This is a genomic window from Kribbella sp. NPDC104740 (assembly GCF_055583505.1).
In genome coordinates, this window is the sequence record NZ_JBVJNV010000007.1 from 278,852 (window position 1) to 335,130 (window position 56,279).

51 protein-coding genes (2 of these 51 running past the window's edge) are annotated in these 56,279 nt (G+C 70.1%); 29 read left to right on the forward strand and 22 right to left on the reverse strand.

The window, feature by feature from the left end; all coding sequences use genetic code 11:
* On the forward strand, positions 1-1,486 hold the 3' portion of the coding sequence (gene sppA, locus ACZ6Z4_RS31825; protein ID WP_465572776.1) for a signal peptide peptidase SppA. The gene continues 173 nt to the left of window position 1, outside the view; 1,486 of the gene's 1,659 nt are visible here — the last part of the coding sequence; its start codon lies off the left edge, out of view; it ends in the stop codon at positions 1,484-1,486.
* Here sppA and ACZ6Z4_RS31830 read toward each other — a convergent pair.
* From ACZ6Z4_RS31830 to ACZ6Z4_RS31840, 3 genes are read right to left on the reverse strand one after another with little or no spacing between them, the layout of a single operon-like run.
* A complete protein-coding gene (locus ACZ6Z4_RS31830; RefSeq protein ID WP_465572780.1) occupies positions 1,455-2,318 on the reverse strand; it encodes an aldo/keto reductase in 864 nt (287 codons plus the stop codon). The genes sppA and ACZ6Z4_RS31830 overlap by 32 nt on opposite strands.
* Positions 2,315-3,250, reverse strand: coding sequence for an amidohydrolase family protein (locus ACZ6Z4_RS31835; RefSeq protein ID WP_465572783.1), 936 nt, complete (start codon positions 3,248-3,250; stop codon positions 2,315-2,317). Before ACZ6Z4_RS31835 ends, ACZ6Z4_RS31830 begins: the two co-directional genes overlap by 4 nt.
* On the reverse strand, positions 3,243-4,382 hold the full coding sequence (locus ACZ6Z4_RS31840; RefSeq protein WP_465572786.1) for an FCD domain-containing protein: 1,140 nt from the start codon (positions 4,380-4,382) through the stop codon (positions 3,243-3,245). Before ACZ6Z4_RS31840 ends, ACZ6Z4_RS31835 begins: the two co-directional genes overlap by 8 nt.
* A gap of 174 nt (positions 4,383-4,556) precedes the next feature.
* Here ACZ6Z4_RS31840 and ACZ6Z4_RS31845 point away from each other — a divergent pair, with 174 nt between their 5' ends.
* Genes ACZ6Z4_RS31845 through ACZ6Z4_RS31895 form a run of 11 tightly spaced genes read left to right on the forward strand, consistent with a single transcriptional unit; the run spans position 4,557 to position 17,008 of the window.
* Positions 4,557-5,825, forward strand: a complete 1,269-nt coding sequence (locus ACZ6Z4_RS31845; RefSeq protein WP_465572789.1) for an ABC transporter substrate-binding protein — start codon at positions 4,557-4,559, stop codon at positions 5,823-5,825.
* Positions 5,822-6,718 carry a carbohydrate ABC transporter permease gene (locus tag ACZ6Z4_RS31850; RefSeq protein ID WP_465572792.1) on the forward strand — a complete coding sequence of 299 codons (897 nt, stop codon included), beginning with the start codon at positions 5,822-5,824 and terminating at the stop codon, positions 6,716-6,718. Before ACZ6Z4_RS31845 ends, ACZ6Z4_RS31850 begins: the two co-directional genes overlap by 4 nt.
* Positions 6,715-7,599, forward strand: coding sequence for a carbohydrate ABC transporter permease (locus tag ACZ6Z4_RS31855; protein WP_465572797.1), 885 nt, complete (start codon positions 6,715-6,717; stop codon positions 7,597-7,599). The genes ACZ6Z4_RS31850 and ACZ6Z4_RS31855 overlap by 4 nt, the downstream gene beginning before the upstream one ends.
* Positions 7,596-9,521 (forward strand): DUF8034 domain-containing protein, encoded by a 1,926-nt coding sequence (locus ACZ6Z4_RS31860; RefSeq protein ID WP_465572804.1) that lies wholly within the window; start codon positions 7,596-7,598, stop codon positions 9,519-9,521. The genes ACZ6Z4_RS31855 and ACZ6Z4_RS31860 overlap by 4 nt, the downstream gene beginning before the upstream one ends.
* 31 nt (positions 9,522-9,552) lie before the next feature.
* A complete protein-coding gene (locus ACZ6Z4_RS31865) occupies positions 9,553-10,356 on the forward strand; it encodes an RraA family protein (protein ID WP_465572807.1) in 804 nt (267 codons plus the stop codon).
* A gap of 22 nt (positions 10,357-10,378) precedes the next feature.
* Positions 10,379-12,235: a right-handed parallel beta-helix repeat-containing protein gene (locus ACZ6Z4_RS31870; RefSeq protein ID WP_465572810.1), complete on the forward strand. Its 1,857-nt coding sequence runs from the start codon at positions 10,379-10,381 to the stop codon at positions 12,233-12,235.
* Positions 12,235-12,993 carry an SDR family NAD(P)-dependent oxidoreductase gene (locus ACZ6Z4_RS31875; RefSeq protein ID WP_465572816.1) on the forward strand — a complete coding sequence of 253 codons (759 nt, stop codon included), beginning with the start codon at positions 12,235-12,237 and terminating at the stop codon, positions 12,991-12,993. Before ACZ6Z4_RS31870 ends, ACZ6Z4_RS31875 begins: the two co-directional genes overlap by 1 nt.
* A 9-nt stretch (positions 12,994-13,002) precedes the next feature.
* Complete coding sequence (locus tag ACZ6Z4_RS31880) at positions 13,003-14,187, forward strand: CaiB/BaiF CoA transferase family protein (RefSeq protein WP_465572819.1); 1,185 nt, start codon at positions 13,003-13,005, stop codon at positions 14,185-14,187.
* Positions 14,184-15,293 (forward strand): extracellular solute-binding protein, encoded by a 1,110-nt coding sequence (locus ACZ6Z4_RS31885; RefSeq protein WP_465572822.1) that lies wholly within the window; start codon positions 14,184-14,186, stop codon positions 15,291-15,293. The genes ACZ6Z4_RS31880 and ACZ6Z4_RS31885 overlap by 4 nt, the downstream gene beginning before the upstream one ends.
* Positions 15,294-15,296: 3 nt before the next feature.
* On the forward strand, positions 15,297-16,067 hold the full coding sequence (locus ACZ6Z4_RS31890) for an enoyl-CoA hydratase/isomerase family protein (protein ID WP_465572828.1): 771 nt from the start codon (positions 15,297-15,299) through the stop codon (positions 16,065-16,067).
* A gap of 5 nt (positions 16,068-16,072) precedes the next feature.
* On the forward strand, positions 16,073-17,008 hold the full coding sequence (locus ACZ6Z4_RS31895; RefSeq protein WP_465572831.1) for an MBL fold metallo-hydrolase: 936 nt from the start codon (positions 16,073-16,075) through the stop codon (positions 17,006-17,008).
* Here ACZ6Z4_RS31895 and ACZ6Z4_RS31900 read toward each other — a convergent pair.
* Complete coding sequence (locus ACZ6Z4_RS31900; RefSeq protein ID WP_465572837.1) at positions 17,001-17,735, reverse strand: phytanoyl-CoA dioxygenase family protein; 735 nt, start codon at positions 17,733-17,735, stop codon at positions 17,001-17,003. The genes ACZ6Z4_RS31895 and ACZ6Z4_RS31900 overlap by 8 nt on opposite strands.
* A 69-nt stretch (positions 17,736-17,804) precedes the next feature.
* Here ACZ6Z4_RS31900 and ACZ6Z4_RS31905 point away from each other — a divergent pair, with 69 nt between their 5' ends.
* The gene (locus ACZ6Z4_RS31905; RefSeq protein WP_465572842.1) at positions 17,805-18,692 is read left to right on the forward strand and encodes a helix-turn-helix domain-containing protein; all 888 of its coding nucleotides are present in this window, start codon (positions 17,805-17,807) and stop codon (positions 18,690-18,692) included.
* A gap of 109 nt (positions 18,693-18,801) precedes the next feature.
* Here the strand turns inward: ACZ6Z4_RS31905 and ACZ6Z4_RS31910 are convergent, their stop codons facing one another.
* The gene (locus ACZ6Z4_RS31910; RefSeq protein ID WP_363664727.1) at positions 18,802-19,389 is read right to left on the reverse strand and encodes a cob(I)yrinic acid a,c-diamide adenosyltransferase; all 588 of its coding nucleotides are present in this window, start codon (positions 19,387-19,389) and stop codon (positions 18,802-18,804) included.
* Positions 19,390-19,605: 216 nt separating this feature from the next.
* Here ACZ6Z4_RS31910 and murA point away from each other — a divergent pair, with 216 nt between their 5' ends.
* Positions 19,606-20,892, forward strand: a complete 1,287-nt coding sequence (gene murA, locus ACZ6Z4_RS31915; RefSeq protein WP_465572847.1) for a UDP-N-acetylglucosamine 1-carboxyvinyltransferase — start codon at positions 19,606-19,608, stop codon at positions 20,890-20,892.
* Between the two features lie 26 nt (positions 20,893-20,918).
* A complete protein-coding gene (locus tag ACZ6Z4_RS31920; RefSeq protein WP_465572852.1) occupies positions 20,919-22,112 on the forward strand; it encodes a trans-2-enoyl-CoA reductase family protein in 1,194 nt (397 codons plus the stop codon).
* Here the strand turns inward: ACZ6Z4_RS31920 and ACZ6Z4_RS31925 are convergent.
* Complete coding sequence (locus ACZ6Z4_RS31925; protein WP_465572859.1) at positions 22,099-24,603, reverse strand: DEAD/DEAH box helicase; 2,505 nt, start codon at positions 24,601-24,603, stop codon at positions 22,099-22,101. The genes ACZ6Z4_RS31920 and ACZ6Z4_RS31925 overlap by 14 nt on opposite strands.
* Before the next feature lie 70 nt (positions 24,604-24,673).
* Between ACZ6Z4_RS31925 and ACZ6Z4_RS31930 the strand changes: the two genes are divergently transcribed.
* On the forward strand, positions 24,674-25,450 hold the full coding sequence (locus tag ACZ6Z4_RS31930) for a class I SAM-dependent methyltransferase (RefSeq protein WP_465572864.1): 777 nt from the start codon (positions 24,674-24,676) through the stop codon (positions 25,448-25,450).
* On the opposite strand, the gene ACZ6Z4_RS31935 is transcribed toward ACZ6Z4_RS31930, so the two are convergent.
* From ACZ6Z4_RS31935 to ACZ6Z4_RS31960, 6 genes are all read right to left on the reverse strand, one after another.
* Positions 25,434-26,255: an ATP-grasp domain-containing protein gene (locus tag ACZ6Z4_RS31935; protein ID WP_465572871.1), complete on the reverse strand. Its 822-nt coding sequence runs from the start codon at positions 26,253-26,255 to the stop codon at positions 25,434-25,436. The two genes, ACZ6Z4_RS31930 and ACZ6Z4_RS31935, sit on opposite strands and share 17 nt — an antisense overlap.
* A gap of 94 nt (positions 26,256-26,349) precedes the next feature.
* Positions 26,350-27,513: a hypothetical protein gene (locus ACZ6Z4_RS31940; protein WP_465572876.1), complete on the reverse strand. Its 1,164-nt coding sequence runs from the start codon at positions 27,511-27,513 to the stop codon at positions 26,350-26,352.
* A gap of 339 nt (positions 27,514-27,852) precedes the next feature.
* On the reverse strand, positions 27,853-29,781 hold the full coding sequence (locus tag ACZ6Z4_RS31945; protein WP_465572881.1) for a S8 family serine peptidase: 1,929 nt from the start codon (positions 29,779-29,781) through the stop codon (positions 27,853-27,855).
* A gap of 99 nt (positions 29,782-29,880) precedes the next feature.
* The gene (locus ACZ6Z4_RS31950; RefSeq protein ID WP_465572884.1) at positions 29,881-31,026 is read right to left on the reverse strand and encodes a CU044_5270 family protein; all 1,146 of its coding nucleotides are present in this window, start codon (positions 31,024-31,026) and stop codon (positions 29,881-29,883) included.
* Position 31,027: 1 nt separating this feature from the next.
* Positions 31,028-31,663 (reverse strand): RNA polymerase sigma factor, encoded by a 636-nt coding sequence (locus ACZ6Z4_RS31955; protein ID WP_465572891.1) that lies wholly within the window; start codon positions 31,661-31,663, stop codon positions 31,028-31,030.
* Positions 31,664-31,844: 181 nt separating this feature from the next.
* Positions 31,845-32,168 (reverse strand): hypothetical protein, encoded by a 324-nt coding sequence (locus ACZ6Z4_RS31960; protein WP_363664708.1) that lies wholly within the window; start codon positions 32,166-32,168, stop codon positions 31,845-31,847.
* Positions 32,169-32,311: 143 nt separating this feature from the next.
* Here ACZ6Z4_RS31960 and ACZ6Z4_RS31965 point away from each other — a divergent pair, with 143 nt between their 5' ends.
* On the forward strand, positions 32,312-32,644 hold the full coding sequence (locus tag ACZ6Z4_RS31965) for an STAS domain-containing protein (protein ID WP_465572900.1): 333 nt from the start codon (positions 32,312-32,314) through the stop codon (positions 32,642-32,644).
* An 84-nt stretch (positions 32,645-32,728) separates the two neighbouring features.
* Positions 32,729-34,705, forward strand: a complete 1,977-nt coding sequence (locus ACZ6Z4_RS31970; RefSeq protein ID WP_465572903.1) for a protein meaA — start codon at positions 32,729-32,731, stop codon at positions 34,703-34,705.
* Here ACZ6Z4_RS31970 and ACZ6Z4_RS31975 read toward each other — a convergent pair.
* Positions 34,699-35,193, reverse strand: a complete 495-nt coding sequence (locus tag ACZ6Z4_RS31975) for a pyridoxamine 5'-phosphate oxidase family protein (protein ID WP_465572908.1) — start codon at positions 35,191-35,193, stop codon at positions 34,699-34,701. The genes ACZ6Z4_RS31970 and ACZ6Z4_RS31975 overlap by 7 nt on opposite strands.
* An 82-nt stretch (positions 35,194-35,275) precedes the next feature.
* On the opposite strand from ACZ6Z4_RS31975, the gene ACZ6Z4_RS31980 reads away from it, so the two are divergent.
* On the forward strand, positions 35,276-37,195 hold the full coding sequence (locus ACZ6Z4_RS31980; protein ID WP_465572912.1) for a hypothetical protein: 1,920 nt from the start codon (positions 35,276-35,278) through the stop codon (positions 37,193-37,195).
* On the forward strand, positions 37,195-37,992 hold the full coding sequence (locus ACZ6Z4_RS31985) for an alpha/beta hydrolase family protein (protein ID WP_465572916.1): 798 nt from the start codon (positions 37,195-37,197) through the stop codon (positions 37,990-37,992). The genes ACZ6Z4_RS31980 and ACZ6Z4_RS31985 overlap by 1 nt, the downstream gene beginning before the upstream one ends.
* Here the strand turns inward: ACZ6Z4_RS31985 and ACZ6Z4_RS31990 are convergent.
* Complete coding sequence (locus tag ACZ6Z4_RS31990; protein WP_465572921.1) at positions 37,985-38,692, reverse strand: isocitrate lyase/PEP mutase family protein; 708 nt, start codon at positions 38,690-38,692, stop codon at positions 37,985-37,987. The genes ACZ6Z4_RS31985 and ACZ6Z4_RS31990 overlap by 8 nt on opposite strands.
* 3 nt (positions 38,693-38,695) lie before the next feature.
* Positions 38,696-39,160: a carboxymuconolactone decarboxylase family protein gene (locus ACZ6Z4_RS31995; protein WP_465572926.1), complete on the reverse strand. Its 465-nt coding sequence runs from the start codon at positions 39,158-39,160 to the stop codon at positions 38,696-38,698.
* A gap of 46 nt (positions 39,161-39,206) precedes the next feature.
* Between ACZ6Z4_RS31995 and pdxR the strand changes: the two genes are divergently transcribed.
* On the forward strand, positions 39,207-40,616 hold the full coding sequence (pdxR, locus tag ACZ6Z4_RS32000) for a MocR-like pyridoxine biosynthesis transcription factor PdxR (RefSeq protein WP_465572929.1): 1,410 nt from the start codon (positions 39,207-39,209) through the stop codon (positions 40,614-40,616).
* Here pdxR and ACZ6Z4_RS32005 read toward each other — a convergent pair.
* The 6 genes from ACZ6Z4_RS32005 to nucS form a co-directional block, all read right to left on the reverse strand.
* Positions 40,599-41,522, reverse strand: a complete 924-nt coding sequence (locus ACZ6Z4_RS32005; protein ID WP_465572934.1) for an FAD-dependent oxidoreductase — start codon at positions 41,520-41,522, stop codon at positions 40,599-40,601. The genes pdxR and ACZ6Z4_RS32005 overlap by 18 nt on opposite strands.
* A 61-nt stretch (positions 41,523-41,583) precedes the next feature.
* Positions 41,584-42,681: an esterase-like activity of phytase family protein gene (locus tag ACZ6Z4_RS32010; RefSeq protein WP_465572940.1), complete on the reverse strand. Its 1,098-nt coding sequence runs from the start codon at positions 42,679-42,681 to the stop codon at positions 41,584-41,586.
* Positions 42,682-42,706: 25 nt separating this feature from the next.
* The gene (locus ACZ6Z4_RS32015) at positions 42,707-43,873 is read right to left on the reverse strand and encodes a nucleotide sugar dehydrogenase (protein WP_465572943.1); all 1,167 of its coding nucleotides are present in this window, start codon (positions 43,871-43,873) and stop codon (positions 42,707-42,709) included.
* A gap of 63 nt (positions 43,874-43,936) precedes the next feature.
* Positions 43,937-45,757 carry a glutamine--fructose-6-phosphate transaminase (isomerizing) gene (gene glmS, locus ACZ6Z4_RS32020; protein WP_465572948.1) on the reverse strand — a complete coding sequence of 607 codons (1,821 nt, stop codon included), beginning with the start codon at positions 45,755-45,757 and terminating at the stop codon, positions 43,937-43,939.
* A 25-nt stretch (positions 45,758-45,782) separates the two neighbouring features.
* Positions 45,783-46,058, reverse strand: a complete 276-nt coding sequence (locus tag ACZ6Z4_RS32025; protein WP_184796256.1) for a hypothetical protein — start codon at positions 46,056-46,058, stop codon at positions 45,783-45,785.
* Positions 46,059-46,148: 90 nt separating this feature from the next.
* Positions 46,149-46,808, reverse strand: a complete 660-nt coding sequence (gene nucS, locus ACZ6Z4_RS32030) for an endonuclease NucS (protein WP_363664682.1) — start codon at positions 46,806-46,808, stop codon at positions 46,149-46,151.
* Between the two features lie 120 nt (positions 46,809-46,928).
* Here nucS and ACZ6Z4_RS32035 point away from each other — a divergent pair, with 120 nt between their 5' ends.
* The 5 genes from ACZ6Z4_RS32035 to ACZ6Z4_RS32055 all read left to right on the forward strand — a co-directional run bounded on the left by ACZ6Z4_RS32035 (position 46,929) and on the right by ACZ6Z4_RS32055 (position 52,856).
* Positions 46,929-47,840 (forward strand): class I SAM-dependent methyltransferase, encoded by a 912-nt coding sequence (locus tag ACZ6Z4_RS32035; RefSeq protein WP_465572953.1) that lies wholly within the window; start codon positions 46,929-46,931, stop codon positions 47,838-47,840.
* Positions 47,837-48,346: an NUDIX hydrolase gene (locus tag ACZ6Z4_RS32040; protein WP_465572956.1), complete on the forward strand. Its 510-nt coding sequence runs from the start codon at positions 47,837-47,839 to the stop codon at positions 48,344-48,346. Before ACZ6Z4_RS32035 ends, ACZ6Z4_RS32040 begins: the two co-directional genes overlap by 4 nt.
* 62 nt (positions 48,347-48,408) lie before the next feature.
* Complete coding sequence (locus ACZ6Z4_RS32045) at positions 48,409-50,187, forward strand: 3-hydroxyacyl-CoA dehydrogenase family protein (RefSeq protein ID WP_465572959.1); 1,779 nt, start codon at positions 48,409-48,411, stop codon at positions 50,185-50,187.
* A 332-nt stretch (positions 50,188-50,519) separates the two neighbouring features.
* Positions 50,520-51,578 (forward strand): hypothetical protein, encoded by a 1,059-nt coding sequence (locus ACZ6Z4_RS32050; protein WP_465572963.1) that lies wholly within the window; start codon positions 50,520-50,522, stop codon positions 51,576-51,578.
* A gap of 42 nt (positions 51,579-51,620) precedes the next feature.
* The gene (locus ACZ6Z4_RS32055; RefSeq protein WP_465572966.1) at positions 51,621-52,856 is read left to right on the forward strand and encodes a hypothetical protein; all 1,236 of its coding nucleotides are present in this window, start codon (positions 51,621-51,623) and stop codon (positions 52,854-52,856) included.
* Here the strand turns inward: ACZ6Z4_RS32055 and ACZ6Z4_RS32060 are convergent.
* Positions 52,835-53,635, reverse strand: coding sequence for a phytanoyl-CoA dioxygenase family protein (locus ACZ6Z4_RS32060; RefSeq protein WP_465572969.1), 801 nt, complete (start codon positions 53,633-53,635; stop codon positions 52,835-52,837). The two genes, ACZ6Z4_RS32055 and ACZ6Z4_RS32060, sit on opposite strands and share 22 nt — an antisense overlap.
* 100 nt (positions 53,636-53,735) lie before the next feature.
* Here ACZ6Z4_RS32060 and ACZ6Z4_RS32065 point away from each other — a divergent pair, with 100 nt between their 5' ends.
* The 3 genes from ACZ6Z4_RS32065 to ACZ6Z4_RS32075 form a co-directional block, all read left to right on the forward strand.
* Complete coding sequence (locus ACZ6Z4_RS32065; RefSeq protein WP_465572972.1) at positions 53,736-54,539, forward strand: helix-turn-helix domain-containing protein; 804 nt, start codon at positions 53,736-53,738, stop codon at positions 54,537-54,539.
* A 117-nt stretch (positions 54,540-54,656) separates the two neighbouring features.
* Positions 54,657-55,514: an ABC transporter substrate-binding protein gene (locus ACZ6Z4_RS32070; protein WP_465572975.1), complete on the forward strand. Its 858-nt coding sequence runs from the start codon at positions 54,657-54,659 to the stop codon at positions 55,512-55,514.
* Positions 55,515-55,599: 85 nt separating this feature from the next.
* Positions 55,600-56,279 carry the 5' portion of an amino acid ABC transporter permease gene (locus ACZ6Z4_RS32075; RefSeq protein WP_465572981.1) on the forward strand. The gene runs 172 nt beyond the window's last position, so 680 of the gene's 852 nt are visible here — the first part of the coding sequence; its start codon is at positions 55,600-55,602; its stop codon lies beyond the right edge, outside the window.

Consider the following 56,279-nt stretch of genomic DNA (forward strand, 5'->3'; position numbering starts at 1 on the left):
CGGTCCGGCGCTGTCGCTCGCTCAGGTGCAGGACCTGCGGGCCGCCGTCGCGGGGTTCCGGGCCTCGGGGAAGCGGGCGATCGCGTGGACCGAGTCGTTCGGTGAGGTGGGTGGCGGGACCGTTCCGTACTACCTGGCGACGGCGTTCGACGAGGTGTGGGTGCAGCCGTCGGGGGAGCTCGGGATCACCGGGGTCTCGGTGCAGGCGACGTTCGTGCGGGGTGCGCTGGACAAGGCGGGGGTGATCCCGCAGTTCGGCAAGCGCCGCGAGTACAAGACCGCGGTCGACACCTTCACCGAGAAGGAGATGACCGGGCCGGCCAAGGAGATGGCGTCGCGGCTGGCGGAGTCGGCGTACGAGCAGATCGTGGCGGGGATCGCCGAGGGGCGGTCGCTGACGGTAGCCCAGGTCCGAGAGCTTGTGGATCAGGCGCCGCTGGGCGCTGAGGCCGGGCGTACGGAGGGGTTGGTGGATCGCCTCGGCTATCGCTCCGACGTGTACGACGAGCTGGAGAAACGTCTGGGGGAGACCACCGCACTGCTCGTCGAGCGCTACCACCGGCGCGGCCCGCGGACCGTGCACGACGCCCTCGACCAGCTCCCGTGGCCGCCGAAGCCGGCTGTCGCGGTGATCCGCATCAGCGGCGGCATCACCGTCGGCCGCAACTCCGGCGGCGGCCCGCTCGGCGGTCCCCGGACCGGCTCGGACACGATCACGGCCGCGCTCCGCGCCGTCGCCGCCGACGAGAAGGTGAAGGCCGTCGTGCTGCGCATCGACAGCCCAGGCGGCTCGTACGTCGCCTCGGACGCGATCCGGCACGAGGTGCTCCGGCTGCGCGCGACCGGTAAGCCGGTGATCGCGTCGATGAGCAGCGTCGCGGCGTCCGGCGGTTACTTCGTCGCGATGCCCGCCGACGTGATCGTCGCGCAGCCCGGCACGATCACCGGCTCGATCGGCGTGCTGTCCGGGAAGGGCGTCGTACGGGACGCGCTCGGCCGGATCGGCATCACCCAGCAGGCGGTGTCGGAGGGCGAGAACGCGCGGATGTACTCCGCCCAGGAGGAGTTCTCCCCGGCCCAGTGGGAGCGCCTGGAGGAGACGCTCGACCGCATCTACTCCGACTTCGTCGCCAAGGCGGCTGGCGACCGTGGCCTGGCCGTCGACGCCTTGGAAGCGCTGGCCCGCGGCCGCGTCTGGACCGGTGCCGACGCGCACGAGCGCGGTCTCGTCGACGAGCTCGGCGGTTTCGAGCACGCCCTCGAGCTGGCCTGCTCACGCGCCGGCCTCGACCGCGACGAGATCGCCGTCGTGACCGCGCCGAGCCGGTCCTTCCTCGACCGCCTGCGTCCACCGACGTCGACCGAGGACCTGGCGGTCACCGCCCAGCCGCTCACGCTGGACGGGCTGGCTTCGTCGGTCTACACAGCGCTCGGTCTCCCGCCGAGCGGCACGCTCACGATGCCGCTGAGCTGGCAGGTCGGCTGAGCGCCTCCCATAGCTCGGGCGGCAGCGGCTGGTTCCACAGGTCGACGTTCTCCCGCACCTCCGCGGCGGTCGAGCAGCCGATCAGGACGCTCGACACCGCCGGGTGCGTGGTGGGGAAGCGCATCGCCGCCGCTTTCAGCAGTACGCCGTACGCCGTACAGACCGCGCTCATCGCGGCCACTCGGTCGACGATCTCCTGCGAGGCCGGGCGGTAGTCGTAGGTCGCCTGCCCGGCGAGCACGCCCGAGTTGAACACCCCGCCGGCGATCACCGCGACGCCTCTCTCGGCCGCGACCGGCAGCAGTTCGTCACCCGCTGACCGGTCGAGCAGTGTGTACCGCCCGGCGATCAGCACGGCGTCGAGGTCGGTCTCGCGGACGAACCGCGCCGGCATCGCGGCGCTGTTCATCCCGATGCCGATGCCGCCGATCACGCCCTGGCGACGAAGCTCGTCCAGCGCCGGGTAGGCCTCGTCGAGCGCCTGCCGCTCGTGGTGGTCGGGATCGTGCAGGTGGACCAGCTCGACGCGGTCGAGCCCGAGCCGGGTGAGGCTGTCCTCGACCGACCGCAGGATCCCGTCGCGGCTGAAGTCGTACTCCACCGTGCCGTCGGGCATCACCCGCCGCCCGGCCTTCGTCGACACCCGGTACGCCGCCCGCGGCACTCCGGCCAGCGCGTGCCCGAGGCGTGTCTCGGCCGAGCCGGCGCCGTACAGGGGAGCGGTGTCGAACGAGGTGATTCCCGCGTCGAGCGCGGCGAGAACGGCGGCGTGGGCGCGGTCTTCGCCACCGTCGCCTGCGAGCGGTGCGGTGCCGAGTCCGAGATCGGTCATGGGGTTCCTTGGAGGTAGGTCCGGCGCGCGGTGGCGCCGAACACGTCGTCGTGGGCGGCGGCGGGCACGAGATCGGTGACCAGGCGGAGGACGTCGGCGCGGGGCGAGCGCAGCGTGCAGACGGGCCAGTCGGAGCCGAACATCAATCGGTCGCTGCCGAAGAGGTCGAGCAGGAAGGTGATGCGCTCGGCGAGCTCGTCGGGCGGGAGGTACGCGCCGGAGAGCTTGATCGTCACGTTGGGAGCGTCGGCGAGGGCATTCATCCCGTCGCGCCAGGCTGGTTCGTCGCTTCCGGGATTGCCCAGGTGATCGACGACGAGCCGAACCTCGGGGGCGGCGGCCGCAAGCCGCGCTGCTCCGGGCAGCGCCGCCGGGCGCAGCAACAGGTCGACAGCCAGCCCGGCCTCGCCGGCCCGTCGTACGCCGCGAAGGAACCGCGGATCGGTGAACGCCTCGGGATCGTGCTGATCCGGTGGTGGGCAACGAACGCCAACCAACCGGTCGGTTGCTTGGAGCGGGGATTCGCCGTAGAGGTCGAACCAGCCGACCACGCCGAGGACCTCGGGACGGTCGGCGGCCAGGGCGAGCAGGTCGTGGACCTCGCTCGGGTCGGCGTCGGCTTGGACGAGGACGCACTCGGGCAGTACGCCGCCGGCCGCGTCCCGGAGATCGGCGAGGGTGAAGTCGCGGCGCAGCGGGTGCCCGGCCGGCAACCACGGCAGCAGCCGCCGGCCGAGGTCCCACAGGTGCACATGCGCGTCGACCGCCGTGCGACCGGGGGAGCCGAGCGCGTCGACCGCGGCGGGACCGGTGGAGCCGAGCGCGTCGACCGCCGCGGGACCGCTGGAGCCGAGCGCGTCGACCGCGGCGGGGCCGGGGGAGCCGAGCGCGTCGACCGCCGTGGGACCGCTGGAGCCGAGCGCGTCAGTCATGGCGGCCGGCCGGACGCGTGATCGAGCTCTCGCCGCGGGCGTGCGCGGAGAACAGCCGCGCGGCGTCCTCCGGGTCGGTCGCCGCGAGGACGTCGACCAGGTCGAAGTGCCGGCGGGCCATCAGGTTCCAGTCGCCGGCGTACATGGCGTTCGAGACGACCTGGAGGCTCCAGAGGGCTGGTTCGAGGGTGCGCCAGACGCGGAGCAGCATGGAGTTGCCGCTGCAGGCCAGGACCTGGCGGTGGAAGCGGAGGTCGGCTTCGCGGAAGGCGCCGATGTCGTGGTGCTCGGCGGCCTCGATCATCCGCTGGACCTGGATTCGGAGCAGCTGGAGCTCTTCCTCGGGGACGTGGCCGGTGGCGCGGCGGGCTGCCGCGGTTTCCAGGAGCACCCGGACTTCGCGGGCCTCGCGGGCTTCGACCTGGGAGATCTCGGTGACGAAGTTGCCCAGGCGGGGGCGGTAGGTGACCAGGCCCTCGTGAGCGAGGCGGCGGACGGCTTCGCGGGCGGGGGTTTGGCTGGTGCCGAGGACTCGGGCGATTTCCGATTCGACCACGCGCATGCCGGGGGCGAGCTCGCCGGAGAGGATCCAGTGCCGGATCGCGTCGTGGACCCGCTCGGAGAGGAGCTCGGTGTCCTGGGCCGGGGGCGGCGGTGGTTGTTCCGAGCGGAGGCCGAGGCCGCCGGTGCGGGCTCGGTGCAGTTCCTCGCGGCGGCGCCGGGAGACCGTCGACTGCGAGACCCCGGTGGCCGCCGCGACCTCGCGGGTCGACGGACGCCGTACGGGCTCCTGCTGGTCGTTCCACTGGGCGGTCTGTCCGGTATCGGCCATCGATCCCGCGTCCAGCGTGATCCGGTTCACCATCCGCGGCCGCCCGCTGCGCATCCCGTCGTCCAGCCCGGCCATGCCCATCCGCAGGAATCGCCGTCGCCACTTGCCGACCGTCCCCGGTGTGACGCCGAGCCGCTCGGCGACGGCGGCGTTCGAGTGCCCGTCCGCGCAGGTGAGGACGATCCGGCTGCGCAGTCGCAGCGCCGGAGCGGTGCCGGCCGAGGCGGCGAGGTCGGTGAGCGCGCTGCGCTCGGCCGCGGACAGGGTCAGCGGCGACTTGGGGCGTCCGGCGTCGGGCATGGCATGCATGGTGGCCTGCCGAGCGGACTTCTGTCGAGGGCAACGGTACGGACTTCTGACTCAAAACCTCCGAAATGCAGCGTAAAGATTGACACTCCGCCGCGCCGCCCTGCATCGTCCATCGCTAGTGAGGCCAGGCTCGCACCGAGGGCGTGGCGATCGGTAGGAGGACCCATGTCTCGTTCGGTACGCCGGTGTCTCGGCGTCGTACTCGGTGCCGCGATCCTGGTGGGCGCGGCCTCCTGCGGTGGTGGCGGCTTCAGCGACGACGGCGCGGCCGGGAGCAGCACCGGCACGGTCCGGATGCTCGTCAACATCACCCCCAACCTGACCAAGGGGTACTGGGAGGAGCTGGTCAAGCCCTTCGAGGACGCGAACCCCGGCGTCGACGTCAAGATCGAGGCGCCGACCGGCCAGGGCGTCAAGGACTCGCTCCCGCAACTGCTTGCCGCCGGCAACGCTCCGGACGTGGTCGAGACCCTGATGGCGGACAAGACGCTCGCGCCGCAGATGCTCGAGCTGACCGACCAGGCCTGGACCAAGGACACCCCGCTGGTCCAGCAGGCCGCGCTCGACGGGAAGGTCTACACCGTCGGTGTCGGCCAGCAGGCGCAGTCGCTGGTGTTCTACAACAAGGACGCGTTCGCCAAGGCCGGCGTCGCCGCCGTACCGAAGACGCTCGACGAGCTGGACGCCGCGATGGCCAAGCTGAAGGCGGCCGGGTACCTGCCGCTGCAGACCGCGGGCGACTACGTCACCGGCCTGCAGTTGCTGCAGCTGAGCGACCCGTCGATCGCCTCCGCGCACCCGGACTGGTACCAGAAGGTCGGCAGCAAGGAGCTCACCGTCGGCAAGACGATGCAGCCGCTGCTCGAGCGCTACCAGTCCTGGATCAGGAACGGGTACGTCGACAAGAACGCGCTCGGCCTGGACGACGTGAACGCGCAGACGAACTTCCTGTCCGGCAAGTCCGCGATGTACGTGATGGGCAGCTGGTTCGTCCGGACCGCGGAGGAGGCCAAGCCGAAGTTCGCGCTCAGCGTCTTCCCGGCGCCGACCGAGGCCGGTCAGCCGAGCCCGGGTCCGCAGGGCGTCACGATGGCGGCGCCGTACATGGTGCTGAAGTCGACCGAGCAGCGCGATCTCGCGCTGAAGCTCGTCCAGTACCTGGTCACCGATCAGAAGGCCGTGCAGAGCCAGCTCAGCCAGGACGGCAACTTCCGCAAGGGTTTCAGCGAGGGGCTGACACCGCTGGGCCAGGAGGTCCAGGCGATCCTCGACCAGGCGCCGCAGCAGGTCGCGCAGGGTGAGGGCTACGGCGCGACGACGCTGCCGCAGGGCTTCAACGGCGAGTGGAACAAGGCCGTCCAGAGCCTCTACACCGGCAAGAGCGCGGCGGACGTCGCGACCCGGATCGACAGCTGGATGGGATCCAAGTCATGAGTACGACGGCAGCGGCCGCCCGCCTGCGGGACCGGTTGACCACCGCGAGCATGGTCGGTCCCGCGCTGCTGCTCTTCGTCGTCATGCTCGTCGTCCCGGTGGTGCTGTCGATCTACCTGAGCCTGACCAACTGGGACGGCTACAGCGCCAACCCGGTCGTGGTCGGCCTGAAGAACTACGCCGACCTGGCCCGCAGCGAGGAGGCGCTCCGCGCGGGCTGGGTCACGCTGGTGATCGCCGGGATCGGCACGGTGCTGCTGAGCGTGCTCGGTCTCGGCTTCGCGCTCCTGGTGAACGGCGCCTCCCGGCTGAACGCGTTCTTCCGGGTCGTGCTGTTCTACCCGCACGTGCTCAGCGCGCTCGTGGTCGGCTTCCTGTGGAGCGCCGTGCTCGGTACGTCGGGCGTCGTGAACGGCTGGCTGACCACGCGCGGCGCGGAGGTGCTGCCGTTCCTGTCCGACCCGACCTGGGCGCTGGCGAGTTTGATCGGCGTACTGGTCTGGGCAGGCTTCGGCGTGAACGTCGTGCTCTACCTGGCCGGCCTGCAGACCGTCTCGAAGGAGCTGCTCGAAGCGGCGAAGATCGACGGCGCCTCGCCCCGCCAGACGTTCCTCAACGTCACGCTGCCCGCGCTCGCGCCGGTGGTCACGGTCAACCTGGTGCTCTCCCTGGTCAGCCTCCTGAAGACCTACGACCTGGTCGTCTCGCTCACCGGCGGCGGCCCGGCCGGGTCGACGCAGACGGCGGCGTACCTGATCCTCTGGGACTCCTTCCACAACAACGCGCTCGGCTTCGGCTCGGCCCAGTCGGTCGTGCTGATGCTGGTCACCGCCGGGCTCGCGCTCACTGTCGCGCGGCTGCGGTCGCGCGCCGACCAGGGGGTGCAGGGATGAGCGTGATCCGCCTCCCCGGAGTCCGTACGGCGGTGTCGCGGCCCACCGCACCAAGGGTTCGTGGCGTCGGCCGGGTCGTGTTCCTGAGTGTGGTCAGCCTGCTGATGCTGGTCCCGATGTACCTGCTCGTGGTGAGCGCCTTCAAGTCCCAGCAGGACATCCTCGCGCACCCGTTCTCGGTCTCGCCCGACCTGCTCACCACGCAGTACCTGGAGAAGGCCTGGAACAACTCCGACTTCGACATCGTCAAGGGGTACGCCGTCACGGTGCTGTTCGTCGTACTGGTCAACGTGCTGTCGGTCGCCCTGGCCGGCCCGGTGTCGTACGTGATCGCCCGCCGGAGCGAACGCCGCTTCCGGGTGCTCCTGCTGCTGTTCGTCGCCGGGACCTTCATCCCCAGCCAGGTGCTGGTGATCCCGGTCGTCTACACGCTGAAGTTCCTCGGCCTGATGGGCACGATCCCCGGTTTCGTGCTGTTCGAGACCACGCTGACGCTGCCGTTCTCGATCTTCCTGTACGCCGGCTACATCATGACCGTGCCGGCCAGCCTGGACGAGGCGGCCGCGGTCGACGGCGCCGGCAAGCACCGGATCTTCTGGTCGATCGTCTTCCCGCTGATGAAACCGGCCGTCGTCACGATGGTCATCCTGAACACCTTCTCGGTGTGGAACGACTTCGTGAACCCGCAGATCATCCTCGGCCCGGGCAGCGGTCTCTACACCGTCACCACCGGCGTGTACGCCGCCGTCAGCCAGTACTCCACCGACTACACGGTCGTCTTCCCGACGCTGCTGCTCGCGGTCGCTCCGCTGCTGGTGGTCTTCGTCCTGCTGCAGCGGCACGTGATCAGCGGCCTCACGACGGGAGCGACCAAGGGATGACGACGCCACGCGTGATCGCGACGACCCCGATCGGTGCCCCGCCGGTCTGGGCGGTCCTGCAGCGCCGGCTGTTCGCCGTGATGGACGAGGGCTGGCGCGTCTTCCGCGAGCGTTATTGCCGGCCCGACGGCAGCCTCCGGTACGCCGGGGTGGTGCCCAGCCGCGACGGCGCCGACGACTTCTACGAGGCGTTCGTCAACTGGCCGGTGCTCTACCAGCTGGGCGGCGCCGACGACCTGCTCGACGTCTCGAAGCAGCACTGGCAGGGCGTCACCCGTCAGCTCACCGACCTCGGCTTCCTGGTCGACGAGTTCGAGCGCGGCTACGACTGGTTCCACCTCGGCGAGTCGATGATCTTCTTCTACTCGCTGTGCGCCGCCGACCCGACGGATCAGGCGTTCCGCGAGCGCGCGTACCGGTTCGCCGACCTCTACCTGCCGGGCTCGCCCGCGGCCAACTACGACCCGGTGCACCGGATCATCCGCGCGCCGCACAACGGTGGCGGCGGTCCGCGCTGGGGCATCAACGACGAGTGGCACTCGTTCGGCGCGAACCTGGCCAGCATGAAGCCGTTCGGGCTGCCGCTGGCCGGCGTACCGGGGATCGAGCGCTGGCCGGACCTGGAGGACCCGGTCAAGGCCGACCTGATGGGCGCCGAGATGGTCCGCAGGCTCGGTGCCGGTGACGTCGCGGTGAACCTCGCCGCGACGACGCTGACCGCCAACGCGTGGCTGTACGGCCACGAGGACCGGTACGCCGACTGGACGCTGGAGTATCTCGAGGCCTGGCACGAGCGGGCCCGCGCCAACGGCGGCATCGTCCCCGACAACGTCGGACCGAACGGCGTCGTCGGCGAGCTGCACGACGGCCGCTGGCACGGCGGCAACTACGGCTGGGCCTGGCCGCACGGCGTCTACAGCGTCGGCTCGGCCGCGGCGGTCGCCGCGCTGAACGGCTTCGTCGTGACCGGCGACCCGAGCCGCCTCGACCTGGCTCGTGAGCTGCTCGACCGCCTGTACGAGCGTGGCATCACCGCGAGCGTCGACGAGACCGAGCTGAGCATCCGCGACCGCTGGGAGGCCGAGCTCGGCGACGACACGGCGACGCCGACCCTGCTGATCCCTAACCGGTACGGCGAGCAGGGCTGGTTCGACTACCAGCCGCCGCAGCTCGGCCTACCGATGTGGCTGTACCAGGCGGCGTTCCAGAAGTCCGACGGCGACCGCCTCCGGCAACTGCGCGAGCGCAGCGGCTACGACTGGCGGACCGTGCGCGACTTCCGCAACAAGGAGGACGCCGGGCACGAAGCGCCCTGGCTGGCCTACCTCGCGGGCGACAACCCGGCGTACCCGGAGGAGATGTTCGGCGTCGCGCTGTCGCAGGTGCAGCGCCGGATGGACCTGATGGAGGTCGACCGGACCGACCCGGCCGACATGCACGTCCACCACTGGCAGCGGCACAACCCGGTCGCGACCGAGGCGTTGCTGCAGCTGACCACCGGTACGCCGCAGCTGCTGTACAACGGCGGGCTGCTGCCGTTCCGCGTCCTGTACGTCGACCCGGAGCGCGGCCGGCCCGGCCTGCCGCCCGACGTCGCCGCACTGGTCGACACCGTCGAGCCCGAGCTGACCGGTCTGCAGCTGGTCAACCTGTCGGCGACGCGGACCCGGCGGGTCGTCGTACAGGCCGGCGGGTTCGGCACGGACCGGATCGACGAGGCGACGCTGACCACCGCGACCGGTGACTATCCGGGCCCGGCGCCGGCGTACAGCTCGAAGGCGCCGGCCGCCGGCACCGAGACGATCGTTGTCGACGGCAACAGGCTCGAGGTGGTGCTGCCACCGGGCCGGACGATCCGGGTCGAGCTGCAGCTGACCCCGAACGCGTACCGGGCGGCGCACGTCGCGCTGCCCGTCGACTGACCTCTCTCCACCACCAGCAAGGAGCCTCATAGTGAGTAGCGGTACCGAGCATGCCCTGACATCGCCGGTGTGGGACCTCCCGGTCCGTGGCGACGACCCGCCCGCGGCCGACCCGGACCTGGTCGAGCGGCTGGGCGCGATCGGGTCGGCGACGGCCTGCGCCCGGCTGCACAACCAGGGCATCCGCCGGACCTTCGTCGACGGGCCGACCACGATGAAGCCCGGTACGAAGGTCGTCGGGCGGGCGCTGACGCTGCAGTTCATGCCGCAGCGCGAGGACATCGCCGACGGCCAGTCCCAGGAGTACATCGAGCGCAGTACGGCGCTGTGGGCCGTGCTCGACGAGGTGCAGCCCGGTGACGTGCTGATGGTGCAGGCCTACGGCAGCCACACCACCGGCTGCTTCGGCGACATGCTGGTCCGCTACTTCAAGCTCCGCGGCGGCGCCGGGATCGTGGTCGACGGCCGGATCCGCGACGTGCCGCGGGTCTCCCAGCTGGACGTCCCGATGTGGACGACCGGCGCGACCCCGCACTACGCGTCGCAGTCCGAGCTCTTCCCGTGGGCCTACAACGTCCCGGTCGCGGTCGGCGGCGTACTGACCCTGCCCGGCGACCTGGTGGTGGCCGACGACGACGGTGCGGTGGTCGTCCCGCGGCAGCGCGCCGAGGCGGTCGTGCAGGCCGCGGCCGAGCACGACGAGTGGGAGAAGTTCAGCCGGCGCCGGATCGACGAGGGCGCCCCGCTGCGCGACTACTACCCCCTGAACAGCAAGACCCGGCTCGAGTACGAACGCTGGCGCGCCACGCAGAACGGCAACGGCGCCGGCGCCTGACTTCTTCGAGAGGACCCGCCCGATGTCCCACCCCAGCAGGAAACGAAGGGCGCTCGGCGCCGTCGCCACGGTGGCTGCCGCCGCCCTGGTGACGGTGGCCGCCGTCCAGTTCAGCACCCAGACCGCGGACGCCGCCAAGTGCGCCAAGTTCTGGGTGGCCCCCTATGGCAACGATTCCGCCAAGGGCACCGAGAAGGCGCCCTGGAAGACGATCACCAAGGCCCGCGACGAGATCCGGGCCCAGAAGCTCAACCAGTCGATGACCTGTGACATCACGGTCAACGTCAAGGCCGGCACGTACCAGGTCGACAGCACCATCCAGCTCGACCAGCGCGACTCCGGCACCAACGGTCACCAGGTGATCTACCGCAGCGCCGACGGACCCGGGACGGCGACGCTGTCCGGGGCCGAGGAGATCACCGGCTGGCAGCCGTACAAGGACGGCATCTACAAGGCCAAGGTGGACGCGTCGAAGCCGTTCTACACGCTGTTCGAGGACGGGAAGCGGGCCACCAACGCGCGCTACCCGAACCGTGGCAGCGACGACACCTGGTCGCCGTACCTGACGTCCGTCCTCTACCAGGAGGACAAGATGGACGTGCACAACTGGCTGTGGGGCAAGCCCGGTGACTGGGACCCGTCCTGGGACATGAGCCAGGCCTCGGTGACGATCTGGTCCGGCGGCTCGTGGAGCTGGTTCACCGACACCATCCCGCTGCTCGACACCAACTTCACCAAGACCCAGACCACGCTGAAGTACTGGACCCGGTACGCGATGGTGAACAGCCGCGGCGGGTCGCGGTACTTCTTCCAGAACTCGCTGAGCTTCCTCGACCAGCCGGGTGAGTACTACCTGGACTCCAAGGCCGGTGAGGTCTACTACAAGCCGCGCGGCGGAACCATGGACGGCGTCAAGGTGCTCCGGCCGACGGTGACCACCGTGCTCGACCTGGCCGGCGCCTCGCCGCAGGACCGGCTGCACGACGTGAAGTTCGACGGGCTCGGCGTCCAGTACTCCGACTTCGTCAGCTGGTACCGCAACGGGTGGGTGGCCGGTGGCGACTCCGGTGACCCGCACAAGTACCCGGAGTACGACCGGCAGATCGAGATGCCGCGGAACCGGTTCGGCGCGGTCCGGCTGACCAACACCAGCAACATCGACCTGACCAGGCTGCACGTGTCGGACACCGGCTTCACCGGGATCTACCTGTTGTTCGCCAACGACCACGTGAAGATCACCGACAGCCTGCTGGAGAACATCGGTGCCGACGGCATCAAGGTCGAGGGCGGCTGGCCGGGGGAAGGTGACCTGAGCAACCACCACACCATCAAGAACAACTACATCTCGCACGTCGGCGAGCTGGTCCCCGGTGACGCGGCCGGGATCGAGCTGATGGACACCGGGCACAACAAGATCGAGAACATCGTCGTCGAGCACAGCGCCCGGTACGGGATCAGCCTGGAGTCGCGGCCGGAGGTCAAGGACGGCGACCAGTACACCGACGGCAACAGCTTCAAGTACATCCGGCTCGAGCAGACCGGCCTGGACAGCGGTGACATGGGCGCCTTCTACAGCTACGGCGTCGGGAACCAGGAACCGCACCCGGTCAAGAACACCGTCGACCAGATGGTGATCGGCGACGTGATCCCGGACCCGTCGATGCCGGACGCCGGCGGCACCCGCGGTGTGCACATGGACGCCGGTGGCTGCGGCTACTCCTTCAGCAACGTCCAGGTCGGCAAGGTGACCGACCAGAAGTACCAGTCCTACCAGTGCAACCAGGTGACCAACGCCGACTGGGCAGAGGACTTCGACACCTCGAAGATGGAGTACGACAAGATCGGTGTGCTGCCCAGCTTCCCGTACGAGAAGCCCTGATGGACCGCACGCGTTTCGAGGGCAAGGTCGTCCTGATCACCGGAGCCGCCTCCGGGATCGGGGCGGCCTCCGCCCGCCGGTTCGCCGCGGAGGGCGGCAGCGTCGTACTGACTGACCGGGACGGCGCCGCTGCCGAGGCGCTGGCCGGCGAGCTTGGCGGCCGCGGCTACCAGTTGGACGTCACCGATCTCGACCGGACCCTCGCGGTGGTCGCCGCGGTGACCGCCGACCTGGGTGGCCTGCACGTCCTGGTCAGCGCGGCCGGGGTCGACGTGTGCGACACCGTGCCGAACACGACGCCGGCGCAGTGGCAGACGATCCTGGACGTCGACCTGACCGGCGTCTACAACTCCTGCCGGGCGGTGCTGCCCGGCTTCGTGGCCCAGGGCAGCGGTGCGATCGTGACGATCTCGTCGGCGATCGGGACCGTCGGCGAGCGCAACCGGTCGGCGTACTGCGCGGCCAAGGCCGGGGTCGAGAACCTGACCCGCGCGATGGCGCTCGACCACGGCCGCGACGGCGTCCGGGCGAACTGCGTCGCGCCCGGGCTGATCGACACCCCGCTGATCCGCAACGGCAAGGTCGGCGGCGCGGCCGACCCCGGCGCCATGCAGGCGATGGTCGACCGGCACCACGCGCTCGGCCGGATCGGGCAGCCCGCGGAGGTCGCCGCGGCGATCGCCTTCCTGGCCGGCGACGACGCCTCCTTCATCACCGGTGCGGTGCTCCCCGTGGACGCCGGCTGGACCGCACAGTAAGGACACACGATGGGAATCCTGGACGGCTACCGGGTGCTCGACGTCTCGGTCGCGATGGCCGGACCGCTGGCCGCGATGCGGCTCGGCGACCTCGGCGCGGACGTGGTCAAGGTCGAACCGGTCGCGGGGGAGTGGCAGCGGCACACCGCGGCCGGCGGCGCGACCGGGAACGTGGTGAACGCGTCGTTCCTGTCGCTGAACCGGAACAAGCGCAGCCTCGCGGTGAACCTGAAGGCCGCTGAGGGGCGCGAGTTGTTGTACGAGCTGGTGCGTGGTGCGGACGTGTTCCTGCAGAACTACCGGCCAGGGGTCGCCGCCCGGCTCGGCGTCGACTACGAGACGCTGCGCGCGCTGCAGCCGTCGCTGGTCTACGTGTCGGTGTCGGGGTACGGCGAGACCGGTCCGTACGCCGAGTGGCCGGGGCAGGATCTGCTCGTCCAGGCGATGAGCGGGGCGTTGTTCAGTGCTGGGCGGCCGGGGGAGCCGCCGGTCGCGGCGCCGTACTTCCTGGCCGATGCGGTGACGGCGTACAGCGCGTTCGAGGGCGTGCTGGCGGCGTTGCTGCACCGGGAGCGGACGGGGGAGGGCCAACTCGTGCAGGTGAACATGCTGGATGCGGTGATCGCGTTGCAGATGCAGGAGCTGTCGGTGCACACGGTGGGTGGGGTGCCGCAGACGCGGTCCGCGGAGGTGCACGCGCACAGCTACATTCGGGCACCGTACGGGATCTTCGGTACGGCGGACGGGTACCTGTCGCTGGCGTTCGCTGATCTGTCGGTGCTGGCGGAGGTGCTGGAGGCGCCGGAGCTGGCTGGGCTGGACGCTGAGCGGGACGGGTTCGTGCGGCGTGACGAGATCGCTGCTGCTGTGTCGGCTGCCCTGTCGAAGGATTCGACGGATCGCTGGCTGGAGCTGCTGCGTGCTCGGGGCGTTTGGTGCGGGCCGGTGTACGACTACGCCGATGTGCAGGCTGATCCGCAGGTCGTCCACAACGGGTCGTTCGTGACGTACGAACACCCGACGGAGGGCGAGGTGACGACGCCGGGGTTTCCGTACCGGTTCGGGCGGACGCCCGCTTCCGTACGGCGGCCGGCGCCGTTGACGGGTCAGCATACGGGCGAACTTCTGGAGGAGCTCGGGCTGCCTTCTGAGCGCTGGGCCGAGCTGGTCGATCGGGGAGTCGTGGGCTCGTGAGCATCGAGTTGCGGGGGCTCACCTGGGACCATCCACGAGGCTTTCGTCCGCTGGAAGCGTTCGAGGCCGCGGGTGGTGCCGACGACGTACGGGTGGTGTGGGACCGGCAGCCGCTGTCCGGTTTCGAGTCGCAGCCGCTGGAGGCGTTGGCCGAGACGTACGACCTGCTCGTGATCGACCACCCGGGGCTGGGCGCGGCGATCGAGGCCGGGGCTGTGCTGCCGGTGGAGGACGTGTTCGCGGGGGAGGATCTGGAAGTTTGGCGGTCGCAGGCGGTTGCTCCGACGTGGGAGAGCTATCGGTTGTACGGGCACAACTGGGCGCTACCGCTGGACGCTGCGACTCAGACGCTGTTGTACCGGCCCGATCTGGTGCGGGCGCCTTCTTCCTGGGCTGAGGTGCTGGAGCTGTCGGGTGTGGTGCTGTGTGTGGCGGGGCCGCATGCGGGGTTGAGCTTGCTCGGGATGGCCGGATCGCGTGCTGGAGACGGGCTGCTTGATCGGTCGCGGGCTGTTGCCGCGGTGGAGATGCTGCGTGCGGTGTGGCGGGCCGGCGATCAGGAGGCGGCCGGGCTGGACCCGATCGGGATCCACGAGCTGCTTGCCTCGGGCAACGCTGGTTGCTGCCCGCTCGTCTATTCGTACGCGTACTACGGCGCTGCTGCTGGTGACCGGCACGCGCTGGCCTGGTCGGCTGCGCCTCGGCTGTTCGAGTCGGACGGACCCGGCCTCGGCACGTTGGGCGGGACCGGGCTGGCGGTCACCAGGCGCGCGTACTCGCGGGTGCTCGCGGTGACCAAGTACGCCCGCGCGCTGCTCGACCCCGCGACGCAGCTGTCGGTCGTGTCAGCGGCCGGTGGGCAGTCGGCGTCGGCGGCGGTGTGGTCGTCCGCCGAGGTCGACGCGGCCTGGAACGGGCACTACTCGGCGACCCTGCCGACGCTATCGGCGTCGTACATCAGACCGCGCTTCGACGGGTGGATCGCGTTCCAGGACGAGCTGTCGGAGCGGGTGCGGGAGCTGCTCGGCAACGCCGAGGATCCCGGGCGCGCGGTCGACCGGATCGAGGCCGACTACCGCGCCCGGCGCGCGACGAAGGTGGGATGAGCGGTGGACGGACAGGTACGGTTCGACGTGAGCGGGCAGGTCGGCGTACTGACGCTGGACCGGCCGGCCAAGCTGAACGCGGCGACACGCTCGATGAGCGAGCAGCTCCTGGAGCTGATCCCGCGGATCGACGCCGATCCCGGCGTACGGGCGGTGGTGCTGACCGGCGCGGGGGAGCGGGCCTTCTCGGTCGGCAGCGACATCTCCGAGCTCGACCGGTACGACGGGCCGTGGGACTTCCGGAACCGGCGCGACTACTGCGACGCGCTGCGTTCGCTGCGGACGCCGGTGGTTGCCGCGGTCAACGGATATGCGTTCGGTGGTGGACTGGAGCTGGCGCTGTCCTGCGACATCCGGCTGGCTGCTGAGGAGGCGACGTTTGCTGCGGCGGAGATCAAGCTCGGTTGGATCGGTGGTGGTGGGGTGACGGCGCTGCTCGCGGCGAGCTTGTCGGCGAGCGACGTGGCGTTGATGTTGCTGACCGGTGATCCGGTCGATGCGTCCGAGGCGTTGCGGATGGGGCTGGTGTCGCGGGTGCTGCCGGCAGACGAGTTGTTGCCTGAAGCCCTTTCCCTGGCGGCCCGGATCGCGGCGCGGCCACCGATCGCGGCGGCCGCGGCCAAGGCGAACCTGCGGGCGGCGCTGTCGATGGGGCTGGAGCCGGCGATCCAGTACGAGCGGGAGCTGCAGGCGGTGGCGATGGGGACGCGGGACGCTGTCGAAGGGCGCGCGGCGTTCGCCGAGCGTCGTACCGGTGTGTTCGAGGGGCGGTGAGCGGCGTGCCGTTGGAGATCGCGCCGGGGATTCATCGGCTGGCGACGGACTACCCGCACGTGTGTGGGTTGCCGTTGTGGCTGCATGTGATCGACGCCGGGGACCAATTGGTGCTGCTGGACTCCGGGGTCTCGTCGACGCCCGAGGCCGCGACCGGGCCCGAGCTGCGGTCTTTGGGACTTGACTTGGGCGACCTGACGTTGGTGGTGAATAGCCACGCGCATCCCGACCACATGGGTGGGAACGAGGTGCTGAAGGCGCGGAGCGGCGCTGTCTTCGCCGCGCCTGCCGCCGAGGCGGGGTGGCTGGAGTCGAACGAGTCGCTGGTGTCGGAGTTGTGGGGATCGGATCCGGCGGCGATGGCGCTCGACGCTTCCGAGCGGGCCGAGCTGCTGGAGCAGCTTGGTGAGCGGGTGCGGATCGACGTACTGCTCCGGGACGGCGACCGGCTCCCGGCTGAGCGGCCGCTGCAGGTGATCACGACGAGCGGACACAGTCCCGGGCACATCGCCGTACTGGACGAGCGGACGCGGACGCTGTTCTCGTTCGACGACGTTCAGGGCCGGGGGCAACCGTTTCTCGACGGCGACGTCTGGCTGGCGCCGCTCTACACCGACGTCACCCGCTACACGACGGGTTTGCGCCGGCTGCTGGAACTGGACTTCGACGCGCTGATCCCGTCGCACGGTGATCCGCTGCCCGCCGCGGAAGGACGCGCGAAGATCGAGGTGTCGCTGCAGTGGGTCGAGGACGTACACGCGTTCGCTGCTGCTCTGCTCCGCCGGCGCAGCTCGCTCAGCGTGCGCGAGCTGGCCGGGGCGATCGGCACGGAGCTGGGTGACTTCGGGGGGATCAACCTGCAGACGGTTCGGATGGCGCGGGCGCACCTCGAACACCTCGCGCGCGAAGGCGGCGCCGAACCTCGCTGGCATCTCACCTAGCTGGACGGGGGAACTCGTCTCCGTTCAGCTTGTCGCCTCTGGTGAGCTTCAACGGGTCGGTCACCGGGTGCGGGGCGCCGGTGTAGACGGTCTCGGCGTCCATGTAGATGTTGACGTGCACGAAGCGTGCCTGGTCGGTCGTGTTGGGCAGCGCCATGTGCCCGGTGTAGCCGCTGTGGAAGGTGCAGTCGCCGGCCTTGAGCGGGAGTGTCACGCGTGGGGCGTAGCGCAGCTCGGGTGCGCGCGTGAACAGGTCCTCCTCGTCGCTCAGGTCCTGCGGCTCCAGATCGACGACGGTCTGCGTGCCGGGGAGGAACGTCATGCAGCCGCGCTCCGGCGGGACGTCGACCAGCGCGATCCAGGCCGACAGGGGGAGCCGGTCGTTGGTGTGCGGCCAGTACGGGCGGTCCTGGTGGAAGTGGGTGGCGGCGTTGCTGTTCGGCTCCTTCACGAGCATCTGGTCGTGCCAGATCCGGAGCGGGAACCCGGCGAGCTGCTCGGCTGTCTGGGCGATGCTTTCGTGGAGCGTGAGTTCCTTCAGTACGTCGTCGTGCTGCCACACGTTCACCAGCTGGCTGAAGATCGCATCCCGCTGCAACCGCTCGGCCCGATGCGCCTCCAGGTAGCTCGCCGCCCGCGTGCGATAACGCTCGACCTCCTCCGCCGTGAGCACTCCCGGCACTCGGACAAATCCGTTCTTCCGATACTCCGCAACTAGGTCTGTCATACCTCAACAGTCGCTTTTCCTGCCCTTCACGGCCAGGACAGTCCGCGCCTACCGTCGTACGATCCTGACATGCCCGAAACCCTCCACGAGGCGACCCTGTTCCAGGGCGGCCCGGTCTGGGGTAGCGTCCACCACCTCACCACCGGCGTCGACCCGCACGCCCACGACTTCCTCGAGCTCGCCGTCATCGGCACCGGCGCCGGCCGTCACCAGACCAGCAGCGGCGCGTACGCCGTACGGCACGGCCAGGTCCTCATCCTCAGACCAGGCGCCTGGCACGCGTTCACAGCCTGCGACAACCTCACCGTCGCCAACTGCTGCGTCTCCACCCGATCCCTTCGCACCGAGCTCAACGCCCTCCAACAACTCCCCACCTTCCGAGACCTCCTCTGGCCGACCACCGCCCACCACGGCACAGCCACCCTCCAGGTCTCACCCCGCGCGGCCGACGACGCCATCGACCTGATCACTCACCTGGCCACCCCCACCACCCCGGCCCTCACGCTGTCCCGCCTCACGACCGTCCTAGCCACCCTCGCCGACGGCCGCCCGACTCATCCCCCAACCCCACCCATCCACCCAGCAGTCACCACCACCATCACCCACTTCGAGGCAGCCCTAGCCCACCCGTGGACCCTCGACTCCCTGGCCCACCTCACCAACCTCAACCCCGCCTACCTCAGCCGCCTCTTCAAACACCACACCGGCCTCAGCCCCCTGGCCCACCTGGCCCGTCTCAGAGCCGAACAAGCAGCCCTCCTCCTCACCGACTCCACCCTCCCCACCTCCCGAGTCGGCGCCGCCGTCGGCTGGCCCGACCCGACATACTTCGCCCGCCGCTTCCGCGCGCTGGTCGGATTGACTCCCACCGAGTACCGCGCCCGCACCCGCCACACCAGAGCGGGAGAGCTGAACGGGCGCGACGAACCACACGCCGATCCATCGGAGGAGCTGTGACAGACGACGCCGACGCGTGGGCGACTGTTGCTGTGCGCGTGAGAGTGCCCGGGCTCACCGCGGAGGACGACGTGTAGCTCGGCCGTCGGGGACGGCCGGGCTTCGGCAGCTACTGCTTCTCGCGGTCTCCGCCGGGGACCCACAGGACATCCCCGCCGCTGGAGAGGTTGGCTACTCGGCCGAGGATGAACAGCAGGTCCGAGAGGCGGTTGAGGTAGGTGATGGCCAGGAGGTTCACCGACGGGCCGTGGGCCTCGACGGCTAGCCAGCCGGCTCGTTCGGCTCGGCGGACCACGGTGCGGGCGACGTTCAGATAGGCCGCACCCGGGGTGCCGCCGGGGAGGATGAACGACCGCAGCTTGGTGAGGCGGCTGTTGTAGTCGTCGCACCAGGCTTCGAGGCGGTCGATGTAGTCCTGGGTGATGCGCAGGGGCGGGTACTGGGGGTCGGGCTGGATCGGGTTGCAGAGGTCGGCGCCGACGTCGAAGAGGTCGTTCTGGATCCTGGTCAGCAGGACGACGATCGCCGAGTTCAGGTGGCCGGCGGCGATCGCGACGCCGATCGTCGAGTTCGCCTCGTCCACTTCGCCGTACGCCGCCAGCCGCGGGTCGGTCTTGGTCGTCGTGCTCATGTCGCCCAGGCGGGTCTCGCCGGCGTCCCCGGTCCTGGTGTAGATCCGCGTCAAGTTCACAGCCATGTCACGGCACTCTACGCAAGCCCGAAACCGCAGGGCGCTATAGGCCATGACCCCCTGTTCTGCGCGTGCTGCGCGACCCGCGGCGGGCACCTCGCGGCACTGGGGCCAAGGCCACGATGCTTCGCATCGCAACCTCGGCCCCAGCACCGCGAGGCACTCCGCCGCGCGCCTGCTCGCGACTGCGCAGAACAGGGGGTCATGGCCTATTGTCGGCGGGTGGAACGGTTCAGGATCTCTGGTGAGGCACGGCTCGACGGCTCGGTCGAGGTGCAGGGCGCGAAGAACAGCGTGCTGAAGTTGATGGCGGCGGCGTTGCTGGCCGAGGGGACGACGACGCTGCGGCAGGTGCCGGGCATCCTCGACGTCACCTTCATGGCCCAGTTGCTGGACACGCTGGGCTGCTCGGTGAAGGTCGACGGCGACGCCGGTACGGCGACGATCGCGGTCCCGGGCGAGATCGGCCACCAGTGCGACTACGAGCTGGTCCGCAAGCTGCGCGCCTCGATCTCGGTGCTCGGGCCGCTGCTCGGGCGCTGCGGGCGGGCCGAGGTGGCGCTGCCGGGCGGCGACAACATCGGGTCGCGCGGGCTGAACATGCACGTCGCGGGGCTGGAGTCGATGGGCGCGAAGGTGCACATCGAGCACGGCTTCGTGATCGCCGAGGCGCCGCAGGGGCTTACCGGGGCCGAGGTGTGGCTGGACTTCCCGAGCGTCGGCGCGACCGAGACGATCATGATGGCCGCGGTGCTGGCCAAGGGCACGACGGTGATCGAGAACGCGGCCCGCGAGCCGGAGATCCAGGACATCGCCGAGATGCTGGTCCAGATGGGCGCCCGGATCGAGGGCGCCGGGTCGCCGCGGATCGAGGTGACCGGGGTGGACGGGCTGCTGCAGCCGGTCGACCACGTCGTCGTACCGGACCGGATCGTCACCGGGAGCTGGGCGTTCGCGGCCGCCATCACCAAGGGTGACGTGACGATCACGAACGGGCACGCCGAGCACCTCGAGCTGCCGTTGGACAAGCTGCACAAGGCGGGTGCGGAGATCTCGGTGCTGGAGCAGGGGTTCCGGGTGCGGATGAACGACCGGCCGAAGTCGGTCGACGTCGTCACGCTGCCCTACCCCGGGTTCCCGACCGATCTGCAGGCGTTCTGCATCGCGATGAACGCGGTGAGTGTCGGCGCGGCGATGGTGACCGAGAACCTGTTCGAGGGCCGGTTCACGTTCGCGCAGGAGCTGACCCGGCTCGGCGCGCAGGTGCAGACCGACGGGCACCACGCGGTCATCCGCGGCGTCCCGCGCCTCTCCGGTGCTCCGGTGGTCGCGAGCGACATCCGCGCCGGCGCGGCGCTGGTGATCGCGGGCCTGGCCGCGGAGGGCGAGACGCTCGTCTCGGCCGCGCACCACGTGCACCGCGGCTACACGGACTTCGCGGGGAACCTGCGCAGGCTGGGGGCCGACGTCACGGTGGAGCCCGACGACGCAGAGCTGTACTGGAACTAGCTGCAAGGTCAGTTAGGGTCGTCCGCATGACTGAGCGTGTGGTGAAGCCCGTCGGCCGTGGGTTCCTGTTCCTCGACTCGCACCCTGCGGGGTGCGAGCGGGTGGTCGAGGACCTGATCAGCCAGGTCGACGCCCGTACGCCGGACCGCAAGCCCGTCGCACTCGTGATCGGCTCCAGCTCCGGCTACGGCCTCGCGGCGACCATCGCCGGCCTGGCGCGGTACGGGATCGACGGCGTCGGCGTCAGCTTCGAGAAGGAGCCGGGACGCCGTACGGCGACCGCCGGCTGGTACCGTACCGCCGCCACCGCCCAGTACGCCGAGAGCGCCGGCCGCCGCTTCCACTTCGTGAACGCCGACGCCTTCGCGGACACCACCAAGGACGACGTGCTCGACCTGGTCGCCAAGGAGTTCGGCCCGGTCGACTACCTGATCTACAGCGTGGCCGCCCCGCGCCGGGTCGACCCGCGCACCGGTACGACGTATCAGTCGGCGCTGAAGACCATCGGTACGCCGCACACGACCAAGAGCATCGCCTTCGAGGGCACCGACCCGGTGCTCACCGAGGCCAGCCTCGACGTGGCGACCGACGAGGAGATCGCCGAGACCGTCCAGGTGATGGGCGGCGAGGACTGGACCCGCTGGGTCGACGCCCTGGCCGAGCGGAACCTGCTGAACGACGGGTTCACCACGGTCGCGCTGACCTACATCGGCAGCGAGCTGACCGGCCCGATCTACCGGCAGGGCTCGATCGGCGCGGCCAAGGCGCACCTGGAGCAGACCGCCAAGGAGCTCTCGACGCGTGACGGTGTCAACGCTCTCACCTCGGTGAACGGCGCTGCGGTGACGCAGGCCAGCTCGGCGATCCCCGGCATCGGCCTGTACGTGAGCCTGCTGCACAAGGTGCTCGGCGACAAGATGCAGACCCCGATCCAGCAGTCGATCGCGCTCTGGGACCAGCTGACCGGTGAGACGACGCCCGACCTGGACGAGGACGGCCGGCTGCGGCTCGACCGTTGGGAGCTCGATCCCACCGTGCAGGACGCTGTGAAGGACCAGTGGAACGCCGTCACCCAGGACAACATCGCGACCGTGGCCGACGCGGCCTGGTTCTTCGCCGAGGTACGCCGCCTGTACGGCTTCGACGTCGACGGTGTCGACTACGAAGCCGAGACCGAGGTCGACGTCGCCTGGCCTGCCCAAAGCTCTACAGGGGCTTGAACGACACCATCTCCAGCACCAGTTCCCCGGCTTCGTCCGAGGCCCCGAGGTCGACCGTCGCGGTGATTCGCCAGTCGTGGTTGCCCTCGGGGTCGTCGATGATCTGCTGGACCTCCCAGTACCCCGGGTGCTCCTCGACCATGAACAGCGCCGGGCCGCGCGCGGCCGGACCGGTCCCGAGCGAGGAGTGCTCGGCGTAGTACGCCGTACCGGCCTCGGCCCAGCGCCCCGCGTCCCAGCCTGACTCGTTGTCGAGCTGACCGAGCTCGGCCCACCGGTGCAGCGCGACCAGCTCGACCCGGCGGAACAGCGCGTTCCGCACCAGCACCCGGAACGCCCTGGTGTTCAAGGTGATCCGGCGCGGCCCGGCGAGCACCGGGACGACGGCGACCTCCTCGGCGGTCGGGTTGGTCAGCTCCTCCCACTCGTCGAGCAGGCTGGAGTCGGTCTGCCGGACGACTTCGCCGAGCCACTCGATCAGGTCGGTCAGGTCGTCGTTCACCTTGTCCGGCGGGACGGTCTGCCGCAGCGCCTTGTACGCGTCGCTGAGGTAGCGCAGCATGATGCCCTCGGAGCGCGCCAGCCCGTAGTACTGGACGAACTCGCCGAACGTCATCGCGCGCTCGAACATGTCCCGGACGACGGACTTCGGCGACAGGCCGGCCTCGGCGATCCACGGGTGGGTCTGCCGGTAGATCTCCAAGGTTGCCTGCAGCAACTCCTCGAGCGGTTTCGGCCAGCTGATCTCGTCGAGCAGCTCCATCCGCTCCTCGTACTCGATGCCGTCGGCCTTCATCGACTGGACGGCCTCGCCCTTGGCGTGGTGCAGCTGCGCCATCAGCACGGCCCGCGGGTCCTCCAGCGTCGCCTCGACCACGGACACCACATCGAGCGCGTACAGCGGGTCCTCGGGGTCGAGCAGGTCGAGCGCCGCCAGCGCGAACGTGGACAGCGGCTGGTTCAGCGAGAAGTCCTTCTGCAGGTCGACGGTCAGCCGCAGCGACCGGCCGAACTCGTCGGGCGCGTCCAGCCGCTCGACCACGCCGGCGGTGAGCAGCGTGCGGTAGATCTGGATCGCGCGCCGGATCAGCCGGACCTGCGCCCGGGCGTCCTCGTGGTTGTCCTGGAGCAGGTGCCGCATGCTGGCGAACGCGTCGCCGTCGCGGGCGATCACGTTCAGCAGCATCGCGTGGCTGACCCGCATCCGCGACTGCAGCGGCTCGGGCTCGGCCGCGACCAGCCGGTCGAAGGTGTCCTCGCCCCAGGTGACGAACCCCTCCGGCGGCTTCTTCTTCTGTACCCGGCGCTGCTTCTTCGGGTCGTCGCCGGCCTTGGACATCGCCCGGACGTTCTCGATCACGTGGTCGGGCGCCTCGACGACGACCGTGCCGGACGTGTCGTACCCGGCCCGGCCCGCGCGGCCGGCGATCTGGTGGAACTCGCGCGCCTTGAGGATGCGTTGCCGGCGGCCGTCGTACTTGCTCAGAGCAGTCAGTACGACGGTCCGGATCGGGACGTTGATGCCGACGCCGAGGGTGTCGGTCCCGCAGATCACCTTCAGCAGGCCGGCCTGCGCCAGCTGCTCGACCAGCCGCCGGTACTTCGGCAGCATGCCCGCGTGGTGCACGCCGATGCCGTGCATCACCAAGCGCTGCAGCGTCCGCCCGAACCCGGAGCTGAACCGGAAGTGCCCGATCAGCTCCTTGATCTTGTCCTTCTCCTCCTTGGTGCAGACGTTGATGCTGGTCAGCGCCTGCGCGCGTTCCAGCGCCGAGGCCTGGGTGAAGTGGACGACGTAGACCGGCGACTGGTTGGTGACGAGCAGCTCCTGGAGCGTCTCGTGCAGCGGCGTGGTGACGTACTTGTAGACCAGCGGCACCGGGCGCTCGGCCGACGACACGATCGCGGTCGGCCGGCCCGTCCGCCGGTTGAGGTCGAGCTTGAACCGCTCGACGTCGCCGAGCGTCGCCGACATCAGGATGAACTGCGCGTTCGGCAGCTCCAGCAGCGGCACCTGCCAGGCCCAGCCGCGGTCGGGCTCGGAGTAGAAGTGGAACTCGTCCATCACCACCTGGCCGACGTCGGCGTCCGCGCCCTCGCGGAGCGCGACGTTGGCCAGCACCTCGGCCGTGCAGCAGATGATCGGGGCGCCGGCGTTCACCGAGGCGTCACCGGTCAGCATGCCGACCTTGTCGGCGCCGAAGATGTCGCAGAGCGCGAAGAACTTCTCCGAGACCAGCGCCTTGATCGGCGCGGTGTAGAAGGTGCGCTTGCCGTTGGCCAGGGCCGCGAAGTGCGAGCCGGTGGCGACCAGGCTCTTACCGGAACCGGTCGGGGTGGACAGGATCACGTTCGACCCGGTCATCACCTCGATCAGCGCCTCCTCCTGCGCCGGGTACAGCGAGATGCCCTGCGTGCCCACCCAGGTGGCGAAGGCGTCGTACAGGGCGTCGGGTTCGGTGGAGTCCGGCAGCTTCTCGGTCAGCGTCATCACCGACCATTGTCCCGTACGGCGCGAAAAGCCGTTGCGGGTGGCACCCTGCGTGCCTACGGTGCTGCGCATGCCCGAGGACCCGTACGGCGATGAGCAGTTGGTCGAGCTGTACGACGAGGACAACGCCGCTGGTGACGATCATGCGTACTACCGAGCGCTGGCGGACCGGATCGAGGCGGAGACGACCGCCGATCAGGGGGATGCGGTCGCGGGCCGGGCCCGCGGTCTGACGATCGTCGACCTCGGCTGTGGCACCGGGTTGCTGACGCGGACGCTGGCTGTTTCCGGGCGAACGGTGATCGGCGTCGACCCGAGCCCGACGATGCTCGGCTACGCCCGCCGTCAGCCCGGCGCCGACGCGGTGACCTGGATCGAAGGCGACGCTACTGCTCTTTCCGCTGATGCCACCGCCGATCTCGTCATCAGTACCGGCAACGCGATCATGCACGTCGAACACCTCCGGCACACGCTCACCCACCTGGCCGCAGCCCTGCGCCCCGGCGGCGTGATCAGCTTCGAGACCCGCAACCCCGCCCGCCGGGCCTGGGAGCACTGGACCTCCGAGGAGACCCAGCGCGAGACGCCGTTCGGCCTGCTCCGGGAGTGGATGGAGGTCACCTCGGTCGAGCACGGCCGGGTGACCTTCGACGCGTACAACGTGTTCGAGGACGGACGCGAGAAGGTCTTCACCACCGTGCTGTACTTCCGGACCGCCGACGAGCTGGTCGCCGACCTGGCGGCGACCGGGTTCGAAGGGATCGAGCTGCGGGGTGGTTGGCACGACGAGCCGCTGACCGATGACTCCGGCCTGATTGTCGTCCAGGCCGTCAGAACAGCACGCTGACCAGCTCGCCCGGATCACGCCCGGCAGGCCAGTCGCTGACCTGCCCGTCGCCGAGCTCGACGACCCGCCAGGCGCCGTCGGCCCGGCGTACGAGGTCGACGGTGACGAACGGCAGCGCCAGCTCGGCGACCAGCGGCTCGACCTCGATCAGATCGAGACCGGTCGGCAGCTCATCAGACGTGTCAGGGTGCGGCGTCGTCAGGACGCAGCGCCCGCCGACCCACCAGGTCCGCGCCTCGGCGCCGGTGAACTCCTCGTACCGCCGTACGACGAACCCGCCGGTGAAGGCGTCGTCGCGCAGCTCCAGGAACCGGGAGCCGATCCGCTCGACGGCCGCCTCGTCGGTGAGGTCGGGGAGGAAGCAGGCCTCGGCCCAGTAGTGCTTCATCGACTTCACGTAGTCGCGCAGCACGCCCGCGCCGCCGCCGAGCGCGCGGGTCGCCTTCAGCAGCTCGGTCAGATCGCGGCCGGCGGTCCAGACGGATTCGGGGGTGACGGTGCGGAGGCCCTCGTACCAGCCGGGCAGCTCGTGAGCCGTCCGGTACTCCTGAGCTGACGTCCGCAGCTGGACACCACCCGCGGCCAGCCCACGCTCGAACGACGCGTACTGCGCGGACGACAGCATCCACCCCCGGTACACCGCGTCCTCGGCCGGCGGCACCCGAAGCTCCGCCTCGCCACGCACCAGCGCGTCGTGGTCCACCCGCGCGACAACGATCCCCAGCTCGCGCGCAGCGTGGGCCTGCGCAGCGAAGTGGGGATCGTCGCGGCGCGGATTCAGCGGGTCCGCCGGAACCAGGAGCATGCACCGCATTCTCCCGAACCCGCACCGGTTTCGCCTCCCGATTCCGCGCGCCCGGCGGTGCGGGGCCCCTCAGCCCGAGACCACCGGGAGCCGGTCAGCGCAGCGCGTACGCCCTGGTCACGCGCTGGTCCACCTTGTTGCCTGCGGCATCGATCGCGACGGTGCGCAGGCTGACGAAACCGCTGCTCGGTTGCGTCAGCGAGGCCGTCCAGCCCGTCGCTGTCCGCCGCACGGCAGCGTTCACCCACGATCGACCGTCGTCGTACGACGCCTGAAGAGCAACCGAAACGATCGGCCGTCGCGGAGCGCCGTACTGGTGCTCAACCGTCAGCGGCACCTCGAACCGCCCACCCGGTGCCGCGTTCCGCTCGTCGAGCACCGGCGACCACCGGACGGTCATCAGCGGCAGCGCCGACGCCACCCCGTCCGGCGTCCGCGCCGACCGGAACGTCCACGCCACCTCGCTCCGCGTCGACAGCTTGAAGCGCTCGTCGGACCCCCGGGTGACCTCCTTCTTCAGCACGTACGTCGCCGGCTCCGCGGGCAGCGCGAACGTCTGCTGCTTGAACGCGTCCGACGCCCCGATCTCGACGCCGTTGCGTGTCACCGTCGTCCGCTCGGAGTCGGTCAGCGCGTCGCCGAACGTGCCCGCGCCGGAGCTGTACATCAGCGCCACCACGTTCAGGCTGTCCCCGTCGCGGAACGTCCACGGCTGCTTGTCCCGCCCGGGCAGACCGCCGCGCGCGTCGGTCAGGCTCGGGCCGAAGACGCCGCGCTGCCAGTTCACCTTCGTGGTCCGCCCGGCCGGGTAGACGACGTGCTGGGAGTCGACCAGCGCGGTGTACTCGACGCCGTCGTCGGGCAGCCGCCGGTACAGCTCGTTCTCGAACGCCCAGGCGACGCCCTTGGCCGAGTAGTACTCGTCGCGCTGGAACGGCAGGTTCATCACGACCGCCGGGGTGAACACGAACAGCGGCGTCCAGCGCCCGCTCGGCTCCGGCGCCTGCAGCGTCGGGTAGCTGTAGTTGTTGCCCTTCACACCTGCGTCCGCGCTCGCGTACGACGCGTCGAGGTGCGCGTAGTCGCGCCGGTCGGTGACCAGCGACGGGTTCTGCGGGACGCGGCCGGGCCAGGTCGTCACGTCGTGGTAGACGTACGGGCTGTCCAGGAAGAAGTCCCGGTCCGGGCTCTGGCCGTCCGGCATCCCGGCCCAGGCCAGGTGCGCGAACCCGGTGAACGTCTTCTTCGACCCGGTCACGTTCGGTACGACGTACAGGTTCGGGAAGAAGCCGGGCTCGAACGACGTCGCGACGCCGACCCCGCCGACGTAGGTCTCGTCGCCGAGCGGCCGGACGAACCCGACGCCCCCGGCGGCCGGGTGCGCTCCGGTGACCGGCGCCTTCAGCGCGATCTTGCGGGCCTTGCGGCCGTCGAGCGTGATGGTGCCGGGCTTGTCGACGACCAGGTCGGGCTCACCGAAGTACGTCGCGTCGCGGAAACCGAGGCCGTTGGCGTTGAAGACGGTGGTGAACGCGTCGACCAGGTAGCGGCCGCGGGGGAGCTGGAGCTTGTCGCCCGGGCTCGCCAGGTAGGCGACCTAGCGGTCGACGTCGACGAGGTACGCGCCGGAGACGTGCTGTTCGTCGTTGACCGCGGGCTTGCCGTCGCGGTCGAGCATCTTGAGCTCCTGCGTGAAGCTCGGGACCTGCTTGCCGACGCCGATGGTGCTGCGGATCTCCATCCCGTTGCCGCGGGCAATCAGCCAGCCGCCGTACGGGCCGTCGGGGACGTTGGTCGCGGTGTTCGCCGTGACGTCGACCGTCGCGGTGCCGTGGGCGGGGACCTCGAGCAGCGACTTGGCGAGGCGGAAGACCCGGGTCGAGGCCTGCAGGTGCAGCGAGAGCGAGACCGGCTTGCTGCTGTCGTTGCGGTAGGTGACCTGGCGCGTGACCGGCTTGTCGTCGGTGTGCGGAGCGGTCTGGAGGCCGAAGTTCAGGCTGCTCGGGCTCGCGGTGACGGTCTGCGTCATCGCGCGCTCGAGGTCGACCCGCCCGGCGCCCTGGGCGAAGACGCCGAGGCCCTTGAGGTCGAGCGCCGAGTTCATCAGCGCGGACTTCAGCTCGGGGGCTTTCCAGTCCGGGTGCAGCTGCGCGAGCAGCGCGGCGGCGCCGGTGGCGTGCGGCGCGGCCATCGACGTGCCCGACAGTTCGGCGTACGACGCGTTGACGGCGAACGACTCCAGCGGCGTGTTCGCCGCGCGGGCCGCGACGATCCGGTCGCCGGGGGCCGCGATGTCGGGTTTGACCGCGAGGTCGCCGAGCCGCGGGCCGCGGCTGGAGAAGGTGCTCAGCGTGTCGGACTTGGTGACCGAGGCGACGGCCAGCGCGGAGTCCGCGGCGGCCGGGCTGCCGACGGTGCCGTCGGCGCCGAAGTTGCCGGCCGAGGCGACGAAGAGCGTGCCGGTGCTCGCGGTCAGCTCGTTCACCGCCTGCGCGACCAGGTCGGTGCCGTCGGTCGGGCCGCCGCCGACGCTGAGGTTGACCACCCGGGCGCCGTGGGTCGCGGCCCACTGCATGCCCTCGATGATGTCGGAGTCCTCGCAGTTGCGGGAGCTGCAGATCTTGCCGATCATCAGGTCCGCGTCCGGCGCGACGCCGCGGTACTTGCCGCCCGAGGCCGCGCCGGTCCCGGCCACGGTCGAGGCGACGTGGGTGCCGTGCCCGACCCGGTCCACGACGCCGGTGTCGGTGGTGAAGTTGTCGGTGGCAACGACCCGGTCCCTCAGGTCGGGATGCGTGGCGTCGTACCCGGTGTCGAGCACGGCGACCCTGACGCCCTTGCCGGTGATGCCGTGCTGCCACAGCGCCGGCGCGCCGATCTGGGCGACGCTGCGGTCGAGGTTCGGCTTGATGCCGCCGTCGAGCCAGACCTTCTTCACCGTCGGGGAGAGAGCGGTACGGCGCTTCGCCTGCGCGGTGCTGGTCCAGCTGCGCCAGAGGGCTGTCGCCTTCGTGCGTTCCTGACGGACCGCGACGGCGTCGACGATCGGGAGCTCCTGGTCGACGGTGGTTCCGGCCGGGAGGGACTGGCGGACGGCGCGCGGCTGGCCGGCGTACCGGATCATCAGCGGGAGGGTCGGGCTGGAGGCGTCGTCGAGGCCGAGGTCGGCGAGCAGCGCCACGTCGAAGAGACGCGGGTCGACGATGCCGGCGGCGATCAGCGGGACGGCGTCGACCGGGACCACGCTCTGCTGCTTGCCGAGGGTGAGCTTGTGGAAGAGGACGCCCTCGCGGCCGGGTCCGGGGTGGACCTCGACACCGACGGTGCCGTCCTGGGTCTTGCGAGTGGTGACGCGGTCGCCGGTGACGAGGGTGACGGTGACCGGCTGCAGAGTGGTTGACCGTGAGGTTGCTGGCTGTGCGCTGGGTGCTGGTTGGTCACCGGCTGCTGGGACGGCCCAGGCGGTGCCGGCCACCAGAGCTACGGCGACGGCTGGGGCGAGCAGCCGGGGGTGGAATCGGGACAAGGGTCACCTCTCAGATGGGCGTTTCTGGGCAGGTTTCTGGGCAGGGTGAGACCCAGCTCCGGCACGGGGTCCGGAGCTGGTGACAGGGGAGGAGTGGAGCTAGCGGATGGCCTTACTGGGCGGCGTGGGCCGCTCGTCGGTCCAGCCGGACTCCAGGACGACAGTGGCGCCGGTCTTCCGGCCGAGGGACTCCGAGCTCAACAGCCGGCCGGTGGTGGTGTCCACGATGTACCGGGCGCTGCCGCTGAACAGAGTGGTCGGTTCAGCGCCGGGCTTGGTGCCCAGGTCGCTCCAGTCGTAGGTGAACGCCGTACCGGTCCGGCCGATCGGGTCCTTGACGCCCTGCTCCAGCTCGGCGCCAGGAAGCATCGACAGCACTCGCAGGGCGGCGCCGCGCAGCTTCGGCGGCGAGGGCGCCTCGAACAGCAGCCGCCCGGCCGCGTTGAACACGGTGTAGTCGATCTCGGCCTGCGTCGCCCCCGGTTGCGCACCGCCGGCCAGCAGCTTGCGCAACTCCTTCGGGTCCGTCGGCAGCGCCTGGATCTGCTGCGCGGTGACCGGCTTGATCCCGCTCAGGTAGTACCCGGGCGGCACCTGGTCGAAGGTCATCTTGTTGACCACCGGCTCACTCGGAGCCATCGTCACCGGGTCCACCTCGTACGACAGCTGCCACGACGTCGGCGAGCCCTGCGCCCTCCAGCGGGCCGTGTCGGCCGGGGTGGCCGGCCGCGCGCCCAGGTCGACCCAGCCGAACCAGGACTCGACGCCCTGCTTCATCGGCATCCAGCTCTCGGTGATGCTGCGCCGCTCCAGCTGGTACGACGGCTTGCCGACCGTCGTCGTGCCGCGCACCTGCAAGCTCCGGACCCGGAAGTACTTGCCCGAGACCTTCTCGTTCCGCTCCTGCTTGACCGCCAGGTCCAGCAGCACCTGGCTCGCGGCGCTGCGCAGCTGCGGTACGGACGTCGTACCGGGCGCTGGTGCTGCGTCCGAGCCGGAGCCGTTGCCGGGGGAGAGCAGTACTGGCGTCGCCAGCGCTGCCAGCGCCACCGTGGCCGCTGTAGCGGTCAGCACGATGCCGACGCGACCAGAGCGCGCTGCGGCGTACCAGCGGTTGGCTCTGCTCGGCGGAGTCGCCTCAGCCCTGACCAGCGCCTCCAGCTCGCGCCGGGCCTTCGCAGTGGCCTCTGGCGTCGGGCTGGGCGGCTCAGGGAAGGCCGAGCGGATCTTGTCGAGGTCGTCCATCTCAGTCCTCCTCCAGCCTGGTCGGGTCCGTGTTGCCCAGATGCTCCCGTACGACGCGTCTGGCGCGCGACAGCCGCGAGCAGACCGTGCCGTACGCGATCCCCAGCGCCTCGGCGACCTCGTCGTAGCTCAGCCCGCCCAGCGCGACCAGCATCAGCACCTCGCGGTCCTTGCTGGACACCTTGGCCAGCGCGGCAGCCAGCTGGCGCCCGGCGCTCTCGGCGGTGACCTGTGCGGCGACCCGCTCCTCGTGCCCGCCGGACGGCAGTGGCAGCGGGAGCTTGGCGGTCGCCCGCCAGGCCCGGACCTCGTCGCGCCGGTGCCGGCGGATCAGGTTGGTGGCGATGCCGTACAGCCAGGCGCGGACCACGCCGCTGCGGCTGTCGAACCGGTCCCGCTGCCGGAACGCGATCAGGAAGGTCTCCGAGGACAGGTCGTCGGCCAGGTCCGGCCCGAGCCGGCGGGCGACGTACGCGTGCACCTGGGGGAAGTACTTGTCGAAGATCAGCGTGAACCGGTCGGGACTGCGCACGGTCGACTCCAGCAGCCGGGCGTCCTCGTCGGGCACGACCTGAGCCCGGACGGCGGCCGGACGGCCTGGCAACGCGACGGTCGCCAGCGCGAGGTCGGGGGTCATCGAGCTCCTCACTCGACCGGCCTGGGCAGACCCCGGCTCGGGGCCCGTGGCAGCGGCGCTGCCGTTCGGCTCACCCTGTTCTTGTCCGATGTCCCCAGAACCCTTCTCGTACCCCCGACACGTTGCCGCGACGTTGACGCGCGAGGGGGCCCGCCGGTGGACACGGCGGGGAAATCCGGGCTCAGGAGGCGTCGAGGAAGCCCCGGGCCGCGGCCTCGTCCTTCGGCCAGACGTAGACCGACCAGCCGTCGCTGGTCCGGGCGGCGGTCGCCTTGATCCCGAGATCCTTCAGCTTCGACACCGCCACCCGGGCCTCGTTGTACGACGTGGTGGTCCGGACGTCGACCAGCAGCCCGAACTTGTCCTTCTCGGCCGGGGAGTAGTCGGTACGCCGTACGAGTGACCCGCCCTTGGCCTTGGAGAACGCCCAGCGGCACAGCAGCACCACGCCACCGGTCAGAGCGATGGCGACCACGGGGAACAGGAAGTACCGGTCGGCGAACACACCCCATTGTCTCCCACCACATCCGGCACGGAATTGAAAGGTTCCGAGGTCTTGGCAACCTCCCGGGTCCCCGGGGAGTCTTTACCAACACACGCTGCAGTGCGGCCAACTCGGGGGCTGCCGGAAGAGCGGAGGGCACGGACATGGTTGAACCGACCCCAATCGCAGGTTCCGTCAACGACAACGTGGTCCGGCTGGCCGGACTGCTGGACGTCCGCTCGGTGGGCGACGCCCGCCAGCGGCTGAACGACCTGATAGACCGCACCGCCGGCGACGTGGTGGTCGACCTGGAGGCGGTCGACGCGCTCGACGCCACCGGTCTCGGCCTGCTCGTCGCCACCCATCGCCGGACCCAGCTGCTCGGGCGGCGGCTGGTCCTGCGGCACCCGGTTCCTTCGGTGGTCCGGATCCTCGCGGTCACCCGGCTGCACCGGATCCTGGCGGTCGAGAGGACCCCGTTGCCGAGCGTTGCCTAGGTCTCACCGCTGTGACTTAAGCCGCTGGTGACACCCGTCACGAGCTGCGGACTCACAAGGGCACACAGTCCTACTCTCGGGTACATGACCGCGAAGGACCGTCCCTGGGTGATGCGTACGTACGCCGGCCACTCGTCGGCGGCCGAGTCCAACGCGCTGTTCCGGCGCAACCTGGCCAAGGGCCAGACCGGGCTGTCGGTCGCCTTCGACCTGCCCACGCAGACCGGGTACGACCCCGACCACGTGCTGGCGCGGGGAGAGGTCGGCAAGGTCGGCGTCCCGGTCGCGCACCTGGGCGACGTACGGGCGCTGTTCGACCAGATCCCGCTCGCGCAGATGAACACCTCGATGACGATCAACGCGACCGCGATGTGGCTGCTCGCGCTCTACCAGGTCGCGGCGCAGGAGCAGGGCGCGACGCCGGACGAGCTGACCGGGACCACGCAGAACGACATCGTCAAGGAGTACCTGTCCCGCGGGACGTACGCTTTCCCGCCGGACGCGTCGCTGCGGCTGACCACCGACCTGATCGCCTACACGGTCACCAACGTCCCGCAGTGGAACCCGATCAACATCTGCAGCTACCACCTCCAGGAGGCCGGCGCCACGCCGGTGCAGGAGTTGGCCTTCGCGCTCTCGACGGCGATCGCCGTACTCGACCGGGTCCGCGACGGCGGTCAGGTGCCGACGGAGCGGTTCGGCGACGTCGTGCAGCGGATCTCGTTCTTCGTCAACGCCGGCGTCCGGTTCATCGAGGAGACCTGCAAGATGCGGGCCTTCGTGCAGCTGTGGGACGAGATCTGCCTCGACCGGTACGGCGTGACCGAGGCGAAGGCGCGCCGCCTGCGGTACGGCGTACAGGTGAACTCGCTCGGCCTGACCGAGGCGCAGCCGGAGAACAACGTGCAGCGGATCGTGCTGGAGATGCTCGGCGTGACGCTGTCCAAGAACGCCCGCGCCCGCGCCGTCCAGCTGCCGGCCTGGAACGAGGCGCTCGGGCTGCCGCGACCGTGGGATCAGCAGTGGTCGCTGCGGATGCAGCAGGTGCTCGCCTACGAGTCGGACCTGCTGGAGTACGAGGACATCTTCGACGGCTCGCACGTGATCGAGGCGAAGGTCGCCGAGCTGGTCGCCGGTGCGCGCGAGGAGATCGACCGGGTGCAGGCGATGGGCGGTGCGGTCGCTGCGGTCGAGACCGGGTACCTGAAGCAGGCGCTGGTCGCCTCGCACGCCGAGCGGCGGCAGCGGATCGAGTCCGGTGAGCACGTGGTCGTCGGGGTGAACAAGTTCGAGAACACCGAGCCGTCGCCGCTGACCGCCGACCTGGACACGGCGATCCAGACCGCCGACCCGGGCGCTGAGGCTGCCGCGCTGAAGTCGCTGGAGCAGTGGCGGGCCGCTCGCGATCCTGAGGCCGTCGAGGCCGCGCTGGCTTCGTTGCGCGAGGCGGCCAAGGGCACCGACAACCTGATGCCCGCGACGCTGAGCTGCGTGCGCGCCGGGGTGACGACGGGCGAGTGGGCCGGCGTGCTGCGGGAGATGTTCGGCGAGTACCGCGCGCCGACCGGGGTCTCAGGTTCGGTCGGGGTCTCCGGCGCGGGCGCCGAGATCGCGGCCGTCCGGACGAAGGTCTCCGCGACCGCCTCCGAGCTGGGCGGCCGGCTGCGCTTCCTGGTCGGCAAGCCGGGTCTCGACGGGCACTCCAACGGCGCCGAGCAGGTCGCCGTACGGGCTCGTGACGTCGGCTTCGAGGTGATCTACCAGGGCATCCGGCTGACCCCCGAGCAGATCGTCGCCGCCGCGGTCGCCGAGGACGTGCACTGCGTCGGCCTGTCGATCCTCTCGGGCTCCCACATGGAACTCGTCCCGCAGGTGGTCGCCGGACTGCGCGAGGCCGGGCTGTCCGACGTACCGGTCGTGGTCGGCGGCATCGTCCCCGACGGCGACGCCCGCGCCCTGAAGTCAGCAGGCGTCGCCGCGGTCTACACCCCGAAGGACTACGACCTGACCGGGATGATGTCGGACGTCGTCGACGTGATCCGGCGGGCGCACGGTCACTGAGCCTGTTGCGCCTTGGCGTCGATCAGGTCCTGGACGTCCTTGGGCAGCGTGGTCTCGAAGTCGATCAGTTTCACCCAGGTCGGGGTGACGGTGATCCGGACCATCTCGTCGTACAGGTCCTTCACGCCGGCGGTCCAGCCGACGTGCTGCTCGTCGGTCATCACCTTCTTGCCGGAGAGGATGTACTCCTCCGGTACGCCGGGCTCGAGCTTCTGCTCGGTGGTGCCGCGGATCAGCAGCACCTTCGGCGGGAAACCGGCGGTGTCGAGGGTGAACGCGACGTGCGGGTTCTTGCGGAGCGCCTTCAGCTTGGCGGCCTTCGGGACGGTGAAGATCTGCAGCTGGGCGCCGTCGAAGTGGAAGCCGATCGGGATCACCCGGGGTTCGCCGTTCACGGCGACGTACGACATCCGGGCCGGCTGCGGGGCGAACAGCAGCTGCTGGGCGTAGGGCTTGGCCAGGATCTCGGCGATCTCTTGCTGGTTCATCTCGGTGTCCTTCGTGGTTGGTGGGGCTGACAACCAGGGGACGAAGCTCGGCGGCGGCTCTCGACATCGATAGGTTGGGGAAATGCCGGAAACTTTTGCGCTGGGGGCCGGGCAGGTCGAGGTGGGGGACGACGGTTCGGTTTCGGCCGTGGATCGTCCAGGGCGGTCGATGCTGCTGCCGGACGGCGCATGGCACGATCCGGCGCATCACTGGGGCAAGGGGTTCGTGATCGCGTCTGGTGGGAGCTATCGGTTCGACGCGCCGGTGATGACCCGCTGGCGGTCCAGCGGGATCGACCTGCTGTACCGCCTCGGGCCGCTGGAGCTGCGGGTGGGGCGGCGGTTCGGGGAGCGGTGGACGGAGACGTACGAGCTGCGCAACACCTCGGCTTCTTCTGTCTCGGTGGGCTCTTTGGCGGTCAGTACGCCGTGGCGCGATCTCTACAGCTCCAGCCGCGAGAGCCTGCGTGGTGCCGTCCACGCCCATGTCTGGACCGGCGGCGCCGACTCCTGGGTCTGGGCGCAGCCGATGGACGGCAGCGGGCCCGGCCTGGGGCTGCGGATGATCGAGGGCGAGCTCTGGGCGTACTCGGTCGAGTCCCGCGACAGCGTCACCAGCAGCAACAGCCGCGGGCACCTGTACCTGCACGTCACCGACCATGCGCGGTCGCCTGATGCGTTCGGCGGCCAGGAGGCTGTCGTGCTGGCGCCGGGGGAGTCGTACCGGTGGACCTGGCAGCTGGAGTGGTTTGACTCGCTGGCTGACTTCCGGGCGAGCTGGCAGCCGCTGGTGTCGGCTCCTGAGCTGGCTGGTCTGGTCGGCTCGTCGCTGCCGCTCTCGCTCGCTCCTGGTGTTTCCGGGCCTTCAGCGGTTGTTGGCTCGGAGCCTGGTGTCCGGTACGTCGAGGTGACCGACGGCAAGGTCCGCTCGCGCGTCGGCCTGCTCTTCCACGACCCGCTGCGCGAGATCGTCGAGCGCCGGATCCGCTTCGTGCTCGACCACCAGCGCCCAGTGGAGCTGACCGACAGCCGCCGCTTTTCCTTCGTCCCGTACGACGCTCGCACGGGTCTCCGCATCCTCTCCGCCGGCTGGCGCGACTGGTCGGACGCGCGGGAGCGGATCGGTACGGCGCTGCTTCTGCAGGAGGCGCGCGACCTCGGCTGGGGTTCTCGTGCCGAGCTGGACGAGGCGCTGGCGGGCTACCAGCAGTTCGTCATGGAGCACCTGATCGCGGCGGACGGCACGGTCGCCGACGACAGCCTGCACGAGAGCCGGACGCGGCTGTACAACTTCCCGTGGTTCGCCCGCTTCCTGCTTGGCCAGGGTGATGTCGCTGGCGCGGTGCGGGTGCTCGACCGGTACTACGCGCTGGGCGGCGACCACTTCCTCGCGTTCGACCTCGGCCCGCTGCTGCGTGCGCTGGCTGCGCTGACTTCTGACGACACAGCTGCTCGCCTCCGGGGCTACTTGTCACGGCATGCCGCAGCGTTCATCGAGTACGGCGACGACCTGCCGCCGCACGAGGTCAACTACGAGCAGTCGATGGTCGCGCCGCTGCTGGAACTGCTGCTGGCGGCGTACGAGGAGGGCATGGTCCCGCTGGAGGAGCTGACGCGGCGCCTGCCCTGGCTGACGGCGTTCGCCGCCGACCAGCCCGACGTACGGCTGCGGCACGTTCCGATCCGGCACTGGGACGGCTACTGGTTCGGCCTGCTCCGGCTGTGGGGTGATGTGTTCCCGCACTACTGGTCGGTGCTGAGCGCAGCTGTCTACCTGACCTGGCCGACCGACGAGCTGCGCGCGGCGGGTGAGGCGATCCTTCGGGCGAACCTCGCCAACTTCCACCAGGACGGCTCGGCCACCTGTGCGTTCGTGTACCCGAGCGCGGTCAACAACCTGTCCGCGCACGTCGCTGATCCGTTGGCGAACGACCAGGACTGGGCGCTGGTCTACGCGCTCCGCCTATCCGGCGGCTCGCTGGGGACGAACCCCTCGACATGATGACCAGACGACGCCTGCTGCTGGCGGCAGCCGTCACCACTCTCACTGCTTGTGCTTCTAGTACGCCTAGTGGCACTCAACAGATCCGGTACGGCAGTGACGAGTCCCAGGTCGCCGACCTCTTCCTCCCACCCGGCGAGGGTAAGGTCCCAGCGGTAGTGGTGATTCACGGCGGCTTCTGGATGAGCGGCTACGGCAAAGACCTCGCCACCCCGCTCGCCGAGGACCTCATCCAGCACGGCGTAGCGGGCTACGCGATCGAGTACCGCCGCGTCGGCAACGGCGGCGGCTGGCCCGCCACCTTCGACGACGTGGCGGCCGCCATCGACGCACTGGCCGACCAGCCGCGGATCGCAGCTGACCAGGTGGTTGCCGTCGGGCACTCAGCTGGTGGTCACCTCGCGGTGTGGGCCGCCGGCCGCTCTGGGCGAGTTGTGCTGAAGGGCGCGGTCTCCCAAGCCGGCGTACTCGACCTGGTGAACGCCTACGACGCACAGATCGGCGGCGACGCGGTAGCCCAGCTCATGGGCGCCACACCGACGCAGGACATGAAGCGCTACACCAGCTGTTCGCCGTACGAGCAGGTGCCGTTGAAGGTCCCAGTCGCGTTGGTCCACGGCACCCGCGACGCACAGGTGCCGCTGGACCAGAGCCAGCGCTACCTGACCGCAGCGAAGCGCGCTGGTGGACAGGTGACGCTGACCGAGCTGCCCGGCGTCGGGCACTTCGAGCTGATCGACCCGAAGCACGACGCCTGGGCAGCCTGCCGCAAGGAGGCCCTGCGGCTGCTCAGCTGAGCTCGGGCAGCAGCTTCCGGAAGCTGTCCATCAGGTACGAGTGCAGGCTGGTCCCGTACGAGATCCGCGTCGCACCGGCCGCGATCAGCTCGGCGGCCGTTGGGCCGTTCGGGGCCGCGTGTGCGTTCAGCGGCCCACCGATCACCTGCTTCAGCTCCGGGATCGTCTCCACCGGCGCGAAGATCGGGTACACGCAGTCCGCTCCGGCCCTGCGGTACGCCCGGCCACGAGCGATCGCCTCAGCAACCGTCCCACCGTGCAGGAACGAGTCGATCCGGGCATTGACGACCAGGTCAGCCCCAGCAACCTCCCGTACGCCGGCCAGGTAGTCCGCGTGCCGCTCCGGCTCGGTCAGCCCGGCAGCGGTCGAGTCCTCCAGGTTGCAGCCGGCAGCTCCGGTCTCCAGCAACCGCTCGGCGAACTCCCGCGGGCTGAGCCCGTACCCGGCCTCCATGTCCGCAGTGACCGGCACGTCGACCGCCCGCACCATCCGCGCGACCACCGCGAACATCTCCGCCGGAGGCGTCAGCTCGCCGTCGTCGTACCCGATCACCCGGGCGGCCGCGCCGCCGCTGGTCGCCACCGCCGGGTACCCGGCCTCGGCGACGATCTGGGCACTGACCGGGTCCCAGGCGTTCGGCAGCAGCAGCGGGACGTCCCCGTGGTGCAGCGCTCGCAGGCTCTCCGCGTGGCTGGCCACTGGTCAGCTCGGGGAGTAGTCGCCGGGCTCCAGCCGGCAGGTGACGCCGACCCGGTTCCAGGCGTTGATCATGATGATCAGGCTGATCAGCTGGGCCAGCTCCTTGTCGTCGTACTGCTCGGCGGCCAGCGCGTACACGTCGTCGGGCACGTGGTCGACGCTGATCAGCGTGATCGCCTCGGTCAGCGCCAGCGCGGCCTGCTCGCGCGGGGTGAAGAACTTGCCCGCCTCGCGCCAGGCGGCGACCAGGTGCAGCCGCTGCTCGGTCTCGCCCTCGTGGCGGGCGTCCAGGGTGTGCATGTCGAGGCAGTAGGCGCAGCCGTTCAGCTGCGAGGCCCGGATCCGGACCAGGTGGGCCAGCAGCGGGTCGATGCCGATCGCGGACTGCTCGTCCAGCGCGAGCAGCGCCTGGTAGAACTCGGGGGCCAGGGCCGGGAGCTTGACGCGGCGTTTCGTCGGTGTACTCATACGACCAACGTAGTCAGGGACCGGCCCAGGGGTATGGTCCATTTCCATGACGGATCTGAGGGCCATTTCGTCGGAGGCGGGAGCTTCTGAAGCCGGGGCCGATCTGCACCTGGACCTGACCGGCAGGCGCGGCCGGGCCGACCTGGTCACCGCGCTGCACAGCTCGATCCGCAGCGGCCGGCTGGTCCCCGGGACCCGGCTGCCGTCGTCGCGGACGCTTGCCAAGGACCTGGGCATCGCCCGCAACACCGTCGCGGACGCGTACGGGCAGCTGGTCGCCGAGGGCTGGCTGACCGCCCGCCAGGGCTCCGGCACAGTAGTGGCCGGCCGCCCGGGCCTGACGCCACCACCGGCCCCGGCTGAGCGTCCCGCGGCCCGCCGCTTCCGCTACGACCTGCGCCCCGGCTCGCCGGACGTCGCCACCTTCCCCCGGGGCGAGTGGCTCGCCGCAGCCCGCAAGGCGCTGTCAGCCGCCCCCAACGACGCCTTCGGGTACGGCGACCCACGCGGCCGCCCGGAGCTGCGCCGCATGCTCGCCGACTACCTGGCCCGAGCCCGCGGCGTCCACGCCGACCCGGAGCGCATCTTGATCTGCTCCGGCTACGTCCAGGCGCTCAACCTGCTCAGCGAGGCCCTGCGCAACCAGGGCGCCACCACGATCGGCGTGGAGGAGTTCGGCTACGACCTGCACTGGGACGTGATCCGGACGCGTGGCCTGAAGGTCGCGCCGGTCCCGGTCGACGAGTACGGCGTACAGCCTGATCAGCTGGCCGGTCAGGCCGTGCTGCTCACTCCGGCCCACCAGATGCCGACCGGCGTACCGATGGTGGCTGAGCGGCGTACAGCTGCGTTGGAGTGGGCTCGCGACACAGGTGCCGTGCTGATCGAGGACGACTACGACGGCGAGTTCCGCTACGACCGGCAGACGGTCGGCGCGCTGCAGACACTCGACCCGGAGCGCGTCGTCTACACCGGTACGGCGAGCAAGAGCCTCGCGCCCGGACTCCGCCTGGCGTGGATGGTCGTCCCGCAGCACCTGATGGAGCCGCTGCTCGCAGCCAAGCGCACCGCGGACCTGCAGACCGCCACACTCGACCAGCTGACGCTCGCCGAGTACATCGACTCCGGCCACTACGACCGGCACGTACGACGCTCCCGCCTGCACTACCGCCGTCGCCGCGACCGCCTGGTCGAGCTGCTCGGCGTCCGGGCGCCCGGCGTACGGGTGGCTGGGATCTCAGCCGGGCTGCACGTCCTGCTCGACGTACCCGGGGATGCGCAGGACATGGTCCAGCGGGCAGCTCGGCAGGGGCTGGCCGTGGCGGACCTGAACAACTACCACTTCTCCGGTGAGTCGACCCGGCAGGCGTTGGTGGTCGGCTACGGCACGCCGCCCGACCACTCGTACTCCGGCGCGCTGGACCTGCTCTGCCAGGTGCTAGGCGTTCTTGACTAGCGCCAGCACCTCGTCAGCGCAGCCCCACGACAGGGTGACGCCGGAACCGCCGTGGCCGTAGCAGTGCACAACCGTCTGGTCTCCGACGCGGACGCTCTCGCAGCGGACCGCGGGGCGGGCAGGGCGGAGACCGACGCGGTGCTTGAGGATCTTGGCCTGCTTCAGCTGCGGGATGTGCACGGCCGCTCGGTCGAGCATCGCCTGAGCGGTGTCGGGCCGGACGGCCAGGTCCCAGCTGTCCGGCTGGCTGGTGCCGCCAATGACGATGTCCTTCGACCGCGGTACGACGTACGTGAGGTCGGTCGGGCTCTGGTCAGCCAGCAGCCAGTCGGTGAGCCCGAACTGCTCGACGGTCAGCACCTGGCCGCGGACCGGCGTCACGGTCGGGTCGCCCGCTGTCAGGCGGGCGCCGAGCCCGGCACAGTTCACGACGACGTCGGCGGTGTTCGGCAGGGCTGAGAGCGCCGAGCGGGTCAGCGAACCGCCTGCTGCCTCCAGCCGCTTGACCAGATACTGCAGGTAGAGCGGCATCTCGACCACTGGCGTGGTGAACGCCCAGCCGTCCTTGAACCCTTGCGGCGGCGCTCCGACGCGCTCGAAGTCGCTCAGCACGTCGGCCCAGGCGGGGAGCGGAGTCGACTGGGTCAGGTACTCGCGGCCGCGCCGCAGCTGCACCGACGACTCGTTGCGGGCCAGCTCCACCAGTTCGGCGTACGTCGTACGGGCCCAAGCGGCGACCCGGTCCGCCGGAGCGGACAGGAACGGGTACCAGATCGCTGCTGCGACCGCGCTGGTCGTCTCCAGCGGGAGGTCCCGCGCGAACACCCCGACGTCGTACCCCGCCTCGGCCAGCCGGACGGCAGAGGTCAGCCCGATCACGCCGGCACCCACCACGATCACGCGCATCCACAGATTGTCACCTGTGCACCACAGTCCCCGCTAGTCACAGCGGGGACTGTGGTGGCGCTCAGTGCAGGTCCACCGCCAGCGAGTAGAGGCGGGTGATCTGGGTCGCGCCGTCGTTGTCGTCGGACAGCAGGTACAGCTGGCGACGGCCGCCGGGGAGGTAGCCGCCCAGGGCCAGCGCCTCGACGTTGTCGAGCAGCGGGTTCGGCTGGGGCTGCTTGGCGACCGCGCCGGACGGCGGGCAGTCGACCAGGTCGAACAGGAGCTTCTTCTGGACGTAGTCGCGGGCCGGGAGGTCGGCGAGCGACTCGCGCTTGGTGACGTCCGGGGCGTGCTTGGTGGAGACCGAGAAGACCCGGATGGTGTTGCCGACGTCCGGGACGAACGTGCGCTCCATCGAGACCAGCTGGTTGCGGCCGACGACGGCGAGCTCGACCAGGCTCAGGCCCGGGTCGGTCTTGTAGGCGAGCTGGGCGACCGGCTTGTACGCGTGGCCGGGCAGGCCGGCGTACCGGATGATGCGGTTGCGACCGCGCTCCTCGGCGTCGGTGCCGTCGGGGGAGAGCGGGCCCTCCATTCCGGCGTACAGGCTGAGGCCGTCGGGGCTGACGGCCAGCGACTCGAAGGTCGCGTTGCCCGTCGCCTGACCGGCCGGCGCGACCTGGAAGCGCGACGGGACCGGCAGCTCGCCGATCTGCTGGCCGTCGGACAGGCGGAAGCGCCGGATGCTCGGCTCGCGCTCCGAGGTCGCCAGGATGGTCCGCGCGCCGCGCTCGACGACCAGACCCTCGCCGTCGAAGTCGGCACCCGTGTACGGCGTACCGTCCGGCCGGCGCAGGATGGTCATCCCGTCGACCGAGACCGTGGGCTTGCTGCTGATCCGCAGGTCGAACACGCGGGCGGGGGAGGTCTGCACGTTGTCCACGAGCGCCACCGCGTGGCCCGGGCGGGTCACGTTGAGCGCGGACAGGCCGGAGACCTTCTGGCCGGCGTACGTGGTCTTGTCGAGGCTGTCGGTGAAGCCGAGGAAGCGGGCGTCGCGCGAGCACGAGGCGCTGTGACCGGGGGAGCCGGTCGCGACGGCCGGGACGACGGTGGTGAGGGAGGCGGTCAGAGCGGCGACCGTGACGGTCGCCGCGAGTGGAGCCTGCCAGCGCATGAATGTCCTTCCGGGGAGGTGGCTGCTACTCGTCCATGTGGAAGACGTCACGGGTGTAGACCTTGTCCTGCACGTCGGCCAGCTCACCGGTCAGCCGGTTGGCCACGATCACGTCGACGGAGTCCTTGAACTCCACGAGGTCGTTGACCACCGGCAGGCCCTCGAAGCTGTCGGCCTCCAGCGCCGGCTCGTGGACCACGATCTCGGCCCCGGCGCGCTGCAGGCGGCTGACGATGCCGAGGATGCTCGAGGACCGGAAGTTGTCCGAGCCCTCCTTCATCACCAGCCGGTAGATGCCGATCCGCTCCGGCTTCGCGGCCAGGATCTGGTCGGCGACGAAGTCCTTGCGGGTCGCGTTCGACTCGACGATCGCCTTCATCAGCCGCTGCGGGATGTTGTCGTAGCTGGCCAGCATCTGCCGGGTGTCCTTGGGCAGGCAGTAGCCGCCGTAGCCGAACGACGGGTTGTTGTAGCCGGCGCCGATCCGCGGCTCGAGGCTGACGCCGTCGATGATCGCGCGGGTGCTCAGGTCGTGCTGGGCCGCGAAGGTGTCCAGCTCGTTGAAGTACGCGACCCGCATCGCCAGGTAGGTGTTCGAGAAGAGCTTGACCGCCTCGGCCTCGGTCGAGCGGATCGCCAGCACGGGCGTGTCCGGCTGCGCCGACCCTGCGAGCAGCAGCTCGGCGAAGCGCCGGGCCGCCGGGGTGTCGTCGCCGACGATGATCCGGGCCGGGTGCAGGTTGTCGTGCAGCGCGTGGCCCTCGCGGAGGAACTCCGGCGAGAACACCACCTGGCGCCCGTACTCGGCCGACATCCGCTCGCTGAACCCGACCGGCACCGTCGACTTGACCACCGGGACGGCGGTCGGCGAGACCTCGACGACCTTGCGGATCACCGACTCCACCGAGGAGGTGTCGAAGTTGAGCGTGGTCGGGTCGTAGTCGGTCGGCGTGGCCACCACGACGTAGTCGGCGCCGGCGTAGGCATCGTCGGCCGCGGTCGTCGCCCGCAGGTTCAGCGGGGCGGTGGCCAGGAACTTCGACAGGTCCTCGTCGACGAACGGACTCTCCTGGTTGTTCACCAGGTCGACTCGCTCCTGGGCGATGTCGACGGCGACGACCTCGTTGTGCTGCGCCAGGATGGCGGCGTTCGAGAGTCCGACGTACCCCAGGCCTGCGACGGCGATCTTCATGGTCAGGAGGCTACCGGGGCGAGGTGACGGGCGGCCCGCGGGGAGCCGCCCGTCACCTGGCGACTACTCGACAGTGACCGACTTGGCCAGGTTGCGCGGCTTGTCGACGTCGTGGCCGAGCGCGACCGACGCGTGGTAGGCCAGCAGCTGCAGCGGGATCGTGAGCAGGATCGGGTCCAGCTCCGGCTCGTTCTTCGGCACCCGGATCACCGCGGCCGCACCGTCCGGTACGGCGACGCCGTCGTGCGTCACGACGTACAGGGGGCCGGAGCGGGCCGAGATCTCGTGCAGAGCGCCGATGTTGCGGTCCAGCAGCTCGTCGTCCGGGACGATCGCGACGGTCGGCACGTCCGGCGAGATCAGCGCCAGCGGGCCGTGCTTGAGCTCGGAGGTCTGGTACGCCTCGGCGTGCCGGTAGGAGATCTCCTTGAGCTTCTGCGCGCCCTCGCGGGCGACCGGGTAGCCGCGGGTGCGGCCGACGAAGAACAGGCTCTCGTGCTGCGACAGCCGCCCGGCGATCTCGGCCAGCTCCTGCTCGGTGTCGACGATCGCCTGGATCTGCTCGGGGATCTTCTTCAGGCCGTCGATCAGCCGGCGGCCGTCGGCGGGGGAGACGTCGCGGATCCGGCCCAGGTGGATGCCGAGCATCGCGAACCCGACCGCCATGTTGGTCAGCGCCTTGGTCGACGCGACCGACACCTCCGGGCCGGCGTGCAGGTAGACGCCGCCGTCGACCTCACGGGCGATGCTGGAGCCGACCGCGTTGACCAGGCCGATCACCCGGCCGCCCTTGCGCTTCAGCTCCTGGACGGCGACCAGGGTGTCCAGCGTCTCGCCGGACTGGCTGACCGCGACGTACAGGGTGTCCCGCTCGACCACCGGGTTGCGGTAGCGGAACTCCGACGCCGGCTCGGCGTCGGCGGGGATCCGGGCCACCTCCTCGATGAACTGGGCGCCCAGCTGACCGGCGTAGTACGCCGACCCGCAGCCGAGGATCTTCACCCGCTTGATCTCGCGGGCCTCCCGGGCGTCCATGTTCAGGCCGCCCAGGTGGACGGCGTGGAAGCGCTCGTCGAGCCGGCCGCGGATCACCCGCTGGACCGCCTCGGGCTGCTCGTGGATCTCCTTGACCATGAAGTGCTCGTGCGCGCCGCGCTCGAACTCCTCGGCGTCCCACTCGACGGTCTTCTCGGTCTTGGTGGTGGTCCGCGAGTCCTGGGTGAAGGTGCGGTAGCCGTCGGCGCGGACGGTGGCCAGCTCGCCGTCGTCCAGGTAGACGACCTGGCGGGTGTAGCGGATCAGCGCGGCGGCGTCCGAGGCGACGTGCATCTCGCCGTCGCCGACGCCGAGGATCAGCGGGCTGCCGTTGCGGGCGACCACGATCCGGTCGGGGAAGTCCAGGTCGACCACGGCGATGCCGTAGGTGCCCTCGATCCGGCGCAGCGCGGCCAGCACCTTGTCCTCGAGGGTGTCGCCGTCGGCCTGCTCGATCAGGTGCGCGAGGACCTCGGTGTCGGTGTCGGAGCGCAGCTTGACGCCGGCCTCCTCGAGCTGGGCGCGCAGCACACCGGCGTTGTCGAAGATGCCGTTGTGCACGACCGCGATCCGCTCGTTGGTGCTGGCGTGCGGGTGCGCGTTGTCCTTGCTCGGGCCGCCGTGGGTGGCCCAGCGGGTGTGGCCGATGCCGACCTTGCCGCCGAAGCGCTTGGGCAGCGAGGCCTCCAGCTCACGGACCCGGCCGGCGTCCTTGTGCACCTTCAGCTCGCTGGAGCCGACCACTGCGACACCTGCCGAGTCGTACCCGCGGTACTCCAGCCTTGCCAGGCCGTCCACCAGGATGGGGGCGGCCGGCTTGGTGCCGACGTACCCGACGATTCCGCACATGGGATGGGGTTCCTTTCGCTGTTGGTCAGCCGTAGACGATCCGTCGTAGCTGCCGGGCAGACAGTTCGGGGGAGCGGACCGGCCAGTGCCGCAGCTCGTCGCCGAGCCGGGCGAAGATCTCGTCGTTGCGCGCGCCGTAGGTCTGCAGCTCGCGGTGCCGGCGCCGGACGTACTCCTCGGTGGTCTCGGTGAAGTACGCGAGCACGTCGGCGACCACCCGCCGGGCGTCCTCGGTGGTCAGGCCGGTGGTCCGGCTGACCTGGTCGACCAGCTCGTCGCTGGGCTGCGTCACCTCACTCATCACCCGACAACTGTGGTGGTTGGACGCAGATATGCCAAGGATCTGCCCGAAATCGGGCAGATCCGGCTGTTTTCTCAGTTTCTGACGGAACTAGAACAGTCTGAGGACGTCGGATTCCATCCCGCGGAGGGCGTCGTAGTCGACCGTCACGCAGTCCAGACCACGGTCGGTGGCCAGGAACTGGGCCTGCGGCTTGATCAGCTGGGCGGCGAACACGCCCCGCACCGGCGCCAGCAGCGGGTCGCGGTTCAGCAGCTCGACGTACCGGGTGAGCTGCTCGACGCCGTCGATCTCGCCGCGGCGCTTGATCTCGACCGCGACGTGCTTGCCGTCGGCGTCACGGCAGAGCAGGTCGACCGGTCCGATCGCGGTCGGATACTCCCGGCGGACCAGCGTCCAGCCCTCACCGAAGGTGGTGACGTGCTCGGCCAGCAGCTCCTGCAGGTGCGCCTCGACGCCGTCCTTGATCAGCCCGGGGTCCAGCCCCAGCTCGTACGACGTGTCGCTGAGCACCTCCTCGAAGGTGATCCGCAGCTCCTCGCCGGCCTTGTTCGTGACGCTCCAGACGCCCTCTTCCTCGGTCAGCTTGCACGGAGGAGACATCCAGTTCAGCGGCTTGTACGACCCGCCGTCGGCGTGGATCAGCACCGAGCCGTCGGCCTTCACCATCAGCAGCCGGGGAGCCATCGGGAGATGGGCGGTCAGCCGTCCGGAGTAGTCGACGGAGCACTTCGCAATCACCAGGCGCACGAGGAGACACCGTAGTGCAAAGTCCGGAAGAGTGCCGGAAAAGGGCCGGTTGCGTTCCTGGTGTGTGTCGGGGCCCGGGTGCGAATCTGAACGTACGACCACTTCCTGGGGGAATGCCGAATGAACCTGATGTGCCCCGCCCGAATCCTGCTGCCGCTGCCGGGGACGCCGCCGGAGGCCTTCGCGGCTGAGCGTGTGACAGCGGTGTACGCCGCGACGCTCGATGCTGCCGCGCCGCCGCCTGACACCGCCGCGGAACTCGCGGCCGCGCTCGGCCTTCCCGTGGCCCTCGTTGCAGACCCGGCCGAGCAACTGCAGGAGATCTCGGACCTTCATCGAGGCGAAACCGTCGTCCTGCTCGGCACCGACCTCGGCGTCCGCCTACCAGCAGTCGTCGAACACACCGGCGACGGCTGGACAGCGGTCCCCGCCGACGGTCTCCTCCGAGCCGCCAACGCAATCACCATCGACGCGTACGAGCATCGCGCAGACTCCTTCCGCAACAGCATCCCGAAGGAACCGAACAACGACCTGATCAGCCTGGTCGACAAAGCCCTGCCTTCCGGCGGCACGCTGCTCGAACTGGGCAGCGGCACCGGCCGCGACGCCGCCGAGCTGGAGCGCCGGGGCCACCAGGTCCGCCGTACCGACGCCACCCTCGCCTTCGTCGAGATGATGCGCAACGACGGCTTCAAAGCCGACCACTTGAACGCCCTGACCGACGACTACGGCGGGCCCTACGACCTGGTCTTCGCCGATGCCGTCTTCCTCCACTTCACCCCCGACCAACTGGCTCACGTCCTCACGTCCTGCGCCAAAGCAGCCCCGCTGCTCGCCTTCACCACCCGCGCGGGCGAAGGCATCGAGTGGTCCACCCGCTACCTCGATCTCCCACGCCAGTTCACCCTCTGGCAAGAAGCCCCACTCCGAGCCCTCCTGGCCGCCACAGGCTGGCAGGTCCAGCACCTCAACCACGGCGAGCACGGCTCCAGCCAGTGGTTCCACGTCCTCGCCTCCAGGACCACCGAGTGATCCGCGCCGGCATCATCCTGCTCACCGACGGCGGTAGCACTGACGACGACGTCGCCGGAGTCGGCCTCGCCGCCATCGAACGTGTCCGCTCGGGCCTCCGCTACCACACCCTCCCCGGCGGCGGCGTCGAAGCAGGCGAGACCTCCGCCGAGGCCGCGGTCCGCGAGGCCCACGAAGAGCTGGGCCTGATCGTCAAACTCCACGGCCTGGCCGCCATCGTGAACTTCCGCCTCACCACCCAGCACTACTACCTCGCCACCACCCTGAGCGGCACGTTCGGCGAGGGCACCGGCGCCGAGTTCACCTCCCCACCGACCACGGAGTCCGGCACCTACCGCGCCGTCTGGCTTCCACTGACCGACCTCACCCAGGAGAACCTCCGTCCGATGCCCATCGCCACCGCCCTCCAGTCCGCTGCGAGCCCTCAGCAGCTCCTGAAGACCTGGCTCACCGAACCACCGACCTTCGACGAACATCCACCTGCAACCACCGGAAAGGAGGTGTGAGGTTGAACTCGCAGGTGACTCACCTCATGGGCAGACCACCGGCCGACTGGCACACTGCGCCCATGGCGCGTGAACTGCAGACAGTCGGTGTGGTCGGGCTCGGCACGATGGGAGCCGGGATCGCGGAGGTGTTCGCCCGGCACGGGCTGACCGTGGTCGGCGTGGAGCGGGACGAGCAGGCGGTCGAGCGCGGCCGCGGGCACATCCAGCACTCCACCGACCGCGCGGTGAAGCGCGGCAAGTTGTCGGTCGAGGACCAGCAGGCGCTGTTCGACCGGGTGACGTTCGCCACCGAGCTGGAGGCCCTGGCCGACTGCGACCTGGTGATCGAGGCGGTGATCGAGCGGCTCGAGCTGAAGCGCGAGATCTTCTCCGCCCTCGACAAGGTGGTCCGCGAGGACGCGATCCTCGCCACCAACACCTCGTCCCTGTCGGTCACCGAGATCTCCGTCGCCACCGAGCGCCCGCGCCGCGTCGTCGGCATGCACTTCTTCAACCCCGCCCCCGTGCAGGAGTTCGTCGAGGTGATCAAGACCGTCGTCACCGAGCCGGACGTGGTCGAGGACGTGCTCGCGCTGGCCCGCAAGCTCGACAAGGTCCCGGTCGTCGCCGCGGACCGGGCCGGTTTCATCGCCAACGCGCTGCTGTTCGGATACCTGAACCACGCCGTCTCCATGGTCGAGTCGCGCTACGCGACCCGTGAGGACGTCGACGCCGCGATGCGGCTGGGCTGCGGGTACCCGATGGGCCCGCTCGCGCTGCTCGACTTGATCGGCCTCGACACGGCGTACGAGATCCTCGACACGATGTACAAGCAGGGCCGCAACCGGCTGCACGCGCCGGCCCCGATCCTCAAGCAGATGGTCACGGCGGGCCTGCTCGGCCGCAAGACCGGCCGCGGCTTCTACACCTACGAGGCGCCCGACTCCCCGGTGGTCGTCGACGACGACCTGACCCCGCGGGTGAACGGCGACGAGGTCGCGACCCGCCCGATCAAGCAGATCGGCGTCGTCGGCTCCGGCACGATGGCCGTCGGCATCATCGAGGTCTGCGCCAAGGCCGGGTACGACGTCCTGTACGTCGCCCGCGGCACCGAGAAGGTCGACCGGGTCCGCGCCGGCCTGGAACGCTCGCTGGAGAAGGGCGTCCAGCGCGGCAAGCTCTCCTCGGAGGAGCGCGACGCCGCCCTGACCCGCATCGTCGGCACCGCGAAGCTCGACGACCTGTCCACCGCCGACCTGGTGATCGAGGCCGTCGTCGAGGAGCTCTCGGTCAAGCAGGCCCTGTTCGAAACCTTCGACGAGATCTGCAAGCCCGGCGCCATCCTCGCCACCACCACCTCAAGCCTTCCTGTCATCGACCTCGCCATGGCCACCAAGCGCCCGGCCGACGTCGTCGGCCTCCACTTCTTCAACCCAGCCCCGGTCATGAAGCTCGTCGAGGTCGTCAGCACCGTCAGCACCACCCCCGAGGTCGCCGACACCGTCGCCGCCGTAGCCGTTGCCGCCGGCAAACACCCGGTCCGCTGCGGCGACCGCGCCGGCTTCATCGTCAACGCCCTCCTCTTCCCGTACCTCAACGACGCCGTCCGCATGCTCGAAGCCCACTACGCCGGCGTAGACGACATCGACGCCGCCATGAAACTGGGTTGCCGCCTCCCCATGGGCCCCTTCGAACTCCTCGACGTGGTCGGCCTCGACGTCTCCCTGGCCATCCAGCGCACCTTGTACCTGGAATTCCGAGAGCCCGGCTTCGCCCCCGCCCCCCTCCTGGAACACCTCGTCACCGCCGGCTACCTGGGCCGCAAAACCGGCCGAGGCTTCCGCGACTACAGCAACTGATCGCAAGGGGTGCAGGCTGCAGAAACCTGCACCCCACCGCTTTCCCACACCCGCACTCAGCACCGCCCTGCCCGTGCGCTTTCCCTCAAAACCCCAGCCGCGCACCCACCTTCACCCCGGGCACCCGCCCCACCCCCTCCGCCTTCCCTAACCCGCACCCACGCAGCTGCCCGGCCCGTGCGCCTTCCGTCAAAGCCCCAGCCGCGCACCCACCTTCACCCCAGGCACCCGGCCCCACCCCAACGCCTTCCCTAACCCGCACCCGGGCACCCACCTCAGCAACTCACCTAATGCAGATGCATCCACGCCAACCGCGGGCCTAACCTCCAGAGATGGAAGGTCGCCCCACACCCAAGCCCCGCTCCCTCCACCAGGACGCCACTGGCCACTGGGTCCGCCAGTGGACCGGCACCGACTGGTTCGCGGCGGCCGACTCCTGGGTGCGCGACCAACTCACCGAAGCCGGCATCACCCCCACCGGCGCCCCCGTCCCGTACAAGATCCGCTTCTGGGCCGCCGTCTGGTGCTACCCCACCACCCACGGCCTCTACTGGTTCAAGGAAAACAACCCCGGTCAGTCCTTCGAAGCAGCCCTCGTCGACGCCATGGCCCGCGAGCTACCCCAACACGTCATCCCCCCACTCGCCATCGACCCCACCCACGGCTGGCTCCTCACCGCCGACCAGGGCGCAACCCTCGACGAGCAGCTCACCCACGTCGACCCCCTCACCCTCTGGCGCCGCCTCGTCATCGAGTACGCCGCCCTCCAACGCGACACCATCCCCGCCGAACACCCCCTCCTCGCCACCGGCCTCACCAACGCGGCCCCCACCAACCTCGGCCCAATCGTCCACACCATCGCCGACTGGTTCACCGACCTCGCACCCAACCACCCCCTCGCCATCACCACCACCCAGTCCACCCACCTCCACCACGCAGCCGACAACCTCACCACCTACGCCACCAACCTCTCCGGCGCCATCCCCCTAGCCATCGACCAGAACGACCTCCACGCCCACAACGTCTTCGCCGCGAGCCCCACCGCCCCCTTCCGCTTCTTCGACTTCGGCGACTCTCTCTGGGCCCACCCCTTCGTCACCCTCGCCTGCGTCCACTCCGCCCTCGTCGACCCCGATGACCCGGACACCTGGCAGGAGAACGACCCCCGCCTCACCGAGATCACCGACGCCTACCTCCACCAGTGGACCGACCTGGCTCCCCTCGAAGACCTCCGCACCGAGCTGGCCACAGCCCTGCCCCTGCACGTGGTTCACCGCCTCATCTCCTGGCACCGCCTGCTCGTCCACGCCGACGAAACCGAAGCAGCGGCCTGGGCCGTCTCACCGAAGCACTGGATCAGCGAAGTCATCCGACTCTTCGGCAAGGACTGAAACCCGGCGAGACCTGACCCTCCGCGTGCAACACTCCAGCAGGTGACCACCCCGACGCCCAGCGCCAGTTTTCTGCGCAAGGAGGCCGGAGAGATCGTGCACGCCGTCGCCTTCCGCCTGTTCCCGGTCGTCACCGGCCTCAGCCTGCTCCTGATGCCGCGGCTCGTCGGCGCGGACTGGCCGGGCTGGTCCTCGACGATGGTCCTGATCATCCTCGTCGTCATCCCGGCAGCCTTCGTCATGACGATGGTCTCCGCCCGCACGAGCCGCCTGGCCTGCTGGGTCGCCGCCCTCGCCGTGATCGCCTGCGTCGCCCGCATGATCTGGACCCTGTACGACGCCGGCGACCGCGCCGCCTTCGCCGTCATCGCCCTGGCCCCGTTCCTTCTCCTGCTGGTCGCGGCCGTCCTCCTGATCGCCTACGCCTGGCCGCGCGCCACCACCCGCGACCTCGCGATCGTTGCCCAAGCCAACGGCTGGCAGATCCACCGCGACCTCCCGAGAGACCTGCGCCTCCCCGCAGCCCCGCTGCCGCTACCGATCGGCCGCACCTGGGTCGTCCGCAACGTCGTACGAACCAGCAGCGCCCTCGCGTTCGAGGTGCGCTGGCTCGAATGGCGCGGCCTCCTCTGCCGCCGCCAGCGCCTGACCGTGTTCGTCGGGAAGCAACTCCAGCAGGAGCTCCCCGCGCTGGAGGTCCGCCCTGGCAGCGGCCTGACCCGCTCCGACCTCTCCCTGGAGAGCGCCGAGTTCAACCGCGCGTACGACGTGATCGGCGAGCACCCGCAGTACCTGATGGCGATGCTGCAGCCCCGCGTCATGCAGACCCTGCTGGACGCCCGTCCCATCGGCCTGGTCGTCGACCGCGACGTCCTGCTCGCATACGACGATGCCGCGCTGAGCCCCGACTCCCTGACCCGAGGAGTCACCGCCGTCGAGCGCCTCGCCGAGCTGGTCCCGCAGCACGTCTACGACCAGTGGGGCCGGCGCCACCCGTTCGCACCAACCTCCCGGCTCCGCTTTAGTGGTCCCGGCTGGTCCCACCACATCGGCAAGCTCTACCTCCGCTGGCTGGCCCTCTCGACCGGCCTGCTCGGGCTCACCCTGGCCGCCTGCCTGGCAGGCGCCGCCGCCGAGTCCCATGTGAACGGCACCGACTTCAACCCAACCCGCCCGCTCAGCTCACTGCTGACAGCAGTCGTCGTACTGGGGCTGATCGCCACCGTTAGCGGCGTCGCGTCCCGGCCAAGGCTGGCTCACGGCTCCGCATCCGCGTAGTCGCCGCAGGGCCCACCGCCGATCGCCTCAGCAATCGACACCGTCCGCCGGTCCGGCCGGACCAGCGGGTCGTAGAACGCGGCGATCTCGGTGCTTGCCTCCGGCACGTAATGAAAGATCAGCGAGCGCCGGAACCGATCCGCGCTCGAGTTCGGCCGCGAGCCGTGCACGACACTCCCGTGGAAGAACAGCACGTCTCCGGCCGCCATCCGCGTCTGCACCGTGCGCATCCCGTCCGGGACCGGTACCTCGACCGACGTGAACGACTCGGTCAGATCCGCCGGCTCCGGACACACCAGCTCGGTCCGGTGCGACCCGGGTACGACGGCCAGCCCGCCGTTCTCCGCATCCACGTCGTCGACCGCGATCCACGCTGCCAGACACGTCTCTGGATCGGCGCGAAGGAACGTGTTGTCCTGGTGCAGCGCCTGCCCGCGCGCGCCCGGCGGCTTGAAGTAGAACATCGACTGCGCCCCGAGCGCCGGCCCGATCAGCGCAGTCACCACATCGAGGATCCGGCTGTCGAGCATCAGCTCCAGCGAGATCCGGCCGGCCTCGACATCGGTCCGCCGGTGCGGATGCACGAACCGCGGGTACCGCGCGAGCGGGTCGTCCGCCGGTACGCCGTCGTCGATCGCCAGCGAGTGGTCCGCCGCGACCTGATCCATGAAAACCCGCCTGATCCGCGCGATCTCGTCCCGCGAGATCAGCCCGGGAACCTGCACCACCCCTTCCCGCGCGTAGACGTCGGCCACGGTCTCGGACGCTGTGCTCGTCATACGTCGAGTCTGCGCGCGAACCCCGCGCGAGTGGATAACCTATCGAGCTGTGAACCTTCGAGATCCTGCTACGCAGTCGAGCGGTCGTGCACCGACAGCCGTGCACCGACCGGACTCGTACACACCGACCGTCCGGCGCCTGCTGGCGGGGGAGTTCGACGAAGGCCCCGGCTACACGACGTACCGGCGCAGAGGCACCACCGACTGGCTGCTCTTCGACACCCTCAACGGCCGCGGCCGCCTGGGCACCGCGTACTCCGACGTGATCGCCGTCCCTGGAAGCCTCACGCTGGTGAAGCCCGGCACCCTCCACGACTACGGCGTCGAGCCCACCCTCCAGCACTGGCACTTCCTCTACGCGCACTTCCACCCCAAGCCCGACTGGATGCCGCTGCTCGACTGGCCCGAGGTCGCGCCCGGCATCCTCCAGCTCCAGCCGAGCGAGCAGGCTTCAGGCCGGATCGCCGACAACCTCGCGGCCGCCGTACGGCACCAGTCGAGCGTCCTGTCCCAGGGCGAGCTGCTAGCCCTCAACGCTCTGGAGGCCGCGCTCATCTGGGCCGACACCCAGAATCCGAAGGCGACCCCGATCGACGACCGCCTGCTCCGCGCGATCGAGCTGGTCGACCGCGACCTCAAAGCCGACCTCGGCATCCCGCGGCTCGCCCGCGCCGCCAACCTGTCCCCGTCCCGCTTCGCGCACCTCTTCCGCGCCCAGCTCGCCGTCACGCCCCAGCAGTTCGTCGAACGCCGTCGCATCGAGGCCGCCCGCCGCCTCCTCGAGCTCACCACGCGAACAGTGCAGTCGGTCGCCGCCGAGGTCGGCTTCACCAACCCGCTCTACTTCGCGACCCGCTTCCGCCACCACACGGGCGTCACCCCCACGGCGTACCGCAAGAGCTGACGAATCCGCACCGGAGGAGGAACTCCACCGGCCCTCAACCGGAATTCTCCCTGCTCCTTTGGGTGAAAAGGGTGATATCGGGCGACCACCGTCGGTGCCGGGCTCTAGTCTGCTGCCATGAATCTTCGGAGTGCCGTGGCGGTGCTGGCCACCCTTGTCGTTGTCGCAGTGTCCGCGTGCGCGCCGGAGGACGAGACGTCCGGGACGCCGAGCCCGACCGGGGCCGATGCCTGTGGCAAGGACAAGCTCGCGCTGAAGACCGCGGGCGCGTTCACCGTCGGTACCGACAAGCCGGCGTACGCGCCCTGGTTCGTCGACGACGACCCGGCCAACGGCAAGGGGTACGAGTCGGCGGTGACGTACGCGGTCGCCAAGAGCCTCGGGTTCACCGAGGCCGAGGTGAAGTGGCAGACCGTGCAGTTCAACGCCGCGTTCGCGCCCGGGCCGAAGAAGTTCGACCTCGACGTGAACCAGATCTCGATCTCTGAGGACCGGCGCAAGGCGGTCGACTTCTCCTCGGGGTACTACGACGTCCGGCAGACCGTGATCACCACGGCCGGCAGCAAGATCGCCGGCGCGAAGTCGGTGGCCGAGCTGGCCGACGCCAAGCTGGGCGCCCAGGTCGGCACGACCAGCTACACGTCGCTGCGGGACGTCATCAAGCCGAAGCAGACCCCGGCGGTCTATGACACGAACGACCTGGCCGTGCAGGCGCTGAAGAACAAGCAGATCGACGGCATCGTGGTCGACCTGCCGACCGGCTTCTACATGACCGCGGCCCAGCTCGACGACGGCAAGATCGTCGGACAGCTCCCGGCCGGCGGCCAGGCCGAGCAGTTCGGCTTCGTGCTGGAGAAGGGCTCCGCGCTGACCGCATGCGTGTCCAAGGCCGTCGACGGCCTGAAGGCCGACGGCACCCTGGCCAAGCTCCAGCAGCAGTACCTGACCGCCGAAGGCGCCCCGGAACTCTCGTGACGACTTCGCACCTCAGATCGCAGCGGGTGGACAGGGCCGCGCGCCCGGCTCGTCGTCGCTCTCCTGGTCGCGCTCGGGGAGTGGCGTGAGCGACTGGCAGCCGTCGGCGCTGCAGTTGGAGCGGTTGGCGTACCGGCGTCGGCGGACCGTGCGGTCGGGCGTGATCGCAGCCATCAGCACCGTCGTACTGCTGGCGCTGCTCGTGGTCGGGATCGGTTCGACACCGGGCTGGCCGCGAGTCCGGGAGACCTTCTTCAACGTCGAACGCGGCTGGGAGGCGCTGCCGGTCGTTGCCCAAGGCCTTTGGTTGAACGTCCGGGTGATGCTCGTCTGCGCGGTGCTGATCGTCGTCCTCGGCCTGACGCTCGCAATCATGCGGACGTTGCGCGGCCCGATCTTCTTCCCGCTGCGAGTCTTTGCAGCGGCGTACACCGACGTCTTCCGCGGACTCCCGCTGCTGCTGGTGATCTTCCTGCTCGGCTTCGGCGTCCCCGCACTGCAGCTGCGCGGCCTGCCGAACGAGGCGGTGATCTGGGGCGGCGCCGCGCTGGTGCTCACCTACTCGTCGTACGTCGCTGAGGTGTTCCGCGCCGGCATCGAGTCGATCCACCCGTCGCAGCGCGCCGCCGCGCGATCGCTCGGCCTGTCGCACCGGCAGACGCTGCGCTTCGTCGTGCTCCCGCAGGCCGTCCGCCGCGTCCTGCCGCCGCTGCTCAACGACTTCGTCTCGCTGCAGAAGGACTCCGGCCTGATCGCGGTCCTCGG

Coding starts and splice junctions, on each gene's coding strand:
- glmS (WP_465572948.1), bottom strand. CDS start 45,757: ATGTGCGGAATCGTCGGGTACGTCGGCACCAAGCCGGCCGCCCCCATC.
- pdxR (WP_465572929.1), top strand. CDS start 39,207: ATGACGGATCTGAGGGCCATTTCGTCGGAGGCGGGAGCTTCTGAAGCC.
- ACZ6Z4_RS31900 (WP_465572837.1), bottom strand. CDS start 17,735: ATGACAGACCTAGTTGCGGAGTATCGGAAGAACGGATTTGTCCGAGTG.
- ACZ6Z4_RS31855 (WP_465572797.1), top strand. CDS start 6,715: ATGAGCGTGATCCGCCTCCCCGGAGTCCGTACGGCGGTGTCGCGGCCC.
- ACZ6Z4_RS31850 (WP_465572792.1), top strand. CDS start 5,822: ATGAGTACGACGGCAGCGGCCGCCCGCCTGCGGGACCGGTTGACCACC.
- ACZ6Z4_RS31985 (WP_465572916.1), top strand. CDS start 37,195: ATGACCAGACGACGCCTGCTGCTGGCGGCAGCCGTCACCACTCTCACT.
- ACZ6Z4_RS31930 (WP_465572864.1), top strand. CDS start 24,674: ATGCCCGAGGACCCGTACGGCGATGAGCAGTTGGTCGAGCTGTACGAC.
- ACZ6Z4_RS32015 (WP_465572943.1), bottom strand. CDS start 43,873: ATGAAGATCGCCGTCGCAGGCCTGGGGTACGTCGGACTCTCGAACGCC.
- ACZ6Z4_RS31860 (WP_465572804.1), top strand. CDS start 7,596: ATGACGACGCCACGCGTGATCGCGACGACCCCGATCGGTGCCCCGCCG.
- ACZ6Z4_RS31905 (WP_465572842.1), top strand. CDS start 17,805: ATGCCCGAAACCCTCCACGAGGCGACCCTGTTCCAGGGCGGCCCGGTC.
- ACZ6Z4_RS31840 (WP_465572786.1), bottom strand. CDS start 4,382: ATGCCCGACGCCGGACGCCCCAAGTCGCCGCTGACCCTGTCCGCGGCC.
- ACZ6Z4_RS31995 (WP_465572926.1), bottom strand. CDS start 39,160: ATGAGTACACCGACGAAACGCCGCGTCAAGCTCCCGGCCCTGGCCCCC.
- ACZ6Z4_RS31935 (WP_465572871.1), bottom strand. CDS start 26,255: ATGCTCCTGGTTCCGGCGGACCCGCTGAATCCGCGCCGCGACGATCCC.
- ACZ6Z4_RS32010 (WP_465572940.1), bottom strand. CDS start 42,681: ATGCGCTGGCAGGCTCCACTCGCGGCGACCGTCACGGTCGCCGCTCTG.
- ACZ6Z4_RS31880 (WP_465572819.1), top strand. CDS start 13,003: ATGGGAATCCTGGACGGCTACCGGGTGCTCGACGTCTCGGTCGCGATG.
- ACZ6Z4_RS31835 (WP_465572783.1), bottom strand. CDS start 3,250: ATGACTGACGCGCTCGGCTCCAGCGGTCCCACGGCGGTCGACGCGCTC.
- ACZ6Z4_RS31955 (WP_465572891.1), bottom strand. CDS start 31,663: ATGACCCCCGACCTCGCGCTGGCGACCGTCGCGTTGCCAGGCCGTCCG.
- ACZ6Z4_RS31845 (WP_465572789.1), top strand. CDS start 4,557: ATGTCTCGTTCGGTACGCCGGTGTCTCGGCGTCGTACTCGGTGCCGCG.
- ACZ6Z4_RS31970 (WP_465572903.1), top strand. CDS start 32,729: ATGACCGCGAAGGACCGTCCCTGGGTGATGCGTACGTACGCCGGCCAC.
- ACZ6Z4_RS31870 (WP_465572810.1), top strand. CDS start 10,379: ATGTCCCACCCCAGCAGGAAACGAAGGGCGCTCGGCGCCGTCGCCACG.
- ACZ6Z4_RS31925 (WP_465572859.1), bottom strand. CDS start 24,603: ATGACGCTGACCGAGAAGCTGCCGGACTCCACCGAACCCGACGCCCTG.
- ACZ6Z4_RS31980 (WP_465572912.1), top strand. CDS start 35,276: ATGCCGGAAACTTTTGCGCTGGGGGCCGGGCAGGTCGAGGTGGGGGAC.
- ACZ6Z4_RS31920 (WP_465572852.1), top strand. CDS start 20,919: ATGACTGAGCGTGTGGTGAAGCCCGTCGGCCGTGGGTTCCTGTTCCTC.
- ACZ6Z4_RS32035 (WP_465572953.1), top strand. CDS start 46,929: ATGAACCTGATGTGCCCCGCCCGAATCCTGCTGCCGCTGCCGGGGACG.
- ACZ6Z4_RS32045 (WP_465572959.1), top strand. CDS start 48,409: ATGGCGCGTGAACTGCAGACAGTCGGTGTGGTCGGGCTCGGCACGATG.
- ACZ6Z4_RS32060 (WP_465572969.1), bottom strand. CDS start 53,635: ATGACGAGCACAGCGTCCGAGACCGTGGCCGACGTCTACGCGCGGGAA.
- ACZ6Z4_RS31875 (WP_465572816.1), top strand. CDS start 12,235: ATGGACCGCACGCGTTTCGAGGGCAAGGTCGTCCTGATCACCGGAGCC.
- ACZ6Z4_RS31830 (WP_465572780.1), bottom strand. CDS start 2,318: ATGACCGATCTCGGACTCGGCACCGCACCGCTCGCAGGCGACGGTGGC.
- ACZ6Z4_RS31975 (WP_465572908.1), bottom strand. CDS start 35,193: ATGAACCAGCAAGAGATCGCCGAGATCCTGGCCAAGCCCTACGCCCAG.
- ACZ6Z4_RS31950 (WP_465572884.1), bottom strand. CDS start 31,026: ATGGACGACCTCGACAAGATCCGCTCGGCCTTCCCTGAGCCGCCCAGC.
- ACZ6Z4_RS32050 (WP_465572963.1), top strand. CDS start 50,520: ATGGAAGGTCGCCCCACACCCAAGCCCCGCTCCCTCCACCAGGACGCC.
- ACZ6Z4_RS32025 (WP_184796256.1), bottom strand. CDS start 46,058: ATGAGTGAGGTGACGCAGCCCAGCGACGAGCTGGTCGACCAGGTCAGC.
- ACZ6Z4_RS31910 (WP_363664727.1), bottom strand. CDS start 19,389: ATGGCTGTGAACTTGACGCGGATCTACACCAGGACCGGGGACGCCGGC.
- ACZ6Z4_RS32070 (WP_465572975.1), top strand. CDS start 54,657: ATGAATCTTCGGAGTGCCGTGGCGGTGCTGGCCACCCTTGTCGTTGTC.
- ACZ6Z4_RS32005 (WP_465572934.1), bottom strand. CDS start 41,522: ATGCGCGTGATCGTGGTGGGTGCCGGCGTGATCGGGCTGACCTCTGCC.
- ACZ6Z4_RS31965 (WP_465572900.1), top strand. CDS start 32,312: ATGGTTGAACCGACCCCAATCGCAGGTTCCGTCAACGACAACGTGGTC.